Raw genomic sequence first — 57671 nt, forward strand, 5'->3', positions numbered from 1 at the left:
ATTCTTCATGATAAAGCGGGCTAAAGCCCACTTCTATTGAATCCTGAATATGTAAAATAACAATAGACTTATTTTTATATTAAGCTATTGTGTTATGACAAATATTCTTGGTATCATTACTATTCTTTTTCCCCATAGCAACTTTTGTCACTGACTACGTCTAATCTTCGATTTCTGTAAAGATCCTTAGCAATTATAAGGCTATGAAATAAGCTATATCCATAACCAGAGTAGAATAAAGTTATGAATACCATTGTCTATACTCATTACTGATAATAATAGGTCCTTCACTAAATTAATAAACAAATACCCATCATTCATCACTTATCACTTATCATTAATACTTCATTCTAGCCCCGATAGTAACGGTTACCCCACAGCATAGGTTGGAGCATGGCAGGCGATGGCGCGAGGAGTATGAGTGGATAGCGGGATAAAGCTCCTGAAATAAGTAAATAGATGAAATTAATTTCCAGAATAAGAGACTTTTCCTCAAATAAAATCAATAAGTTTGTATCAGTTTTCCAAAAAGAATTATAATGTCAGGAAACATTCTGATTATCGATGATGAGATCAAGCTCCTTAAGTTATTAGGAATGATCCTTTCCCAAGAGAATTTTAACGTAAAAGAAGCTTCTACTGCCCGTTCTGCAATGACAATGTTGGAGCAGTATGATTTTGATGTTGTGCTAAGTGACGTCAGACTTCCTGATGCGTTTGGGGTAGATCTTGTAAAGTCTATTAAAACCAAATATCCACATCTGGAAATTATTCTGATGACCGCATTCGGAAATATTACCGATGCTGTACAGGCCATGAAAAATGGGGCTTATGATTACCTGGTAAAAGGGGATGATAATGAGAAGATTATTCCATTAGTCTATAAAGCATTAGATAAAGTAAAAGATAACAGAACAAGAACTGTTCAGTCATGCGGAGCATTAAAAGGGTTTGGACAAATTATTGGTAATTCCCCATTGATTTTACACTCCAAAAAATTAGCAGAAAGAGTAGCATTAACTGATGCTGCCGTACTTTTAACAGGTGAAACAGGAACCGGAAAAGAGGTTTTTGCAAATGCTATCCATGAGGGAAGTGAGCGTAAGAAAAACACTTTTGTAGCGATTAACTGTTCTGCTTTTAGTAAGGAAATCCTGGAAAGTGAACTTTTCGGTCATAAGCAAGGTGCTTTTACAGGGGCAATAAAAGATAAGAAAGGATTAATTGAAGAAGCTAATGGCGGAACTCTATTCCTTGATGAGATTGGTGAAATGCCTATAGAACTTCAGGCAAAATTGCTTAGAGTACTGGAAACAAGAGAATTTATCAAAATGGGGGAAACCAAAGTTTCCAAATCTGATTTCAGACTGATTGCAGCTACTAATAGACACCTGGAAGAGGAGATAAAGCAAGGGAATTTTAGAGAAGACCTTTATTTCAGACTGAATGTTTTTGAAATTACACTTCCGTCTTTAAGAGAAAGAAAAGAGGATCTGAAAATGCTGGCAAAGAATTTTGTTGATTTATTCTCAAATAAACTCCATCTGCCATCCATTCAGGTTTTACCGGAATATTATAAGGCCCTTGAGAAAAACGACTGGAAAGGGAATATCAGAGAATTAAGAAATGCCGTAGAACGCAGCCTGATTCTTATGAATGATAATATTCTGGATGCTGAAAGCCTTCCTCATTATTCAGAAAAGGCGGTTCCAGAGAGTGATTCTTTAAGTATGAGATCGCTTGAGAAAATTCATATCCAAAAAGTATTGCAATATACGAAGGGTAATAAGGCAGAAGCGGCTAGACTCCTTGAAATAGGAATTGCTACGCTATATCGTAAACTCGACGAATACGGACTGAAATAAGTCTTTTATCATTTTAATAAAGAGCCTATCATTTTGATAGGCTTTTCTGTTTTTAGATAGGTTTTGTATTGGTGTTAATTTATTGTATTTCAGTATGTTGTTTTATTTATTTCAGGATTGGACCTTCTTTTGGCATATAGTCTCTGAATAAAATATTTAAAAATGACAATTTCAAGAAAAACGTTTAAAAAACGGGAGCATGCAACTTTTAGTTTGCTGATTGTATCGTACGTATTGTTTACACTTTTAACTCTAATAATAAAGATATGATGCTGATAAGTTTAATTCTGCTTTTTGCAGTATTGTTCTGGCTTTTATATAAATCAGTTGAATTTTTTGATAGAATATAAAATTATGTGGAGTTTATTTTTCCTTTCAATTCTTGCCTTTGTGTATATCTGTTATGTTTTAATGAAACCTGAAAAATTTTAAAAGACGATGAATACAGAAATTTTAGGCATCATAGCCATGTTTGCTATTACATTAGTTATCGGAATATTTTTAGGTAAATACATTGCTAATGTTTATGGATACAAGAAAACCTTTTTAGATCCGGTTTTTCAGCCGATTGAAAAGTTAATTTATAAAATATCGGGAATCAATCCCAATCGCCAGATGAACTGGAAGCAGAATATGTATGCGATGCTGGCGATTAATCTGGTTTGGTTTATTATAGGATTTATCCTCTTGCTCACCCAAGCCTGGTTACCTTTAAATCCGGATGGGAACCCGAATATGTCACCTGATCTGGCTTTTAATACAACCATCTCATTTTTAGTGAACTGTAATTTACAGCACTATTCAGGAGAAACGGGAGTAAGTTATCTAAGCCAGCTTTATCTGATGTTTTTACAGTTTGTAACGGCTGCAACGGGAATGGCTGCTATGGCTGTTCTTTTTAAAGCTTTTAAAGAAAAAACAGCTACAGAACTAGGTAATTTCTATGACTATTTTACTAAGTCAATGATTAGAATTTTACTTCCAATCAGTGTAATAGTTGCTTTAATTCTTTCTATTAATGGAAGTCCGATGACTTTTGAAGGAAAAGATCATATTACAACCCTTGAAGGGCAAAAAATAGACGTTTCCAGAGGTCCGGTAGCCGCTTTTGTTGCTATTAAACATTTGGGAACCAATGGTGGTGGTTTCTTCGGAGCCAATTCAGCTCATCCTCTTGAAAACCCAAATTATATAACGAATATGACGGAAATGGTCACTCAGATGATTATTCCGTTTGCATTGGTTTTTGCGTTAGGTTTCTATTTAAAGAAAAGAAAATTATCATGGGTCATATTTACCGTGATGACGATTGGTTTCTTAGCGCTTACTGTTCCTAATATTGTTAATGAAACGGGAGGAAATCCTTTGATTACAAAAATGGGAGCAGACAGTAGCTTAGGTGCGATGGAAGGGAAAGAAATCCGTTTCGGTAGCGCTGCATCAGCCTACTGGAGTATTGCCACTACGGTAATTTCTACGGGTTCTGTAAATTCTATGCATGACAGTACGATGCCTCTTTCAGGGATGAATGAACTTCTTGCGATGATGATTAACTGCTTCTACGGCGGTTGTGGAGTAGGGATACTGAACTACTTTATCTTTATCATTCTCGCTGTGTTTATCAGTGGATTGATGGTAGGACGAACCCCGGAATTCATGGGGAAAAAGATCGAAGCCAAGGAAATGAAAATCGCGATGATTGTTGCTTTGTTCCATCCATTTTTAATTCTTGTGGGAACGGCTTTAACGGCTTATTTACCTGAATTTGGTGCTAAAACATTGAACAATCCCGGATTCCATGGTTTCAGTGAAATGCTGTATGAATTTACTTCTTCCTCAGCCAATAATGGATCAGGATTCGAAGGATTGGGAGATAATACCCCTTGGTGGAATATTTCAACAGGAATAGTACTGCTGTTATCAAGATTTATCCCAATTATAGGACCGATAGCTATTGCAGGATTACTGGCTCAGAAAAAATTCATTCCAGAAAGTTCAGGAACATTGAAGACAGATACCGCAACATTCGGTTTTATGACGCTGGCGGTTATTCTGCTAATTGCAGCCTTATCATTCTTCCCTGCATTAACTCTAGGACCTATTGCAGAACAGATACAATATTTCTCTAAATAAATTGTGAACATTAAAAATTAAAATCAATAGTCAACCATTCAGGAAGCTGAATCGTTTAGGGAACTCATTTAAAACTTACCGAAACGTTCACTACATAATATTATCCAATCCTATGCCCTATAATTTAGTTTCTCTTAATGGTTGTTATTGATTTATAATGATATAAACTCTTTCAAAAAAATGAAAAATAAATCACAAACATTGTTTCAAAGAGATTTGGTAAACGAAGCGATTAAACAGTCTTTCGTAAAACTGAATCCGAAAATTATGTTTAAAAATCCAGTGATGTTTCTGGTGGAGATCGGAACAGTGGTCATGTTTATAGTAAGCATGTTCAGCTTAACTGGTGATAAAACCCAGGGAAGTTTCTCATATAATTTCCTGGTATTCATTATCTTATTTTTTACCGTTTTATTTGCCAATTTTGCTGAAGCTATCGCTGAAGCCAGAGGAAAGGCACAAGCTGATACGCTTAGGAAAACCCGTGAGGAAACTCCTGCCAAACTGGTGATTGATAACAAACCTGGATTTCAGGTAGAAACTGCTTTAAAAATGTCTGCAGAAATGAAGCTTGGAGATATTTTTCTTTGTGAAACCGGAGATCAGATTCCGATGGATGGAGAAATTATTGAAGGGCTGGCAACCATTGATGAATCTGCCATAACAGGAGAAAGTGCACCGGTTATCCGCGAAGCAGGAGGAGACAAAAGCTCAGTAACGGGAGGAACCAAGGTACTTTCAGACAGAATTAAGGTAAAAGTAACTACCAAACCCGGAGAATCCTTTTTGGATAAAATGATTGCTCTTGTAGAAGGAGCATCAAGACAGAAAACACCTAACGAAATCGCATTAACCATATTATTAGCAGGGTTTACCCTTACTTTTATTATTGTAACCCTAACCTTAAAGCCTTTTGCAGACTATGCGCAGACTCCAATTACGATTGCCGCATTTATCTCACTTTTTGTCTGTCTTATTCCGACAACCATTGGAGGTCTGCTTTCTGCAATCGGGATTGCTGGAATGGATAGAGCATTGAGAGCCAACGTAATCACAAAAAGTGGAAAAGCTGTAGAAACAGCGGGTGATATTGATGTTTTGCTACTTGATAAAACCGGAACAATCACTATTGGGAACCGTAAGGCCACTCAATTTCATCCAACCAACGGAATTAAACTTGAAGACTTTATCAAAGCTTCTGCTCTGAGCTCGGTAGCAGATGAAACCCCTGAAGGAAAATCTATTATAGAACTGAGTCAGCTGAAATCAGAAGATCTGTTGGTTCCCAATCCAACCTACATAGACTTTACTGCTGAGACCAGAACTTCAGGAATTGATTTTGAAGAAACCAGAATCAGAAAAGGAGCTTACGACACTATAAAAAAACTGACTGAAAAAGCCGGGAATCTTTTCCCACAGGAAACCCAGGATGCGGTAACCAAAATTTCTGAAAACGGAGGAACACCTTTAGTAGTTTCCGTTAATGAAAAAGTATGGGGCGTTATTGAACTTCAGGATATTATTAAAACAGGAATACAGGAACGTTTCCAGAGACTGAGAAAAATGGGGGTAAAAACGGTAATGGTAACCGGAGATAACCCTTTAACGGCGAAATTTATCGCGGAAAAAGCTGGAGTTGATGATTTTATTGCCGAAGCCAAACCGGAAGATAAGATGAACTACATCAAGAAGGAACAGCAGGAAGGAAAACTGGTAGCGATGATGGGAGACGGAACGAATGATGCCCCGGCATTAGCTCAGGCCGATGTGGGGGTTGCGATGAACAGTGGAACTCAGGCAGCGAAGGAAGCAGGTAACATGGTAGACCTTGATAATGACCCTACCAAACTCATTGAGATCGTAGAGATCGGAAAACAATTATTGATGACCCGTGGAACTCTAACGACTTTCAGTATTGCCAATGACGTTGCGAAATACTTTGCCATCATTCCGGCCTTGTTTATCACCTTTATTCCGTCATTACAGAAACTGAATATCATGAATCTTCACAGTCCGGAAACAGCCATTTTATCAGCGGTTATTTTCAATGCGGTGATTATTCCTTTCCTGATTCCATTGGCGTTAAAAGGAGTGGCTTACAAGCCAATTGGTGCCAGTGCATTATTGAGAAGAAACCTTTTGATCTATGGTTTGGGAGGCGTTATTGTTCCTTTCATCGGAATCAAAATTATTGATGTAGTGATTAGTCTATTCTATTAAAATTTAAAAAATGAAAAATCATATCGTTTCAGCTTTCAGATTAAGTCTTGTCATGTTAGCTATTGTAGGGATTTATCTGATCGTTGTATATGCCGGATCAAAGGTATTACCTACTCAGGGAAATGCGGAGATCATTAATTATAAAGGACAAAAATTCTATGCCAACATCGGACAGGAATTTAAATCTGAAAAATACTTCCATGGCCGTCCATCCAATGTAAACTATAACGCAGCGGGAAGTGGAGGAAGTAACAAAGGTCCAAGCAATAAAGAATATTTGGAAACTGTACAAAAAAGAATAGATACCCTAAAATTACAGAATCCAGAAATGGGAAATGCTAAAGTGCCTGTAGAGTTGGCTACAGCAAGCGGAAGTGGATTGGATCCTGATATTTCAGAAGAAGGAGCTTTATATCAGGCCAAAAGAATTTCCAAAATGAGAAACCTTTCTGTAGAGAAGATTAATACCTTAATTAAAGATCAAACTCAGAAACCGTTTTTAGGGCTTTTCGGACCTTCAAAAATCAATGTTTTAAAGCTTAACATCGCTTTAGACCAATTAAAATAATCTAATAATCTTGAACTTAACCATGTCAAGGTTTTAAACCTTGACATGGTGAGTTAGATCAACTTAAATAATTAAAATAATTGTACGGCAGAATTTATAAAATATTGTTAGATACATTGAACCATTAAGAGTATTGAAAGAATTAAGTGTAAGTAAGAAAATCTAAAATTTCAAAATATTACCACTTATCATTCGCTTATAATCCTTTTCTTAACAGCTTAGTTCTTTCTTAATGGTTATAATATCAGATGAATATATTTCTTTACTGTACTTAGACAATTCGAAATCAACGTGAAAAAAATTACTATTATAGGAATGCTATTGGGAGTGTTTTTCTCAAAAGCACAATCATCAGACTCATTAAAAACAGAGCCTAAAGTTACATTTTCGGCTTATGCGGAACTCTTTTATACTTACGATTTTAATGAGCCGGGAAATCATCTCCGCCAGAATTTTTTATACTCCTACAACAGACATAATGAGGTCAATCTTAATCTGGGTCTCATAAAAGCCAATTATCAGAGTGATAATATCAGAGCCAATCTTGCATTAATGGGTGGAACTTACGCACAGGACAATATGGCTGCAGAACAGGAAGCTTTGCGATATATCAACGAAGCAAATGTAGGAATCAAAATATCCAAAAATAAAAACCTGTGGATTGATGCCGGGATTATGCCTTCTCATATTGGTTGGGAAAGTGCAATAGGAAAAGATAATATTAATCTGACAAGAAGTTTTGCGGCTGAAAATTCGCCTTATTTTGAAACCGGAGCTAAAGTTTCCTATACTTCAGACAACGGAAAATGGTTTGTAAGCGGATTGGTTCTGAATGGCTGGCAACGTATTGCAAAAGTAAAAGGAAATCAGAGTATTTCTTTTGGACATCAGGTGACGTACAAACCAAATGATAAAGTAACTTTGAATAGCAGTTCATTTATAGGAAATGATAAAGCCAAGGATGAGAAAAGAATGCGTTATTTCCATGATTTGTATGGAAGTTTCCAGTTAACAGACCAGTTTTCGGCTTTATTAGGATTTGATATCGGAGCAGAGCAGAAGACCAAAGGAAGTGAGCAATATAATATCTGGTACAGCCCAAATATACAGGCAAAATATCAGGTAGACACTAAATGGGCATTAGCCGGAAGACTGGAATATTACAATGATAAAAATGGAGTGATTATCAGTACAGGAAGTTCTAATGGTTTTCAAACCTTTGGATATTCACTGAATGTAGATTATGCTGTATTTAAAAATGTTGTTTTTCGTACTGAAGCGAGAGGATTTACTTCTAAGGACGCTATTTTTGCGAAAAATGATGATTTCAGAAAAGGAAATTTCTTCGTTACAACAAGTTTAGCGGTGTGGTTTTAACCAAGTGAAAAAGTGTTTAAAATAAAACTAAAAAGAATCAAATCAATGTCATCAGCAAAACATTTTTTAGAACTTATCCAAAAGTCCCGAAAAGGGAAGTTCAAAATTTATATTGGAATGAGTGCAGGTGTTGGGAAGACCTTCCGAATGCTGCAGGAGGCTCATTCCCTTTTACGAAACGGCATTGATGTAAAGATTGGTTATATAGAAACCCATGACCGTGAAGAAACGGTAGCGTTGGCGGAAGGAATTCCGGAAATTGAAAGAAAATCAGTCTTTTATAAAGGTAAAAACCTGGAGGAAATGGACCTCCAGGCTATTATCAATGAACATCCGGAAGTGGTTCTTGTAGATGAACTAGCCCACACCAATGTGGAAGGGTCCAAAAATAAAAAGAGATGGCAGGATGTGCTTGAGATTCTGGATAACGGGATCAATGTCATCAGTGCGATGAATATTCAGCATATTGAAAGTCTTAATGAAGAAGTAAAGAAAATAACGGGAGTTGAAGTTGCAGAGCGTGTTCCTGATAAAATTTTGGCTCTGGCTGATGAAGTAGTGAATATTGACCTTACCGCCGATGAGCTTCTCACCCGTTTGAAAGAAGGAAAAATCTATAAGAAAGAGAAAATTCAGACCGCACTCAGTAACTTTTTCCAGAGTGGTCATATTTTACAGCTTCGTGAACTTGCATTAAAAGAAGTAGCAACGCATGTGGAAAGAAAGGTGGAAACTGAAATTAAAACAGAGAATTTTAAACCCATCAAATTTCTGGCCTGCATCAGCAGCAATGAGAAGATTGCAAAGACCATCATCAGAAAGACTGCCAGGCTGGCGAGTTATTATAACAGTCCGTGGACGGTTCTCTATATTCAGAAACCTTCAGAAAACCCTGAAAAAATAGCGCTGGACAAGCAGCGGTATTTGATTAATAATTTTAATTTAGCACAAGAATTGGGAGCCAAGGTTGTCAGGATCAAGGAAAATAGTGTTCATAACGGAATCCTTGAATATGTGATTGCCCATAACATCACCACAGTCTGCATCGGAAAGCCTCATGCAAAGCTTTGGCAGCGTCTGTCCGGCTATAGCTGGATTTATACTTTGATGAATGGGCTGAATGAAAGGCAGGTAGATATTATTATCTTATCTTAAAAGTAATGAAATCGCAATGATTTGGAAACCACAAACACCGATAAAGATGACGCGATTGCATATGTCTTTTAAAAAACAATAAGGATCTTCATATGAAACTTAAAACAAAACTTACCTTAGGCGTGGGCCTTTTATTTTTACTGATCGTCCTGCTTTCAGTAATAGGTTCTGTATATATCAATAAATTAAAATCTGATACAGAAAAGATTCTTACGGCCAATTATAACAGCCTTGAATTTTCTAAGAATATGCTTCTGGCGCTGGATCATATAAGTACAGACAGTGTGGTGGCCATAGCAGATTTTAAGAAAAACAATAAGTTGCAGGATAAAAACCTTACTGAATTTGGAGAAAAAGAGGCAACCCAGAATCTGAATCTGCATTTCAACAGTTATTTAGAAGAACCTACAACCCATAAAGAGAAGCTAATCCGGGAAGATCTGGCCAGAATCATGTCTTTAAATATGAAAGGGATTGAACGTAAAAGTGATATCGCTATCATTACAGCTGAAAATGCGACTTTTTGGATTGTCAGTCTGGGAACGGTTTGCTTTCTGATTGCTTTTATTTTATTGTTCAACCTGCCTCAAACCATTGCTGAGCCTATCAATCAGCTAACCTTTAGTATCAGGCAGATTGCAGATAAAAATTATAATGAAAGGGTACATTTTAAAGGCAGTGAAGAATTCAACAGCCTGGCAGACTCTTTTAATGTGATGGCAGAAAAGCTTCAGGAATATGAAAGCAGCAACCTTTCCAAGCAGCTGATGGAGAAAAAAAGGATTGAAACCTTGGTGAATAATATGCATGATGCTGTAATTGGTCTCGATGAAAATCATTTCATCTATATGATTAATGATGAAGCTTTAAAGATCACTAATCTGCACAAAGAAGATATTATCGGAAAAACAGCCCATGAAGTGGCAATTAATAATGATCTGATGCGGGAACTACTGAAAAATATTGATCATCCGATGAAAGATCCTATTAAGATCGTTCGGGAGAATAAAGAAAACTATTTTGAACAGGATATTGTCCCGATTAATATTGTAAAAACAGGAGAGAAGGAGAAAAAATATATCGGGAAGGTAATTTTATTGAGAAATATTACACCTTTTAAAGAACTGGATTTTGCCAAGACCAATTTTATTGCAACCATTTCCCATGAATTGAAAACTCCGATTTCTGCTATAAAAATGGGGGTGCAGCTACTCGGAAATCAGAAATTCGGTGAGTTGAATGAACAACAGCAGGAATTGCTGAAGAGCATCAATGAAGACGGGCAGCGTTTATTGGATATTACCGGTGAACTTCTTAATCTTTCTCAGGTAGAATCCGGAAATATTCGTCTGACTGTTGAAAAATGTTCCCCTAAAGAAATTGTACAGACCGCTGTAAAAAATGTTGAAAAACTGTCAGAACAGAAGAATATTTCAATTCATACAGAATACCAGTTGGAAGATACTGATTTTGTGACAGCTGATTTTGACAAAACAGTTTGGGTCATGAATAATTTCCTAACCAATGCGGTAAAACATTCCTTTCAGGATGAAGAAATTAAAGTTCTTGTACAAAGGATAGAAGATTTTATTCAGTTTAATATTATTGATACGGGAAGCGGGATTGATGAAAAATATCACAGACAGATCTTTGACCGTTACTTTCAGGTTCCTGGTGAACATCAGAATGGAACAGGTCTCGGGCTGGCTATTTCAAAGAATTTTATTGAGAAACAGAATGGTGAAATTGGGGTAAGCAGCGCTCTGAATAATGGAAGTACATTTTACTTCAGACTTCCCATTGCCTGAAGTTTTATATATTTGAATTCCATCAAATATAGAGACCAAAGAGAATATGAAAGAGCATCATTTTTATTCCAGTAAAATTAAAAGTCTGATATTGCTTGTCATTTCAAGTGTTTTCACGATTGGTCTCTCTTATATTGATTTCAAAAATGAAAATCTTTTTATAATTGTAATTCTTTCTCTCAGTATTACTCTTTTTTTATTTGGAATATTGTATTCAATCCTACTATTGTACGAAAAACTGATATCCAAAATGTAAGGGTTAAAATTGTCAGAGATTATCTTATATTTTATGAATTTTCAGGTGTTGAATTAATCATTCTCTCTATTTGGGATGGCAGAAGAAATGATAAATAAGCCATAAACTTTCTCTAATTATTTATACATTATATTTGTTACCAAATTAACAAAATGAAGAAAATAGCAAGCTTATTAGTCATATTATTCGGTATTACCTTAAGCAGTCAGCTTTCTGCGCAAACCTTTACCTTAGAACAATTTGCAGCATTCAACAAATTAGGAATGGCTGATTTTAAAAAGGAAATGAAAAGCCTTAATTACAGGTTTTATGATAAAACAGAAGGACTAGGTTTCGTGGTAACAGAATATGAAACTCCCGATTACCTATCTAAAATCGCAAAGTTTGAATACGAAGATAAATCTGATGACAGAATTGAGTATGAATTTAAAACTAAAAAGGAATACGATCAATATGTTAAAATAATTCTGGCTTCTGGGTACAAAGAGACTGAGAAAGGGAAGACCCTCACCAAAGATTCTTATGTAGATTATTTTAAAAATAAAGAACAGATCAGATTGATTACCCCTAAAGCAGGTGACAACAATCCTTATACGATTCTTGTTTTTAAATAAAATATAGTTATTAAAATACAAAAGGCTGCGAAAACTATTCGCAGCCTTTATTATATAGTAGTTTATATAAGTTTACTCTTTAATGAATTTCTGTACAGAAACTTTATCTTTCAAGAATAGTTTAATCAGATAATTTCCTTTAGGTAGGTCCGAAACATTTATAGAGTTTCCTTTTGCCCCCATAGAATTGATAATTCTTCCTGCCAGATCATAGATTTCTATTTTACTCACTTCATCCGGAGATTGTATATGAAGGATGTCTTTCACTGGATTAGGGTAAATCACCAACTGATTATTTTTTTTACTGGTTTCAGAAGTTGCCAGAGTAGTCCTGTCCTGAACACTTGTTGTATAGGTATTGGTAATGATCGGGTGGTTATAATCAAAATAAATTTTTGCAGTATTACTGAAACTGTCACCAATATTCAAGGTAGATTTTGTCTTTATTTTGAAGGCAACATAACCATCATTATGATCATTATCAAATGGATGCTGAATGTTTTCAAAAATAAATTCCACAATATTCGGAGATTTAATTTCTGTTATAAAATTATGACTTCCATTGAGTGCAACTACAGAGGATAAATCAAATTTTGATGCATCAATTTCATCTTTTACTACAATATTTCTGGCATTGGCTGTTCCTTTGTTTTCAAATCTGATCAGATAATGTACATAGTCTCCCACCTGAGTTTTCTCAATAGAAGTTCCTTCCAGACAGTTTTTATCGTTAGGATCAAAGGAATTAACAACAGTTTGGTTTAGACTGAAATTATTGTCAGCTGGCGTTTCATCTGTTGCTCCATTAATTTGTGCTGTATAATGCAGAATATCACCATTATTCACTGCAGGAGATTGTGTTGGAGTATTTAACTTTACGGTGACTGTTATTTCTTTTGTTTCAAATGGCAAAAGATTGGTGAAATTCCAGCTGAGTGCTCCACTTGATTGGGAATTAGGCGTTACTGTTGCATTTTGATAATTCATCAAACTATCATTAAAACTAAAAGCTATACTTCCGGATTGTGCTGCTGTTCCTTTATTTTTATAAACAATTTTATATTGAGCATCAAAACCTGGAACTGCAGCCTGTATAGGAATGATCATAACTTCCAGATCACTATGTACACCATTGGCTGCGTAACAGAAGTTTTGGATTACCGGGCTTGCCTGGTTAGGAAATGTTACATTTACAGATGAAGGAGTGATTGTAAAATAGGATGGATTTTCTAAAACAGGGGTAATGGTATGAGTTCCTGTTTGTAATGGAATAGAGTAATTGCCGGAAGAATTTCCAATGCTGCTTCCTGAAATGGTTCCGTTGGTAATATTAAATTTTTGTAATGGCCTAGCCAGGTCATTTAGGTCACAACCGTTATTATTGCTGTCGTATTTTGTAGTTCCCTGAACAGTATAGAATACTCCTCCCGGAGTGAATGAACAGTAGTTGTTAACCACCACATTTGTATGTCCATAGGAAAGGAGCATACTGGAAACCTGATTCACTTTATTCGTATCACAACATACATAAGCCAAATTTGGGGTTAATGATATCGGGCTTGCATAGAACTGAAGATTAGGTTTTCCATTTTTAGTATTTACGGCCGTAATAGCATTACCTGCTACATTTAAAGAGCTTAGCTTCGTATTTTGGCTTACATCAATGCTGGTAAGAAAATCTTCACCCATAGACATGAATACAAGATCTGTAAGAGGGGAAACATCTAAAGACGTAATTTTATTATCACTCAATGATAAACTAAATATTTCAGGTGATCCTGTAAGATTTAAAGAAGATATACCTGTGCCGGTTAAAGTTAATCCCAGTAGTTTGGCTTTATTCTGAACACTAATAGAAGTAAGTAATGGAGAATGCTGAACACGCACATATTCCAGATTAGCATTGTTCTGAATAACAAGAGTGCTCAGTAATGGGTTTTGATCGAGGGTCAGATTACTAAGCAGGGGAGCATTGGTAAGATCCAGAGATGTTAACTTTGTCCTGTTAACCGTAATATTTTCAAGTAGGTTTAATGTATTGAATGTGAGTGATGTAAGATTGGGTTTATCGATATGGATTTTTTTCAGATTGATGTTGTTGGATAGATTTAAACTTGTAAAATTCAGGTTAGTGCTTTCCCCCATAAAAATATCTTCCAGTCCTGTAAGATTGGAAAGATCCACGCTGGCCAAATGCGTGTTTTTCATCATGATAAGCTTTTTCAAAGAAGGATTTTGTAAAAAACTGAGATTTGAAATAGAACCGCTGTTATTACTGAATGAGAAGCTCTCAAGCTGATTACAGCCTTGTGTATTGATAGCATTCAGAGCGTTAGTGAAAAGAACTAACTCTTTTAGCTGAACCATATTACTTACATCAACGGAGTTAAGTGATGTATTTCCTGAGGCATTAAGAGAAGTAAGGTTGGTAAAATTCTGTATTCCCGTAATATCATTAATGGAAGTACTGCTGAATGACAATTTTGAAATGTTTTGAGCCTCGCTTACCTGTATTTCTCCGTCATTATTAGTATCTATTGCGGTTGCTGTTCCATTGAGGTTATAAGCAACAAAATTTCCCGGAGTTGCTGAGACCAATTTTGCTTTGAATGCAGGATCGGGAAAATTAATGATCTGCGCAGTAGCAGACACTTGTGCTAGTAAGAGCACAAAAAAATAAATGTTTTTCATGGTTTAGTGATGTTTGGTTAATGTAAATTTATTAATATTTTTCTATATATCATTGTTTTAGTTTAAAATAATTAATGTTTATTTGTTTTTAATTTAATATTTTAATGTAATTGTTAGCGATGGTTTTATGTAGGGTAGGGTCTGTGAACTCCGATCCTGAATTGTCTTCAGAGGAGCTATGTTTATTATGATAGATCATCAACAATTGCAAAAAAAGCCGTGAAAAATTCACGGCTTTTGAGATGGTATAGATAATAATTTTATAATTTATTCTTTAATAAACTTCTGTACAGAAACCTTGTCTTTTAAGAATAGTTTAATCAGATAATTTCCTTTAGGAAGATCCGAAACATTCACTGTATTTTCTTTTACACCCATAGAGTTAATAACTCTTCCCGCTGTATCATAAATTTCAGCTTTAGTTACTTCATCTGTAGATTTGATATGCAATATATCTTTTACCGGGTTAGGATAAATACTTACCACATTCTTATCATTTTTGACCTCTGAAGTAGCCAAAGTACTTGCAATGGTTGTTGTATAAGTGTTGGTAATAATAGGAGCATTATAATCAAAATAGATTTTGGCGGTATTACTGAAAGAATCTCCAGTATTTAAAGTGGATTTTGTCTTTATTTTAAAGGCTACATATCCATCATTATTGGCATCATCAAAAGGTAACTGAATGTTTTCGAAAATGAATTCTATAATATTAGGATTTGTTACTCTTGTAACATAGCTATGGCTTCCATTCAAAGGAACTAAAGACGAAATATCAAATTTTGTTGCATCTATTTCGTCCTTTACAACAATATTTCTGGCATTAGCTGTTCCTGTATTTTCGAATCGGATTAAGTAATGAACGTAGTCTCCAACCTGAGTTTTTGCAATAGAAGCTCCTTCAAGACAAGTTTTATCATTAGGATCAAAAGAATTGACAACCGTTTGGTTTAAAGCAAAATTATTGTCAGCCGGAGTTTCATCTGTAGCCCCGTTGATTTGTGATGTATAATGTAGAATATCACCACCATTTAAAGCCGGAGTTTGTGTTGGAGTGTTTAGCTTTACAGTGACAATAATTTCTTTAGTTTCGAAAGGATGAAGACTTATGAAGTTCCAGTTCAATATTCCGGAAGATTGAGAAGAAGTAGGCAGAGTTGCATTCATATAATCCATTACACTATCATTATAATTAAATGCCAAGGTACCTGATTGTATCGTATTCCCTTTATTTTTGTAAATGATTTTATATTTTGATTCAAAGCCTGGTGAAGCCTCTGTAACAGGTACAATTACTGTTTCTAAATCATTATGAACACCATTCGGAGTTATACAGAAATTTTGAATAAATGGACTTGCTTGTTGAGGAAAGCTAGCTGTAAAGCTTGTAGGTAAAATATTGAAGTATGCTGGGTTTTCAAGTACCGGAGTCACAGTATGACTGCCTGGCTGTACTGAAAGAGAAAAATCTCCGGAAGTATTGGCAATCACACTTCCTGCAATTCCACCTCCTGTTATGCTGAACTTTTGGAAAGCTTTGTTGGCATCATTGGCATCACAGCCATTATTATTGGCATCAACTTTTGTATTTCCCTGAATGTTGTAAAATGTACCTCCAGGGGTAAATGAACAGTATGAGTTGAGAACACACGTATTTGCAGATGGTAATAAAGAAATAATATCAGGAATTTCAAAATCATCAGCACAGATGTAAACAAGGTTTGGGGTATCTGTGAAGCTTGAAGTATTAGTAGAACCGAAATTCTGAATTCCATTTTTAATGAACAATGATTGAAGAAAAGGATTCTTATCACAATAGAAGCTTGTAAGGTTTTTATTTTGTGACAAATCAATGGTGATAAACTTGTTGAGACTGACCCCCAAGGCTTCTAATTTTGGAAAACCACTGAAATCAAGTGTGCTGATTTGGTTTTGTGTTAGGGTCAGAAATTTTAAATTAGGGGTTTGATTTATAGGTATTGTCTGAAGCTTATTCAATGCTAAGTTTAAGGAGCTGAGATTCGTATTATTATTCAAATAGATATTCTCAAGTTGACATTGTAATATACTCACATCATATAAGTTTGTTAGTCCGGATAAATTAATGGAAGCTATCTTACTGGCAAAGATCTCCATATCATGTAGCTGGCTACACCCTTGAAGGTTTAATGATGAAAGGACATAGCATCTGCTAACTTCCAGGTTATATAATAGGGTATTATTACTTAAATCTAAGGTCTGTAATAATGGAAGACCATCTATATCAAGAGAAGTCAGATTGGTAAAGCTTTGTATTCCTTCCATTGAAACGAGGTTACTGAACAGTTGAGAATAATTAGCCGGAAAACTAGTTACTCGGATGTTTAGTTTTGTAATATTGGAAGCTTCAGATAATTGAATCTCTCCATCATGGTTTTTATCAATGATAGTAAGATTATTCATAAGATCAAAAGCCATAACAGCATTAGGTACATTAGATAGCAGAATACTTTTGAAATTGGCATCAGGAATATTAACAATCTGCGCTTGCAGAGCGGAAAACATAGTCATTAGAAAGACTAGGTAGAGTTTTTTCATGGGATAGTTTAATTTTAGCAAATGTAAACTTTTAAAGAATTACTTTGAGATTTTTTTTAACCACTGTTTACTGTTTGATTGTAAGTGTCTTGTAGGTTTTAAAAACAAAAAAGCGGCAAAATATTTTGCAGCTTTTTACTTTTATTTTATAGTTGTTTTATGAACTTAATCCTTAATGAATTTCTGTACAGAAACCTTGTCTTTTAAGAATAGTTTAATCAGATAATTTCCTTTAGGAAGATCCGAAACATTCACTGTATTTTCTTTTACACCCATAGAGTTAATAACTCTTCCTACTGTATCATAAATTTCAGCTTTCGTTACTTCATTAGAGGACTTAATATACAATATATCTTTTACCGGATTAGGATAAATATTTATTGTATTCTTCTTCTTCTTCTCATTGCTGATCTCTGAAGTACCCAAAGTACCCAAAGTACCTTCAATGGATGTTGTATAAGTATTGGTAACAACAGGAGCTTTATATTAAAAGTTAGATTTTTTTACTGTTTTTCAATTAGATCAAGGAACTGTTGTTCATCCAGAATGTTGATCGTTCCAATATCCTGAGCTTTTTTAAGTTTGCTTCCGGCTTTCTCTCCCACCACAAGATAGTTGAGGTTTTTCGAAACTGCAGAAATATTCTTTCCTCCATGTTTCTCTACCATTTCTTCTGCTGCTTCCCTGGTGAATAGTGATAATTTTCCAGTGAAAAGGAATGTTTTTCCTTCTAAAACGTTAGACAATACTTCATTGGTACTTTCTCCTTTTTCAAGCTGTACTCCATAAGATTTCAAACGCTCAATCATCAATAGGTTTTCAGTGTTTTTGAAAAACTCTTCAATGCTCACTGCGATTTTAGCTCCGATATCTTCTACCTGACAAAGCTCTTCAACAGTAGCATTTTTTAACTCCTCAATGGTAGGGAAGTTTTTTACCAGTTTTTTAGCAACTGTTTCTCCCACATGCTTGATACCAATTCCGTACAATACTTTTTCAAAAGGGATTTCCTTTGATTTTTCAATTCCTGTAATGATATTCTGAGCAGATTTTTCCGCCATTCTTTCCAGTGGAAGAATTTGTTCTTTGGTTAAAACGTAGAAATCAGCAGGGTTTTCAATCAGTTTTTCTCTGTAAAGCTGTTCGATGGTTTCACTTCCAAGGTTATCAATATTCAATGCTTTTCTTGAAACATAGTGAATCATTCTTCCTACAACCTGTGGCGGACAATGAAGTTCATTCGGACAGAAATGGATGGCCTGATCTTCAATTTTCACCAATTCAGTTCCACATTCCGGGCAATGTTTAATGTATTCTATTTCCCTGCTTTCATCAGTTCTTTTCTCAGTATTTACTCCAACGATCTTTGGAATAATTTCTCCACCTTTTTCTACATAGACAAAATCATTTTCATGAAGGTCAAGCTTTTTGATGATGTCTTCATTATGCAGGGATGCTCTTTTTACAATCGTTCCGGCTAGTAAAACAGGTTTTAAGTTAGCCACAGGAGTAATTGCTCCGGTTCTTCCCACCTGATAGGAAACACTTTGAAGTTCAGTTTCTACCTTTTCAGCTTTAAACTTATAAGCCATGGCCCAACGTGGAGATTTAGCTGTGTATCCAAGCTGTCTTTGCTGTTGTAAAGAATTCACTTTTAATACAATTCCATCAATTTCAAATGGCAGGTTGTGGCGTTCCGTATCCCAGAACGTAATAAATTCCTTTACCTCATCCAACGTTTTGCAAAGCTTTGCCTGCTGAGAAGTCTTGAATCCCCAACCTTGTGCTTTTTGAAGCAATTCCCAGTGAGTTTCCGCAGGAATTTCATCAGAAATGAATTGGTATAATACAGAAGAAAGTGCACGTTTTCTTACCTCCGCACTGTCCTGCATTTTCAAACTTCCACTCGCTGTATTTCTAGGATTCATGAATGGATCTAATCCTTCTTCTTCACGAACTGCATTCAGTTTGTCAAAATTCTTTCTCGTTAGATAAATTTCGCCACGCATGAAGAACTGTGATGGGAAATCACCTTTTAACTTTAACGGAATGTCAGAAATAGTACGCACATTCGGAGTGATTTCGTCTCCCTGAAAACCATCACCACGGGTTACAGCCTGAGTAAGCTTTCCGTTTTCATAAAGAATAGAAATAGACGCTCCGTCATACTTCAATTCGGCTACAAATTCTACAGGTTCATCAATCGTTTTGATAATTCTCTTTTCCCAGTCTTCAAGATCATCAAAATCATAAGAATTATCCAGAGAATACATTCTGAATTTATGCTGAATTGTTGGAAATACCTTTGTAATACCACCACCTACACGCATGGTAGGCGAGTTTTCGTCATAAAACTCAGGGTGTTTAGCTTCCAGGTCCTGAAGTTCTTCCAGTAACATGTCAAATTCATAATCTGTAACGGTAGGAGTATCCAGAAGGTAATAGTTTTCGTTATGCTGGTGCAGCTCTTTGCGGAGCTGTTCTATTTTTTGTTGAATGTTTTCAGACATCGGGTTTATATCTTTTGAGCAAAAATAACTAAAGTAATTTCATTTAAAAAATAACGGAATTAAATATTACAGGAAAATTAACAATCTGTAACATGCTTCAATCAACTGACTCAGTAGAAAATAAAACAAGTGTTTAAAGTAATTTAACATATCGTTTCAATTTAATTAAAAAAATGTTAAAACTCCCGTAAACAGAAGGCTCTTAAAGTAAAAATACCTTTGCACATCTAATTTGAAGACATGAGAAAAGTAAAGATTGTACTGGGGTTATTGTTTTTAGGACTTGGAACAATGGCGTATGCACAGACTACGCAGGCTTCCATCGTAGGAAAAGTAACCGGGCCTGGAAGTTCCGCGCAGGAAAAAGTGAAAGTTACTATTGTGAATGAATCTACCGGATTCAGAACAGAGACAGAAACGAACTCAAAAGGAGAGTATATCTTTAAAGAAATTCCTTTGGGAGGGCCTTATACGGTGATTGTAAACGATGATAAAAGAGAAGGCTACAATGTAAACTTCGGAGATCAGGTAACGGTTAACATGGATTTGGGTAATGAAAAGCATATTGAAGAAGTAAAAATTACCGGAAATCTTAAAAATAAAATTGGTAACCTGGGAGCCGCTACAGCTATTTCTGCAAAGAACATCGGGATGCTACCGGTAAATGGACGAAACTTTACCAATCTTACGGAACTATCACCTTTAAGCGGAAAAGGAGGAAATCTTTCCGGACAGTTAGGATCTTCTACTAACTTTACCATTGATGGGATGACCGCTAAAAACCCAACTTCTGCCGGAGCAACTACCAGCCGAAGTGGTGCACCTTTCTCTATCTCCATTGAAGCAGTACGTGAATTTAAAATTACTACCAACCAATATGATGTAACATTGGGAAGAAGTGGTGGTGGAACGGTAAGTGCCGTTACCAAATCCGGTACGAATAAATTTTCAGGAAGTGCATGGGAATATTTAAGAGCCAACTGGCTTTCCAGTCCTTATGATATCAGAGGAAATAAAAGACAGAATGATTTCTCTACTTCTCAGTTCGGATTCTCTTTGGGAGGACCGATCATCAAAAATAAACTCCATTTCTTCGTAGCATGGGATCACCAGCTTGATTCAAGACCATTACAAATTGCAGATATCAGATCTGCAGATGATGAGAAGAGATTCAGTACCACAACAGCAACGCTTAATAAGTTTTTAGATATTGCAAGGGTTAAATATGGGGTAGGAAATACTCCACAGTTCGGAAGCTTTGATAAAGTGAGAAATTCTGATGCTGCATTTTTACGTTTAGACTGGCAGATTAATGAAAAGCATTTGTTGACGTTAAGAAACAACTTCACTTACGATCTTAACAAAAACGGACTAGGGGACAACACCAGTATCAATTTCTTTGAATCTTATGGAAATGATAAAAACTTAGATAATAGTTTATTGTTAACGCTAAGATCAAATTTACGCTCAAATTTAACCAATGAACTAAAAGCACAGTATTTATATACTTTCCAGGATAGCTATCAGAACAATGAATTGGGAAAACCGGTTCCAAGAGCAATTGTTGAAAATGTTACAACACCAGGTTTGGGAGCTACCAATATTCAGATTGGAGGACATCGTTTTGCCCAGGAAAATTTTAGAAATAATGTATTCCAGATTGTAGATAACTTATACTACAACACAGATAAAGTAAAATATACTTTTGGTGCTGATTTAATGTACACCACTTCGAAATCGGTGTACGGAAGTGAAGTAAACGGAAGGTTCCATTTCAAGGATGATCCGGATAAAAAGATAAGCAGCCTTGATAATTTTGATAATCTTAAGCCTTATAGATTTTATAGAGAGGTTCCTTTAATGGATGACCCGTCAGTAAGATCTAATATCTGGAATATCGGAATTTACGGACAATTCCAGACTAAAATTGCCAAAGGATTAGATTTGATGGCTGGTCTGAGATTAGACTATGGTGGATATCCAAAGGCAGAACTTAATCAGAAACTGCTTGATGAAATGGGGATCAGAACGGATAATAAGATCAAGTCTTTTGTGATCCAGCCAAGATTCCAGTTTGAATGGAATATCAACGAACAAAATAAAGACTTCCTGAAGTTTGGAGCCGGGATATTCTCTTCAGATATTAACAATTATATGATTATCAATAATTTGGTGTTCGATGGAAAACATTTGGCTACAGTAGATGTAGATCCTGCAACAGTTGGGCTGACACCGGATTTTATCAATTATAGAAATAATTACGGTTCAGTTCCTACACTTGCTAAGGATCAGGTTCCAACCATCAACTATACCGGGAAAGATGCTAAAATTCCAATCGTTTACAAAGCGAATATCTCCTACACACACTTCTTTAATGACAGGTTCAGAGCGGGATTGGCAGCATATATGGCTTTAGGTAGAAATAACTACTATTACTATGACAGAAACATGGTAGCTAACCCATTCTTTACATTGGATAATGAAGGGGGAAGAGGAGTATATGTTCCTACTTCAGCAATTGATGGTGCAAAAATCGACTGGAAAAAAGGAAGAATCAATAATAATTTCGGAAGAGTATTGGAGTTGGTAAGTGATGGTAAAGTAAATCAGTTCTCGTTTGTTGTAGATACCAGCTACCGTTATTGGAAAGATGGAGAAATCACAGCAAGTTATACATGGTCTGATATTAAAGACAATACTTCATACAACGGAAACGTAGCCAATTCTGCAACATTATCTACAATGGTTCAGGGGGATCCGAGAGATTTGAGAATGACTTATTCTGACAACCAGTTCCGAAATAAAGTGGTTATTTATGGTAACTCACCTACTATTGCAGGATTTACATTGGGAATCAGATATTCAGGAATTGGGGGAACACGTTTCTCTATGACAGCAGGAGGAAATATTAATGGAGATTTTGTGGATAGCAATGACCTTGCTTATATTTTCCCTAATGTAGCTCAATCTATTATTGATGATCCTAGTGTAGGACAGGCATTGAAAGATTATGTGAATGAATATAACGGTAAAATTGCAGAACGTAATGGGGGTAAGAATGGATTTTATGGATTTTGGGATTTACGTGTAGCGAAGAAAATAAAATTCGATAAAGTAGGTGCATTTGAGCTTTCTGTAGACATCTTCAACGTAGCCAATCTGCTTAATAAAGAATGGGGCGTAAATGAATCGTATGGAAATACTTCCATGTACAGAATCAAAAAATTCGATCCGGTTACCAAGCAGTTTGAGTACACAAAAAATGTGAGTGGTAACGGTTTAGCACCTCTTTCAGGAAATCCATATCAAATTCAGATTGGAGCGAAGTACAGTTTTTAATCAATAGTAACAGTGAGTAGCCACAAAAGGAAGAATCTTTTATTAACCAACGTGTGATGTAAAGACCTTTCTTTTGTGGTTTTATATTTCTCAATACGTCCTATTTAACTACCTTTATCAAAAGTTTCAGGACTTTATTTTAATTATCTAAATTATATTATGAAAAATTTTATCTTAGGGTTAGCAGTTTTAAGTACAGTTTTAATGAAAGCACAAACCCAGATTATTGCCCATAGAGGATATTTCCAGGCTCAGCCACCTACAACGGAAAATTCAATTCAATCATTAGAAAATGCTCAGAAATTAAAAGTTTACGGTTCTGAGTTTGATGTGAGAATGACGAAAGACGGAGTATTGGTCATTAATCACGATGAGCATCACGGTAAAATGGAAATCTCTGAAACCTTATTCAAAGAATTGGAAGCTTTGAAATTATCAAACGGCGAAAAATTTCCTACTTTAAAAGACTATTTAAAACAAGGGAAAAAAGATACTTCCGTGAAACTGATCGTAGAGATCAAACCGGATAAAACTCCTGAGATTGAAAATGAAATCACTCAGAAGACGATCAAAATGATTAAGGATATGAAACTGGAATCTCAAAGTGAATTCATTTCTTTCAGTCTTAATATCTGTAAAGAGATCAAAAAATTGGCGCCATCATTTAAAGTTCAGTATCTGAACGGAGAACTATCACCGGAGCAGATCAAAAAACAAGGATTGGATGGTATGGATTATCACTACAGTATTTTCCAGAAAAATCCAACCTGGATTGCTGAAGCAAAAACTTTAGGATTAATCACCAACTCATGGACGGTAAATGACATTGCTGTATATGATGAACTGAAAAAACAGGGAATCGGATTTGTAACAACAAACATTCCTGAGCAGCTGAAAAATAAATAGCACTAAGCAAACAAATAATTTTCTAAAGTCTATCCTTCTAAGGGTGGACTTTTGTTTTATGAAAACCTGAAAAGCAGATTAATAATAATTCGTGCATTAGTGGCAACAAAATAAGTGTCTTTTGTAAACGCAGAGAGCGCAATGATATCTTTTTGACTACGTTCATTTTCGTTCAGCTAGGGACACTTACTCAGTGATTGCTGAGTAAAACGCCTCTGCGTTCTTAAAAATCATCCAGTATCATTATAAAATCTTAGCGAGCATTGCGTTAAAAATCTAATAATCCAAAACTGCATTTTAATTTTGTAGTGGTATCCATACTAATGATTAAAAATGGTTTCCAGTCTATTATTCTTAAACTTAACTTATGTAGCTTTGATCCTTTTTCCTTAGATTTTCTATTATTATCTCAGAGCAAGACAATAAAGATACACAAATAAACAGAGTTTGAAAATAGTGTTAAAAATCCTTAATTTTTTAAATGACTGTTAGATAGTGTTTTATGTAATGTTGTTAAGAAATACTTAATATAGTATTCAATGAACATTTAATAAACGTTAAAATGTTGTTAAAGCCATACTCATAATGTCGTTCTAATTTTGCGCAAACAAAAAGGATATGCGTAAAGAGACACAAAAGTTGTTGGTATTGTCGCTGTTAGGATTATTCAGCGCCAGTCTGACCGCTCAGCAGAAAGCTAAAAAAGACACTATTAAAGGACTTGATGAAGTAGTAGTGACTGCTTTGGGAATCAAAAGGCACGATAAGTCTTTAGGGTACTCTACCCAGACAGTTACTTCTGAAGAAATTCTAAGAACTCAGAATAATAACTGGGCACAGGCTTTAGAAGGTAAAGTAGCCGGGTTAAAGATTCAGACTGCAGGAGCAGGACCTTTGGGTACAAGCCGTATCACGCTTCGTGGGGACATCTCCATGAATATGGGGAATAATGATGCTTTGATTGTTGTGGATGGCGTTCCTTTGAGTGGAAAAAAAACAGGAACCGGAACTTCAGCGTATGGAGCAGGTTCAGGTGGAGACTTACCTATTGATTATGGAGACAGTTTTAACAGCATCAACCCTGATGATATTGAATCCATCTCTATTCTGAAAGGGCCTACAGCATCCGCATTATATGGCTCAAGAGGTTCAAGAGGAGCCATTATGATTACCACCAAATCCGGAAAAAGCAGAAAAGGAAAAGTTCAGGTTGCTTTTAATTCCTATTCAAGTTATGATTCAGTATTGAAATGGCCGGATTATCAATATGAATACGGGCAAGGAACTCAGCAAAAAGATAAAAACGGAAACTATTATTACTCCTATGGACCATCTGTTGATGGAATAAACACAGGTTCTACGAGTAGTGCCTTCGGACCAAAGTTTGACGGCCAGTACTACTTCCAGTATGATCCTAACATAGAAGGACAGAGCTTGGAAAGACAGCTTTGGAGACCTTATAAAAATAATATTAAAGACTTCTGGCAGGTAGGATCCAATTATTCAAATAGTTTATCTGTAGAGCATTCTAATGAAACTACCGCTTTCAGAACATCACTTTCTTATCTGAAAAATGAATGGATGATGCCTAATACAGGCTTAGACAGATTCAATGCGGCTTTATCCTTAGATCATAAACTGAGCAGCAGACTGAAGATTGGGACTAAAATAAACTTCAGTCAGACAAAAAGTGATAATCTTCCTGCAACAGGGTATAACAACCAATCGATCTCTTATTTCATGATCTTTCAGAATCCCAACGTAGATCTTGCGTGGTACAGGCCTATCTGGAAGAAAGGGCAGGAACAGGTAGATCAGGTTCACCCTTTCAGTTCTTATATTGACAATCCTTACCTGATTGCCTATGAAAACTTGAATGGCACCAACAAAAAAACAATTACAGGAAATATCAATATCAGTTACCAGCTGGCAAAAAATCTTGATGTAGCCTATAAAACCGGTTTGGAATGGAACAATGAACTTCGTACCCAAAGAAGACCTTGGAGTTCTGCCAATTACGCGAAAGGGTACTACAGAGAACAATACATCAGATATATGGATTTGAATAATGATGTTTTATTCACTTATAAAAATAAATTCGGAAATATTGGAGTAACAGCTTCAGCTGGAGGAAATATCAGGTATCATGAATATACCATGAATGATTACAGAGGAAATGGTCTTAATAAAGCAGGCCTTTACCAGCTTTCCAATGCCATGCAGGTAGAATATAAGCTTCCAAAACCTAATGATAATCAGGTAAACAGTGTGTATGCATTAGCCAACTTCAGTTATAAAGACATGATCTTCCTGGATGTAACAGCAAGAAATGACTGGAGCAGTACACTTCCTGCTCATAACAGATCTTATTTTTATCCGTCTGTATCATCATCCTTCATATTATCAGATATCTTTAAATTAAAATCAGACAATTTAAATTTCTGGAAACTGAGATTATCATGGTCTAAAGTAGGAAACGATACGTATACCTACATGCTTGATAAATATTATGAAAACAGTGGTTTTGTTGGATCCGTAGAAGCTCCGTTACTTTATCCAAATCCAAATCTGAAGCCGGAGATGATTACCAATATTGAAGGAGGTATGGATTTTACCCTTCTGAAAAACAGATTGACATTCAACTTTACGGCTTATCAGAATAATTCTAAAGACCAATCGATTATTATTCCGATGTTGTATGAAACAGGTTATAACAAAAGAATCATCAATGCTGGTGAACTGAGAAACAGAGGAATTGAGATGACTTTAAATGCTTATCCCATTAAGAATAAAAACTTCTCATGGAGTGTAAACGCCAACTGGTCAATGAACAGAAATAAAATCATTTCCCTTCCGGAAGAGTATAATGGGAAACCTTATACGATGGGAAGTATAGGAGGTGTAGTGTTTTATGATGCTGTAGTTGGAGGCTCTTTGGGAGATATTTACGGAGCAGGATTGGTATATTCGCCGGATGGACAGGTAGTTTATGATGCTAAAGACGGCTTAACGGCAAAGTCTACAGAAATGAAAAAGATTGGAAATGCTTATCCAAAGTGGAGAGCAGGTCTTCAGAACGAATTCAGATACAAAAATATTACCGTGAGTTTCTCATTTGACGGGCAGTATAAAGGAATTGCTTACTCTCACTCCCATCACAAAATGTCTGAACAAGGGAAACTTACCCATACTCTTGCAGGAAGAGATAATCCGGGCGGTCTAATCGTTGGGCAGGGAGTTGTTCAGAATCCTGATGGAACTTTTTCTCCTAATACAAAAGGAATTCCGGTTTCCGCTTATTATGGAGACTACTATAGAAGAGCAAACGTAGAGACCAACTCATTTGATACTTCATACCTTAAACTGAGAGATGCCAGAATCTCTTATTCTTTCCCAAAATCAATTGTTGAACCTTTAAAGCTTACAGATATTACCCTTGCGGTATTTGGAAGAAACCTTTGGATGTGGACGAAGTTCCCACTATTTGATCCGGAAGCAGCTACGTTAGATGATTCTACCATTACACCGGGAGTTGAGATGGGGCAGTTACCTCAGGCAAGAACTATTGGTTTCCAGTTAAATGTTAAATTTTAAAATCAGAAAAATGAAAAAGCTAATCTATATATCTTCATTCCTTGCTCTTGTGGGCAGTACTGTTTCATGTGACAGAAGTCTTGATGAGATCAATAAAGATACCAGCAGAATCAATGTGCCTGTTGCCAGTGCCTTGTTGGTCCCTATCCAGTACAATATGTCTGCAGTAGGGTATAACAGAGCTAACGATCTTAATTTTGATCTTATGCAGGTTTCTCTGGATTTTCCAAACGAAGGAAACTCATTGAGCCGTTACTATTTAACAGAAAAAACAGGAAACGGTTTCTGGGATAACTCTTACAGATGGTTAAAACAGGTGGATGATCTTAAGAAAGCCGCCATTTCTGAAGGAGATAAAAACTATCAGGCCATTTCAATGGTTTTAAATGCTTGGATTTATTCTAACTTAACCGATACCTATGGAGATGTTCCGTTTTCTGAAGCATCACAATTAGACGATAAAATCATGTATCCGAAATTTGACAGACAAAAAGATATCTATATCAAATTATTGGATGAGTTAAAAACAGCCAATTCTCTTTTTATTAATACGAAAGCACTTACCGGAGGAGATTTGTTCTTTAAAGCAGATTCAGATGCAGCCAATGGAATTCTCGGTTGGAAAAAATTCTGTAATTCTCTTTCTCTGAGATTACTGACAAGAATTTTGAATAAAGATGGAGAAGTGAATGTTAAAGCAAGAATCCAGGAAATTATTAATAACCCTACAACTTATCCTATTTTCCAAAGCAATGCAGACGGTGTAAAAGTAGATATTACAGGAATTTTTCCATTAATGACACCCATTGCAAGGCCTCAGGATTTTACCACAGGAAGAGCTGCTTCAGAATTCTTTGTAGAAACATTGAAGGCTAATAATGATCCTCGTATGGCTATGTTTTTCTCTCAGGCAAAAGATCTGAAAACGAATGCTAATATCGGATATATAGGAGCTCCAACAGGATATAAATTTGGAACTGTATTTAATTACCAGCCCTCCAATCTTAATCAAAATCTGGCAAAAGGACCTTTGAAAATTTTCGTTTATCCATATGCTGAGCTTCAGTTTACTTTAGCAGAATTAGCATTCAAAGGAGTTATTCAGGGAAATGCAAAAACTTATTATGAAAATGGAGTAAAGGCCGCTATTGAACAATGGGGAGCAATAGTTCCGGCGAACTATTTTGATAATCCGGCAGTAGCATTCGGAACCGGAGATATGAAGAAAATCATGCTCCAGAAATACGTAGCTCTATTCTTTGTAGATCAACAGCAATGGTTTGAGAAAAGAAGAACCGGCTTCCCGGAACTTCCTAATAACGGTGGACTTTTAAATGATGGAAAACTTCCTCAAAGATTAATGTATCCAACCAATACGAGAGTGCAGAATAAAGATAATTATCAGGCAGCAGTTCAACAGATGGGCGGAGATGATATCAATGTAAAAGTGTGGTGGAGTAAATAAGTATAAACAATAAATAATAATAAAAGATGAGTATCAACATAAAACTTTTAATGCCATGTATGCTGGTTTCAGCAATGGCCTTTTCCCAGTCTTCTGTCTCAGGATATGTATATGAAGACAACAATAAAAATCAAAAGAAAGAAAGCCGCGAAAAAGGAATTGAAGGAGTAGCAGTTTCTAATGGTGTTCAGGTAGTTTTAACTGATAAAAATGGACGATACAGCCTGCCAGTTCAGGAAGATCAGACGATTTTTGTGATCAAGCCATCAGGATTTCAAACGGCTTTAAACAGCAATAACCTGCCACAGTTTTACTACCATCATAAACCAAAAGGCTCTCCGGCAGATTTTAAATATAAAGGAGTAGCTCCAACCGGTGAACTTCCAAAAGAATTGAATTTTCCCCTTTACAAACAGAGTGAGACCAAAAACTTTGATATTCTGGTTTTCGGAGATCCACAGCCTTATACAGAGAAAGAACTGGATTATTTTAAAAGAGGAATCGTAAACGAGGTGAAAAACACCAAGAAAAATGCAGTGTTGGGAATCAGTTTGGGAGATCTGGTAGGAGATAACCTAAGCCTGCAGAAACCTTATGCTGATGTGATGAAAGAAGTAGGATTGCCTTGGTATAATGTAATGGGAAATCATGACATGAACTACGATGCCAAAGATGATCAACTTTCAGACGAAACCTTTGAATCCAATTTCGGGCCTGCCAATTACTCCTTCAATTACGGAAATGTACACTTTATTATCCTTGATGACATTTTGTATCCAGATCCAAGAGATGGAAAAGGCTACTGGGGTGGATTCCGCGAAGATCAGCTTCAATTCATCGAAAATGATCTGAAATTAGTAGATAAAAATAAACTGATCGTAGTATCTTTCCATATTCCCCTGGAGCATAACAATGAAGACAGTTTCAGAAATGCAGATCGTCAGAAATTATTCGATTTCCTGAATCCTTTCCAGAACGTATTACTTTTATCAGCACATACTCACATCCAACAGCAGATTTTCTATGGAAAAAAAGCGGGATGGAACGGGATCAAAGAGCTGCATGAATACAACGTAGGAACCACTTGTGGAGACTGGTATTCCGGAACAGCAGATGAAGCAGGGCTTCCTACTTCAACCATGAGAGACGGAACTTCAAAAGGTTATTCCTTCATCAGTTTTACCGATAATCAATACAAAGTAAAATACAAAACCGCCGGAAAACCGGAAGATTATCAAATCAAATTATACGTTCCGAAAGTAATTCCATTCCCGTCAAAAACCTCTGCAAAAGTGTTGGCTAACTTCTTTATGGGAAGCAAAAAAGACAAAGTGGAGTACAGAATAGACAACGGGAAATGGGAAGAAATGGAGTATGATGAAACCATAGATCCAAATTTTGCCCTTTCTGTTTTCAAATGGGATACCACAGAGAAAATTCTACAGGGAAGAAGACCTTCCAATCCTGAACTGTCAAAACATATCTGGGAAGCAGATTTTCCTAAAAAACTAGCCTTAGGAAAACACAAAGTTGAGGTTAGAGCGGTTGACATGTATGGAAACCAGTTCTCGGCTTCAGAAGAATTTGAAGTACAGAACGCCATCCAGATTCCTTAAGCTTTTCATTTTTTACTATACTTTTTTTAGATGTATAAACCGGTTCTTCACGAGCCGGTTTTATTTTTGCTGAGGTTTAAAATTGTCGGAAAACACCTGAATATCAGTTGTAAGTAAAAATTCAATAGAAGCGGGCTTTAGCCTGCTTTCTTAATAATATCTATCCCAACCATTAAAAAACTATTAAATCTCCTTTCTTTCCATTCCATAAAAATGTTCTTTCGTAACTTTGTCCTACGAAAAATATTACACTATGAATATAAACGGAAAAAATGCCATTGTAACAGGTGGTGGAAGAGGACTAGGAAAAGCTGTAGCATTAGCTTTGGCAAATGAAGGTGTGAACGTTGCTATTACAGGAAGAAACGAAGAAAATCTTAAAAATACAGTTGAAGAAATCCAGAAACTAGGCGTAAAATCAGCATATGCAATATTCTCTATTGATGATGAAGCAGCTGTAAAAGCAGGAATTGAAACTTTAGCTGAGCAATTAGGTGGAGTAGACATTTTGGTGAACAATGCAGGAATCGGAGATTTCGGAACCATTGAAGATATGCCGTCTGAAACTTGGGAGCAGGTGATCAAAACCAATTTATTTGGAGTGTATTATGCAGCTAAAGCCGTTCACCCATTTATGAAAGCTAAAGGAGAAGGAGATATCGTAAACGTTGCTTCTACTGCAGGATTAAAAGGGGGTCCAAATATGTCAGCATATGCCGCTTCAAAAGCAGCTGTAGTTTCTCTATCTCAGTCGATGATGGCAGAATGGAGAAAACAAAACATCCGTGTGATTACATTAACGCCAAGCACTATTGCTTCTGATATGAGCATCCAGGGCGGACTTACAGACGGAAATCCTGATAAAGTATTACAACCTGAAGACTTTGCAGAATGGGTAAGAGATATCCTGAAAATGAACAGAAGAGCATTAATCGCAAACGGTTCTATTTTCTCTACGAATCCATAAGAGCGTTTAAGGTTTAAAGTTGTCATATAACAACTTATTCAATTTTAAATTATAGGTAAAAAATTCAATAGAAGCGGGCTTTAGCCCGCTTTGTTTATAATATTACCATTCCAACGGCTTTAGCCAAAACCTAAAAAAAACTGCATCATCCGCCCAATCTGCGAGAGATACAAAATCAATAGAAGTGGGCTTTACCCATCCAACAAAACATAAAATCAACCAGCTTTACCCAAAACTTATCCATTCCATTTTTTTAACCGTAATAACATTAGTATTTTTGCAGCAAATTATTCACATGCAAAATTATTTAGAATTCAACTTCAAGATTTCTCCATTGCAACCTTGGAACGAGATATTAATGGCAGAACTTATCGAAATAGGTTTTGACAGCTTTACAGAAGAAATTCACGGAATTTTAGGATATATCCAGACCGATTTATTTAACGAAGATCAGCTTAAAGCCCTTCCGATCTTTGAAAACGAAAATGTAAAAATCGAATATTCTTTTGAAGAAATGCCGAACATCAACTGGAATGAAGAGTGGGAGAAGAACTTTTCACCCATCAACATTGATGATAAAGTATTAATCAGAGCAGAATTCCATGAATCTGTACCGGGAATGCATGAAATTATCATTCAGCCTAAAATGTCATTCGGAACAGGGCATCACCCTACAACACACCTGATGATCCAGCAGATGATGGATATTGATTTCAATGGGAAGAAAGTTCTGGATATGGGATGTGGAACCTCTGTATTGGCAATTTATGCAAAGCAACAGGGAGCTGGAGATACAAAAGCCATTGACATTGACGAATGGTCTGTAGAAAACTCAAAAGAGAATATCGTAAGAAACAATGTTGAGCTGGAAATTGAACAAGGAACAGCAGAAAACTTAGGAAACGAAAATTTCGACATCATTTTAGCCAATATCAACAGAAATATTCTGATCTCAGACATCCCAACGTATGTATCTGTAATGAATGAAGGAGGGAAACTATTACTTTCAGGACTTTGTTTCTTTGATGTAGATGATATTCTGGAAGTATGTAAAGAAAGTGGTCTTACCCTGAAGAAGCAATTGCAGAGAGAAGAATGGGTAAGCTTACTGCTTGAAAAATAAAAAAACGAAATAACAAATATGAAAACTTTATTGACCGCTTTATTTTTACTGACGCTGCAACTTTTTACAGCTCAGGAAAATGAAGTGTATGCAGACGGTGTTTTTAATTTTACTGAAAACAAGAATCAGAAGATCTTTACAGATTGGACAAGGGTAAGAACAGAGCCCGGTGTTAATGCACAGATTCTGGATTCACTGCAGAGCAATCAGCAGATTCTGATCCTTAAAAAAGAAGAAACAGTACCGGTTTTACAACTGGGAGAAAGAAGAGCCAACTGGTATAAAATTTCTTACCAGAAAGGAGAAATAATGACAGAAGGCTATATTTGGGGTGGAAATCTTAGTGTAGGCTACCGTAATAAAAACGGATATGATTTTCTTTTTGGACTTTCAAAAACGGTGGATAGAAAAAATAAGTCACTGAATGAAATCGAAAAACAGAATATTGCCGGAATAAAAGTAATGGAAGGCAATACGCTGATTGAAGAAATCTACTTTGATACCGGAAGAGGAGAAGAGTTGAGTACAGCTTCTTTTAGTATTGAAAGCAACCATAAACTACAGGATGTAGAATTTACTTTAAAGGCAATGGTGTCTGGTGAAGCTTGTGGAATTGGGACTTATGACCAATACGTTCTTTATAAGGATAAGAAACTTGTTGCTCTTCCACAGTTGATGAACGTAGGAGATGCAGGAGCTTACTATCACAGTGAAGAATATGTTTTTCCCAATGATAAAGGAGGAATTCCCAATACCTTTATTCTGAAAGTAGAAGATATGGAAACCGATGATAAAGATCGGGAGAAGAAAAAACGTTCTTCAAAAACTTATCTTTGGAACGGAAGTTCTTATAAGCTTAAATAATAAACCTTTTGTTTAAAATAAATAAAAACCGTTGTCATTGTACAGCGGTTTTTTTGTTCAGAATATCTCTTTCTCAATTGAAAAAAATCAAATACTTTTAATGATAGAAAAAATTAAGCAATGAACTTACTGGATGATATACTTCCCATTCTTTTCTCAGTGATTGTAGGAGGTATTATCGGGATTGAAAGAGAATATCAATTAAAGTCGGCAGGACTTCGAACAATGATATTAGTGACGTTGGGAGCATGTATTTTCACTATGCTTTCCATGAATCTTGGAGAATCAGGAAGTCCGGACCGTATTGCAGCCAATATTATCACTGGAATAGGCTTTGTGGGAGCTGGAGTAATCTTTAAGGAAGATAACAGGGTTTCAGGCCTTACAACAGCTGTTACCATATGGATATGTGCCGCGCTGGGAATGACAATAGGAGCAGGGTATTATCAGGAAGCCACAATAGGTTCCATTGTTGTATTTATGCTGCTTATCATGTTCAAATATATCCAGAATATTATTGATAGGATCAGTACCCGATATATCTATCAGATCACACTTCCTTACGAAGATGGAATAATAGAAAAATATGAGACCCTTTTTAAAGAAAACGGTCTGAAATCAATCAGAGGAAAACAAATGAGGAGTGGAGAAAAATATACAGCCATCTGGCGGGTGCAGGGAGCTTCAAAGAATCATGAAGTTTGTACTAAAATCCTGTTGAATGACCCAACGATAGATGAATTTAAGTTTTAAGAATAAAAGAGCCTTTACATCAGTGTAAGGGCTTTGTTTATAAGATTCACAGAATACAAAATAAAAATAGGACTGGAATAACCAATCCTACCCAAACATGATTAAGTGTATAGTTTAGCCATAAATGGCTACAAGGAATATTTTGCACAAAAAAGATTTTTATTGATACTTAACCAATGCTTCCTTAAATAATAATTAAAACTAACTTTTATAACGGCTTCCCGGTAAAAGCTTATAGATGTAAAAATAGTATGAATTGTGATCTCTCATAGGAAAAGTTAAGTTGATCCTGCGAAATCAGTCAGTGAAACGGAATTTTTATATTGTGAAGCGTAGTTTTTATTCTTATTGAAAGTAGGATAAGCTAAAGGGGTGGAATCAGATTGGATAATTGCCAAAGAATAAGGGTAATGCCTATGTTTATAAAAAGAATAATCCACCAGAGCGGGTTATGTATGTGGAAAATAATGGCGATTATAGAGGAAATATAGGAGAGTAATAAACAAAATACTCCCACCAAAAAATGAGTACTTTCAATAATCCTCAAATAGGTAATAATGAACATTCCTAAGCTGAGAATTGCCATATTACCAAATGTAGAAGCAGTTTTATGTCGGTTGAGTTGTTTCATTTCTCATGAAATTAATAAAAATCCTCACAGTAAAAACAGGTGAGGATTTTTAAACGTTGAAATTATAAATATCTTGTTGGTCTATTTATTTTCATATTAAGGATTGGATTTTATAGCATTATACATCATTGAATCCTTTTTCTGATGGGTATAGTCGTATTTGTAATTATAAAATGAAGCTTCCCAGTCTCCATATCCAACATTAGGAATAATAATGAATTTTTTACCAAACTCATTCGCTGAGTTTTTCACAGCAGCAGATCGCTCTGTTTCTGATTTTTTATCAAACAGATTGGAGAAGTCGGCAAGATTATCACCCAATAGTAAAACGATATTATAATTTTTAGCAATATCCAATCGTCTGTTTTCCTTACTGCTTTCTTTAGATCTAAGAATAAGGTTGGTGTCATTCTGAAGTGGGAAATTGTATTTTTTCAGATTTTTCAAAGTTCCTGCACGTTCCTGTTCCACACGGTTGGTAACATAAAATACCTGCACCCCTTTACTGGCTGCATACTGATAAAAATCCTGAGAACCGGTAAGAGGTGTTGCAATACCCTTAGCAGTCCATTCTTCCCATGTTTTCTGATCGTAATCTTTTCCCATTTTAGAACGCTCAACTGCGTAATAGGAATTATCTAAAAAGGTTTCATCAATATCCGAGATAATGGCTAATGGTTTATCAGGTTTTTGTGCTAAAGCTTCATCCAGACGAAGTTTTGCAATATTGTAAGCCTGTAGGCAAAGCGCTTCATATTCAGCGGCTCTTTGTTGATAAAATGCAGCATATATTTTCCCGTCACGTCCAAGATTCTGATAAGGTACATCCTGAATAGAAGTCTTGATAACCGGAGTTGCTGTTTTGCATGAAAGCGTCAAAGCAAAGGCACAGCTTGCGATAATGAACTTGAAATTTTTCATTGAATTAAAATAGAGAGAACAAAATTATAACAATTTGATTGGTATGACAACTATTTCTCACGTTAGCTTTTTTTGAAGGTATAATAATGATTAGATTTGGATATTGGATTCACATAGAATCCATTGATGGCTAAGAAGAACATAAAAGGACGAAAAAATTGCGAAATGACTAATGTATTTGAAACTTATCTAGCCTCAACCGGAGGATTATCAGCAGAGGAAATTAATTTTTCTGCACAGTTCTTTAAACCTATCCATCTAAAAAAAGGTGATTTTTTTATTCAAGAGGATGAACCTTGTCGTTATATAGGATTTATAGTTAGTGGCGCTGTAAAAGCATACGCTATAGACAAAGATGGAAAAGAAAATATAACCTGCTTTAAGTTTGAAAATGAATTTGTCACCTCGTTTCAGGAGTTTGTGAAGCAGGAAAAATCCAGAAGGAGTCTCAAGGCTATAGAAGATAGCGTTATCTATAGGATAAGCTACCCAGACTACCTGCGTCTGCTTGTTCAGATAACCGCCTGGAACGGTGTTATAAAATCGGTAATGGAAAAAGAGTATAGCCAAAAAGAACTTTATCTGCTGAATTACAATAATAAATCGGCTATAGATAAATACCATTATGTTCTGTCTAATGAACCCATGCTTATCAAGCGTGTCACAACTCAGGATCTGGCATCGTATCTGGGGATCACGCAGCGATCACTTACACGGACGAAGGGACAAATACTTCGGCCCAACGTATTATAAGGACAAATGTCCTTATGCAGCTCTGATCAACGATGTAGATTTGCACAAAAAAACTATGTTACGTCAAATTGCTCCTGAAATATTTCAGATTTCACTGATGCCACGAAACAGCATAAACTGCTATATAATTGAAGGCGTATTGGTAGACTCCGGAATACGAAGTTCATATCGCACTGTAAAGAAGGCTCTCCAGAAAATCCCCGTTTATCAACATGTACTAACGCATGCACATGCAGACCATCAGGGCTGTAGCGATCAAATATGCGCGGAGTTCGAGATCCCTTTACTCTGCCATCCCGACGAAGTTTTTAGGACCGAAACGGGGATGGTAACCAACGATTATCCAACACCACAACATTGGGTAGCAAGGTTTCAACAAAAGTACTGGGCAGGGCAGGGACATACAGTTGAACGGACCATTGTTGAAAACGATAGAATCGGAAACTTTAAGGTAATAGAGACTCCAGGACATTCGGTAGGCCATATTTCTTTATTCCGTGAGCAAGATGGAGTACTGATCATCGGAGATGTAGCAACCAATATGAATCTGCTCACAACAGCGACAGGTCTTCGGCTTCCACCAAGTATATTCACCTCGGATCAGCAGCGTAATATAAAGTCACTACAGAAGTTAGCAAAACTAAACCCTGCTATTATCTGCTTCGGTCACGGACCTGTTATGCGAAATACAGATCGAAAATTTGAGCAATTTGTAGCTAAATGCAGTGCGGCCGTTTAAAGATAGATCGTGATACCCAAAAAATGAAGAGTTGGAAGAACAACTGAAAGTGCTAAAGACAAGGATATCTCAAACAAGAAACCTCACCATAAAAATGATGAGGTTTTGTGATTATAACAGGATCATTATCGAACACTTTTATAGCTGACTTGATGCCGTTAGTTTACTTTATTTCGTGATTTTTTTAATATTGAGTTTCAATTTAATTTTCCAGATCAAAGCTCGATATAGTATGAAAAGCATCTGCTTCTTTATTTTTTTCTCCTGGAAAAGTATCATAATTAACTACCAATAATTTCCCCTTATAGATAATAGTTTCACAAGGGTTATCCAGCTTTCCATCAGAACCGTCTGCATTGTCATTTTCCCAAATCAGCGAAATTGTATTGGTATCTAAGTTGAGTTGATGAACGCTGTTATTCTCATAATTGGCAATAAAAATTGAATTTCTTTTTTCATCGTAAAAAAATCCGTCACAGCATTTTAACTGATCTGAATCGAAAACTATTGTATTCGATTTTACCTTTCCATCTTTGTCAAATTCTAATTTATTAATAACGCCATCTCCAAAATTTCCTGCGTACAAATTTCCTTTTTTATCAAAAGCAATCCCGTCAATTCCTATAGTTTTTTTTGTGACTTCTGGTTTTAAGGTAAAGATTGCAATGGTATAATTTTTCTTACTGCTTGCATCTAAAGTGATCTTTTTAGAATTTAATTGTTCCAATGAAAAACTGTAAATTCCGCTTTCTCTTCTGTTTTCAAACAAAGCATCTGTTATATAAATCCTGTTTTTATACCATCTTACCGCTTCTCCGAAATTAAATCCTTCGACCAAAACCTCAGAATGTAAAGGTTTCCCGTCTTTTACATTAATCCGAATCAATCTTGAAAAATTTTCATTTCCGGTAAAAAACTGATTATCCATTAGATATAAATTTCCATCGGGACCAAACTCCATTCCCATTGGATGTGCTTTTTTAGTAATAGGGTGCAATGGGAGCTGGTCAAACCAAACAACCGGTTTATCATTTTTATCAAAAGTTAGAATTCTACTGCCATATTGATCAAATGAAATTGGATTGGTGATAGATAAAAATAGATTGCCCTTTTTATCTAAAGCCATTCCGTCTGGCGTTTGGCAGGTTTCTCCCAAATCAGCAAACAAGGTTGGTTTTATTAGTTTAGAAGTTTTGCTGTACATTATTTCTTGTTTGGTCTCTTGTGAGAACAAGGTTAAGGTATTCAATAGAATCAGAATACCAATTGCATTTTTAATTACTTTGTTCATTTCGTTGGTTTAATCATTTCTCGTTAAAAAGGTTTTTTTATGGTAGCATATTACTTAATAGTACTGCCATAATGAGTTTGATCATTTTGTTATTTTAAGCGAATATAATTGCGCTATAATTATCCTGTTTTGAGTGCGGTTGAAAAAGCTGTTTAAGCATTCAAATAATCGATTTTTTAATTTTGTTGAATTCGTATGCTGAAATAGGATTTTTAGAGGCTAAAACAGACTATTCAGATTAATTGACAGACCTTATTTCTATATTTTGTTACTTTGCCATCAATTAAAATATAGAATGAATTTTATCAACAGAATTAACTTAAAAAGGACGGCACTTCATTGTTTATACTGGATTTTATTTTTGTTGTTTTTTTATTCAAATAAATCGGACAATGAAGATTCTTATGCATTCATTGTTATTTACTCCTGTAAAATTTTAGCGCAGGCCGCTGTTGCTTACGGTTTGATATATTGGATTATTCCGGAAACATTAAATAAAAAAAGATATTTACTTTTCATAATTTCTGCTTTTGGCTGGCTTTATTTTGTTTTTGCTCTTTTAATGATTGTAAAATTTTATTATCTGGAACCCAGATTCCCAACTTCCTTCAATGATTGGCTTGGGCATACAATGACGATTCGTGAACGTCTTACTTCGGGCAAATTGATCGTAAGAGAGTTTTCTTTTATCACCTATCCCGTTATTATTTTAGGATTTATCAGTTTTAATCGCAAACAACAACGTCTTTTAAAATTGGAAGAAGAAAAAAAGTCAATAGAATTAAAGGTTCTGAAAAACCAGCTGAATCCTCATTTCCTGTTCAATACTTTAAATAATCTTTATACTTTAACCCTAAAAAAAGATGATAAAGCCCCTGAGGTAATTGCTAAACTATCTGAAATTTTAGACTTTGTTTTATATCGCTGTAATGAAGATTATGTCTCTGTTGAAAAAGAAATTACGCTGATTGAGAATTATATTGCTTTGGAAAAATTACGGTATGACGAAAACAGATTGGATATTTTATTTACGAAAGATATTCAGGAAAGCAATAAAATTTCGCCTTTGATTGTATTGACTTTTATCGAAAATGCGTTTAAACATGGTGTAATTAATGAAACTGAAAAAGCAACAATCAGGTTGAGTTTAGAAAGCAAAAAAGAACAAATTATTTTTAGTATCAAGAATACAAAACCTCAAAATGAATTGGCCCGAATTTCAAACCAATCTAAAATTGGCTTAGAAAACGTCCGGAAACAATTGGATTTATTATATCCAAAGAAATATCAATTGGAAATTGAAGAAACACAGAGGTATTATACAGTTAAACTTTGTCTGAAAAATTAAAACGGGAAAGAAGTTGTATAAGAATGCCGATAGACCATTCCAAACCATTACATTAGCTTTTAGAACTCCAAACTACTTATCTCGAATGAAACACAGGTGTATTATTGTTGACGACGAACCTTTGGCAAGAGAATTAATTGCTTCTCATTTGGCAAATTTTGAAAATTTTGAGTTAATAGATTCTTTTGAAAACGCATTAAAAGCGTATTCCTTTTTAGAGCATAATTCTGTTGATTTAATCTTTTTAGATGTTGAAATGCCGCTTCTGAAAGGAAATGACTTTTTAAAAAAATTAAAAAATCCGCCTAAAGTAATTTTTACAACAGCTTACAGAGAATACGCCCTTGAAGGCTATGAACTTAATGTGATTGATTATCTTTTAAAGCCAATTACTTTTGACCGTTTTTTTGTTTCAATAGAAAAATTCAAACAGTTTCAAACTCCAAAGAAAGAAGGTAACGCGGGATCTGAAAGCCATATTTTTGTAACAAGTGGCAATAGACACATTAAAATTATCTTTGATGAGATTATGTATATCGAAAGCCTGAAGGATTACATAACGATTCATTTGGAAAATGGAAAATCACATCATATAAAACAGAATATTTCGGTTTTTGAAAAATTATTGAATTCTGAATTTATTAGAATTCATCGTTCTTTTATTATTCATACAAAAAAAATGACTGCTTATACTAAGAATGAAATTGAAATAAACTCCATAGAAATTCCTATTGGAACCAGCTACAAAGAAAACTGGCAGCATTATTTGGAAACAATTATTTCAAAATAGCAAAAACAGAATCTCATTTTTAGCCATGATTTAGTGTGAAAGAGGAAGTAACAGTTGTATAGGATTTTCTGCATCCCAAGTCAAAAGATTACAATAAACCCAAAATAGGACTTAGTGACTAGTCCTGAAAAAGGTTGACTAGTTTAATAACTCAAATATACTTAAATCAGAGTAGGAATTTTCCTATTCTGATTTTGTTTTGTATAGGTGTTTGTTGTAATTTTTTTGGTTGGAAAACGCGAAGACGCAAGGAGCTTGAGAAGATAACTCTGTTTTTAAGTCGCAAAGATTTTATCTCAGATAAAATTAAATGCTGCTCACTAAATGATTGCAAGAATGCACAAATAAAAAAGTTAATAATTCTAATGTTTCTATGTGGTTATATTTTTTTGAACCAGATAGAAACATAGTTTTTTTTGAGCTGGATACAAACTGTTTATTCGAACCTTTGTCGTCCCTATTACAAATCGAGATGCTCTCTCTGTTGATCTGCGCTAATAATCTTTAGTATGGTACAACAAAAAAAACTCACCATAAAAATGATGAGGTTTTGTGAGCGCGAAAGGATTCGAACCTTTGCCGTCCCGATTACAAATCGGGATGCTCTCTCTGTTGATCTGGGCTAATAATCTTTAGTATGGTACAACAAAAAACCTCACCATAAAAATGATGAGGTTTTGTGAGCGCGAAAGGATTCGAACCTTTGCCGTCCCGATTATAAATCGGGATGCTCTCTCTGTTGATCTGGGCTAATAATCTTTAGTATAGTACAACAAAAAAACCTCACCATAAAAATGATGAGGTTTTGTGAGCGCGAAAGGATTCGAATCTTTGCCGTCCCGATTATAAATCGGGATGCTCTATCTGTTGATCTGGGCTAATAATCTTTAGTATGGTACAACAAAAAACCTCACCATAAAAATGATGAGGTTTTGTGAGCGCGAAAGGATTCGAACCTTTGCCGTCCCGATTATAAATCGGGATGCTCTCTCTGTTGATCTGGGCTAATAATCTTTAGTATAGTACAACAAAAAAACCTCACCATAAAAATGATGAGGTTTTGTGAGCGCGAAAGGATTCGAACCTTTGACCGTCTGCTTAGAAGGCAGATGCTCTATCCAGCTGAGCTACGCACCCATTGTGTAATTTTGAGAAAATTACCAAAACTGTCGGGGCGGCAGGATTCGAACCTGCGACCTCCTGGTCCCAAACCAGGCGCGATGACCGGACTACGCTACGCCCCGAATTGTCATCCTTAATGAATTTTACTTCATCATTTTAATTTAAAAAACAAAAAAGCTTTAAAAATTAAAATAAATAGACCTAAGTACTATTTGTTGTGAGCGCGAAAGGATTCGAACCTTTGACCGTCTGCTTAGAAGGCAGATGCTCTATCCAGCTGAGCTACGCACCCATTTGTAATTTTGAGAAAATTACTAAAACAGTCGGGGCGGCAGGATTCGAACCTGCGACCTCCTGGTCCCAAACCAGGCGCGATGACCGGACTACGCTACGCCCCGATTAAAGGTCATCAATAACGAATTTTACTTCGTTTTTGCGGTTGCAAAGGTACAATACTTTTTGAAATAAAAAAATAAATTCCAGGATAATTTTTAATTAAATTTCTGCAAAACTTTTTTCTTAACTTTACTTGATTAATAACCATGGATTTAGGCTTTAGGAGAAATTTTGAGTTTTTTTACAGTTTTATAGTTTGGTGATAAATTTTGCTTTTCTAAATTTAAAAAAATAAAAAATATGAAACCTCAGGATTTTTATAAAATATACCTTCCTGCTTTGGAAAAAGCATTTCAAAATGATGGGATAAATGATGGGTTTTATGTGAAAGGACCGGAAGAATATATAGATTCGATATTCTTAGATGAGGTTACCTAGTATTTAGAAGAAAACGAAGATGCGTTTTTAGAAAAAGTGGCTTATTATTTTGATGCTAAATCGCATAATTTTATATATATTCAAGGAGTTAATATAGAATATAGAGGTGTATAGAGAACAGTTTGAGAATTCATTTTAATGATAAATAGTAGATAATGAGTAATGTAACAGCTGTAAAGCATGATGGGTTGTAAAACTATTCTAATGTTTTCACTTACATAATTGAATTTTTTAATTGAAACCTTTCCAAAAAAATAAACATAATGAATTATTTTGTCTATGCACTTGAGCATACTTACACCGATGAAACTCACACTGATTCTAAGTTTTTGGGATATTTTGACGATATAGAAATGCTCGAAAAAGCAAAAGAAAGAGCATTAACCCTACCTGGATTTGGAACTTATCCGGATGGGCTTACTATTAGAAAATATGAATTAAATAAAATTCATTGGCAAAATGGCTTTAATAGTGTTGTGGGAGAAATTGGACGGGATTATTTAAATAAAGAAGATGTAATTAGTGAGGGTAGTAAATCAATAAAAGAATTGAATTTACAATATGTTTTTCAAGTTAGCCATACTTATACTATCAATACTTTTTTAGATGATGAGAGGATTATTGGTGTTTTTTTAGATGAACTTCAGGCAAATGATGCTGTTGATAATTGTAAAAAGAAAATTGGATTTAAAAATTATCCTGATGATTTTATAGTGGGAAGGTTTACTTTAAACAATTTTTTATGGATTTCCGGATTTTAAATTTATAAAAAATTAAGAGATGTCTAATTGGTTTTAGTTTCTCCTCTCCCGCATGATTTTATCATATGATAAATAAACCAAAACCCCCTCAATAACGAGGGGTTTAAATTTTGCTGAAAAAGCCTCTTAGCTTCAATCAAATCTTAATTTAGATTCTTAATAGAGTCTCAGTTCTTTCCTTATAATCCCTATATTTGCCGCATGAAACGATTAATGTTGATGAGCTTGCTTTTCCCGGCAATTCTATTTTCACAAACAAGCGGAAAAGTAATCAAAGTATCAGATGGAGATACTGTTACCGTACTTTTAAAAGGCAATACACAAAAGAAACTCAGATTGGCAGAAGTAGATTGCCCGGAAAGTGGTCAGGCTTTCGGGAAAAATGCCAAACAATTCACCTCTTCGCAGATATTTGGAAAAACCGTTAAATTTAAAGAAACCAGTACAGACCGTTACGGACGTTCTATTGCCAAGATTTATTATGATAACGATAAATACCTTTCCAAAGAAGTTATCAAAGCCGGAATGGGGTGGTGGTACTTTTCTTATTCCAAAGATGATTCTTTAGGGAAGCTTCAGGAAAAAGCCCAACAGAATAAGATCGGCCTTTGGCAGGATGTTCATGCAGTTGCCCCTTGGGACTACAGAAAAATGAAACGGGAACAATCGAAAAATAAGAAAAATCAAGCATCTGCAATTCAAGTAAAAACCAGAAAAGATATGTAGAATAATAAAGAGCCTTAGACTAATTTCTAAGGTTTTTTTTTGTTTATAAAATAACCGAAGTAAAACAAGAATCGTAATTTATTATATTTGTGATACAGACACTTATAATAAACTTCATAAAAGATAGTCTGTGTAACTGAAAAAACTAACTATGAAGCAGACTTTTACTTTCATAATATTGTTTACTCTGTTCGGACAATATCTAGTTGGGCAAAAGAATACAATTTCCGTAGACAGTGTTTCGATTTTTTATAATGAGTTTAAAACAGAGGCTGAGAAGAATATTGACCTTTGGAATAAAGATCTCTATGGCCCAATACTTTTAATTGACCCAAAGACAAGAGCGATTTTTGCAAATGAGTCTGACGAAAATGGTGTTTTAAAAGCAGATGGAAATATGTATACAGGAGTCTTACCCGACAAAATTAACATTGCCAATACTGCAGTGAATTGGAACGGAAAAAGATGGGCAATGATGATGCTTCCACTTCCTAAAAATAAATATGACAGAATTGGTTTACTTGCCCATGAGTCTTTTCATCGTATGCAGCCCTCATTAGGTTTTGAATTGAACAATACTGAAAACAACCAGCTGGACCAAAAAGAGGGGAGGATTTATCTTCGTTTAGAACTTGAAGGTTTAAAAAAGGCTTTAAAGGCTGTTTCCGAAAAAGAAGTAAAGAAACATCTTGCCAATGCACTTACTTTCAGAAAATACAGGCATAGTCTTTATAATGGTTCTGATTCAAACGAAAATCTTTTGGAACTCAATGAAGGAATTGCAGAATTTACAGGAGTCATCGTGAGTGGTAGAAATAAAGAGCAAACGATATCATCTTTAATCAGTGGAATTGATGACTTTTTTCATAATCCTACCTTTGTACGTTCATTTGCTTATCATACTATTCCGGTTTATGGATGTCTGCTGTATAACAAAGATAAAAGCTGGAATAAGAAAATTACACCCAAAACAGATCTGTCTAATTATTTTATTAAAGCATTTAATACTAAGATCCCTGTTGATTTGAATGCTGCAGTTAAAAGTTTAGCTGATGATTACAATGGTTTGGTAATAATTGAGGAAGAGGCAAAAAGAGAAAAAAAAATAAAAACTCTTATTGCGGAATATAAATCCAGATTTATTGAAAAACCTCATTTTGAAATAAAATTTGAGAAAATGAATGTCTCTTTTGATCCAAGGAATATTATACCAATTGAAGATAAAGGAACCGTCTATCCCAATATTAGAGTGACAGATAAATGGGGAATTCTAACCGTTGAAAAAGGAGCATTAATGAGTCCGGACTGGGATAAGATTTCAGTATCTAATCCTATTGAAATAGAAGGCAAAAAAATATCAGGTGATGGCTGGGTTCTAGAACTAAGTGACGGATATATGATAAGAAAGAATGATGTTAATGAAAATTATAGCTTGGTGAAGAAAGCTATTCCCTGACATAGATAAAGAATAGTCAAACAAAAGTTTTATAGCCCTGTTTGGGATTGAAATAAACAGAAAGCCTCACAATATAAATTGTAAGGCTTTTTTATTTCTTTCAGTTATTTCAAATATTAGTTGAAAGGGCCGCATGAACATAAATTCGTAGCGTCGCAAACTCCTCGTTCAAAGCCTAGAGCCATGCATGAATTATTACAATTGGTCGGATCGCATACAGGTGGTCTGATTCCTCCTAAAATCGTTTTCATTTCATTTCTCCTAAGAGCGCTGTGTTGTTTTTTGAATGTTTTCATGGTAGTTGTTTTTATATTAGTAGTTCAAATATAGAAAATATTTTGTCCTTTAAATGTGAATTTTTTATTTGTAGTAAATTTTGAATGAAAATTGAGATGGATAGAGATTAGAAATTGATTTTTTTGTTAATATAGAAATATCGATATTTCAGTCATTCGCTTAGAAGGCAGACGGCTTTATCTTGATTTGTTTAAATGTAGAAAATTAAGATAATTATGAGTGCGAGATGATTCGAACCTTTGACCGTTCCGATTATAAAATCGGGATGCTCTATCCTTAGTAATTGTAAGTCTTAAATAATAAAATGATTGTGATATAAAACAAAAAACCTTCACCATAAAATGATGAAGGTTTTGTGAGCGCGAAAGGATTCGAACCTTTGACTGTCCCGATTACAAATCGGGATGCTCTATCTGGTTGATCTCACCAATAAGTTTTTGAATTTTAGACTTGCTTTTCCAGGCTTTTATCTCGCGTTCCCTTTTATAAGCTTCAATTTTAGAATTAAAGTTTTCAGAATAAATAATAATCCAGTCTTTGGCTTTTGATGTAAAGCCTTTATGATTTGAAAGATGTTTTCTTAATCTTTCTTGTAATCTTTCACAAGAATGACCAATATAATATTTGTCAAGGGACTCGGAATAAAGAATATAACAATAGCACATGAAATTAATATAAAACAAAAAACCTTCACCATAAGATGATGAAGGTTTTGTGAGCGCGAAAGGATTCGAACCTTTGACTGTCCCGATTACAAATCGGGATGCTCTATCTGGTTGATCTCACCAATAAGTTTTTGAATTTTAGACTTGCTTTTCCAGGCTTTTATCTCGCGTTCCCTTTTGTAAGCTTCAATTTTAGAATTAAAGTTTTCAAAATAAATAATAATCCAGTCTTTGGCTTTTGATGTAAAGCCTTTATGATTTGAAAGATGTTTTCTTAATCTTTCTTGTAAGCTCTCACAAGAATGACCAATATAATATTTGTCAAGGGATTCGGAATAAAGAATATAACAATAGCACATGAAACTAATATAAAACAAAAAACCTTCACCATAAAATGATGAAGGTTTTGTGAGCGCGAAAGGATTCGAACCTTTGACCGTCTGCTTAGAAGGCAGATGCTCTATCCAGCTGAGCTACGCACCCATTTGTAATTTTGAGAAAATTACTAAAACAGTCGGGGCGGCAGGATTCGAACCTGCGACCTCCTGGTCCCAAACCAGGCGCGATGACCGGACTACGCTACGCCCCGAAATATATAGAGTGCGGAGGGTAAGGGATTCGAACCCTTGCGACACTTTCGCGTCGACAGTTTAGCAAACTGCTCCATTAACCACTCTGGCAACCCTCCTTTTTGTTTATTTTTTAATGATCGTTGTTCCGTTATTGCGAGTGCAAATATAGAATAGATTTCTTTATTTACCAAATAAAATTCAAGAAATTTTTGTGTATTTTTGAGGTAATAATTTGATAAAAAACCAAACTGATGCGTAAAACATTCTATATCATCGGATTAAGCACTATAGTTTTTTCATGTACTTCTCAAAAAAATGTGAAAAAAAATACGTACCAACCGAAAACCCCCGTGGCACAGCCGAAAACAGCCGTAAAGACCCAGACTCCGGAAACTCCAAAACCAAAAGTTGTAAGCGATCATGGAGTAGACTTTTTTACTACTAATATAGCAGACCCAACCAAAAATGATAATACGGCAAGTTATGGTTCTATTGTATCTGCAAAACCTGCAGGATATAAAGTAGTAAAAACTTATTTCCCTGCCATGGCACAGAACTTCAGACAGCGTTATCTGATAATGCATTATACTGTGCTTCCTGATGACAAGTCTATTACTGTTCTTACCCAGCCGGGAGTAAGTGCTCATTATCTGGTAAACAATACAGGAGATAATGAAATCTATCAGTTGGTAGATGAAAATAAGAGAGCATATCATGCCGGAGTAAGTTCATGGAGAGCTGATAAGAATATTAATGATACTTCTATAGGAATTGAAATTGTAAATCCTGGTTTTACAACTGATGCTTCAGGCAAAAGAATTTTTGTTCCTTTTAGTGATGCTCAGGTGAGAAAAGTAGCGGCGTTGGCAAAAGATATTGTTACAAGATATCAGATTCCGGCAACCAATGTTATTGGTCATGCTGATATAGCGCCTACAAGAAAACAGGATCCGGGACCAATGTTCCCATGGAAAAAATTGTATGATGAATACCAGATAGGAATGTGGTATGATGAGACAATGAAGGCAAATTATCAGAGTCTTGCAGAGGAAGACTTTACAGTAAAATATAATGATTCAACATTTATATTTTCTATTCAAACAGCATTACAGAAATTTGGGTATGGGATAGAACTTAGCGGAAAATGGGATGATGCCACTAAGAAGACTATTGAAGCCTTCCAGTATCATTTCCGTCCACAAAACTATGACGGAATTATGGATGCTGAAACATGGGCAATACTGCAAGCTTTAAACCTAAAATATTCAGGAAAATAATTCAAATTAAAACGCATCGGATCGATGCGTTTTTGCTATCTTTAAACGATCAAAAACAGTAAAATATCTGTAATGGAAAATTTCAGAAAAGAAAGTGATCTATTAGGCGAATTAAACGTGCCTTTAGATGCTTATTATGGGGTACAGACGCAAAGAGCGATCAATAACTTCAAAATCTCAGGACAGCTTTTGTCTTCATATCCGGATTTTATCAAAGGACTGGCTTTTGTAAAAAAAGCTGCCGCAAAAACCAATTATGAATTAGGACTTCTTGATGAAAGCCTATATTTCAAGATCGCAGAAGCATGTGATGAGATTGTAGCAGGAAAATATCACGAGCAGTTTCCGGTAGATATGATCCAGGGAGGAGCAGGAACTTCAATCAACATGAATGCGAATGAAGTGATTGCTAATATCGTATTGGAGAAATTAGGAAAAAACAAAGGAGAATACGAATTCTGTTCACCTAACGACCATATCAACCTTTCACAATCAACGAACGATGCTTATCCTACAGCCATCAAAATGGGACTGCTACAGATGAATATCGGTTTGGTAGAAAGACTGGAGAAAATCATAGCGGCTTTCCGTACAAAGGGGCAGGAGTTCCAGGATGTTATCAAAATGGGACGTACACAGCTTCAGGATGCTGTTCCTATGACTTTAGGTCAGGAATTTGAGGCATATGCTGCTACGTTGGAAGAAGATATTTCCAAGCTGAACAATAATGCAAGCCTTTTTGTAGAAGTAAATATGGGAGCAACTGCCATCGGAACAGGATTAAATGCTCCGGTTGGATATGCAACCCTTTGTGCTAAAAATTTAGCTCAGATTACAGGATTCCCAATTGTTTCAGCACCCGATTTAGTAGAAGCTACACCGGATACGGGATCTTATGTAATCTATTCTTCAGCTACGAAGCGCCTTGCGGTAAAATTATCAAAAATCTGTAACGATTTAAGATTGCTTTCATCAGGACCGAGAGCGGGACTTTTTGAAATCAACCTTCCGCCAATGCAGCCGGGATCATCTATTATGCCGGGTAAAGTAAATCCTGTTATTCCGGAAGTGGTAAACCAGGTTTGCTTTAAAGTATTCGGAAATGATTTAACGGTAACCTTTGCAGCGGAAGCAGGACAGCTACAGCTTAACGTAATGGAGCCGGTGCTTTCTCATGCGATCATGGAAAATATCAATTTCCTTTGTAATGCATTGGATACCCTTCGTGATAAGTGCGTAGTGGGAATTACTGCCAACAAAGAAATATGTCTGAATATGGTAAAACACAGCATTGGAATTGTAACGGCACTGAATCCTTATATCGGTTACAAACAGTCTACCGAGATTGCAAAAGAAGCTTTAGAAACAGGAAAAAGTGTTTACAACCTTGTTTTAGAGAAAGGGATTCTTTCTCAGGAAAAACTGGATGAAATCCTTGATCCGAAAAACATGCTGAAGCCACACAACAAATAAAATAAAACAATAAGTGATAAGTGGTGTTTCATCATTTATCACTTATTTATTCATCACTTATAAAATACTCCGTGAGGTTTTTAATTATCATTCCTGCCCACAACGAAGAGCAGAACCTCTCATTCACTCTGGATTCTTTACAGCAGCAAAGTAGTAAGGATTTTAAAGTGGTAGTCGTTAATGACGGCTCCACAGACAATACTCCTGACGTTATCAGGAAATATACAGAGACTGATTCCCGTTTTGAAACCATTAATCTTCAGAAATCAGAACATCAACCAGGTTCAAAGGTGGTTCATGCCTTTAAAAATGGCTTGCAGACACAATCCGTAGACGAATTTGATGTCATCTGTAAATTTGATGCCGATATTATTCTTCCTGAAAATTATCTGGAATGCGTAGAAAAAGCTTTTATCAATCATTCTGAATACGGATTGGTAGGCGGTTTACTCTATGTAGAAAAAGAAGGGAATTGGGTGTATGAAGGAAATTCCAATAAACATCATGTGAGAGGACCTATGAAAGCTTACCGGAAAGAATGTTTTGTTCAGATGGGAGGGCTAAGGGAAACATTAGGCTGGGATAATATAGATTCTATTTTGTTGGGGCATCTAGGCTGGAAAGAAATTGTCCTGCCTGAACTTCATGTAAAACTTATTAAAGTAAAAGGAGCGGATTATACCATAAGACCAGCTGATTACTACGGCCGCTATTTTTATTTTTTAGGACTAAGCAGATTCCTGGCTTATATTGCAGCTTCAAAAGAAGCGATGAAAAGTAAATCACCATCATTTTTCTTTGATATTGTGAAGTGCTACGAAGACTGTAAGTCTAAAAAACTGGAGCTTAAAATTTCAACAGAAGAACAGAAAGCTGTCAATGACCAACGTTGGAAAATGTTGAAGAAAAAATGGCTGAAAATGTAATGATGTAAAACCAAATAAACATCAATAGGAATGGGCTTTAGCCCATTTAACGAAAAAGTGAACATTCAACCGGCTTTAGCCAAAACCTAAATAATAACCCCAGTCAGTCAGTGAAAAAAATAGCTTACATAGAAATAGATACCCACGCAGAAATAGCGCAGGCTTTCATGAATATCATGGAAGGATCTCAACATTTCAGTGTAGATTATTATTTTTCCAAAAGAATTAAGGATCAGGTCATTGCAGCTGGATCAAATGTTTTTCTTTCTGATAGTTCTATGATTTTAGATCAGCTAAAGACTAAGGAATATGATTTAATCATTCTCGGAACTGTTCACCGTTATTTCAATACATTTTTAGCGATAACGAAGAAATATAATACTAGCGTTATTACTCATAATCTTAATTTTACCAGAGCTTCAAAGTTTGATTTGATACAAAGCGTCTTCAAAGGTGATATTATTTACAGGTTAAAATTGTGGTGGAAAGAAGGATTGTTATATGCTGGTAAGGTGTATCAAACATCAAAATCCCTGGTGGTACTGGATGAGGCTTTGGTTTCTGAAAGACATCAGTTTCTACCTCTTTTTTATACTAAAAACTTTGTTCCATCTGAGAATGAAAGTCTGATGATTGTTATTCCTGGCGGTGTTTCGCAGAAGAGGAGAGATTATAATCATATCTTTAAAACCATTCAGAAGATAAATACTGATCGAAAATGTGAATTTATTTTCCTTGGAAAAGCTAAGGATAAAGAATTAAAACAGATTGAACAATTATCTTCAAACTTACTGAAAAATATTTCTGTGACCTATTTTTCAGATAGAGTTTCTGTAAATGATTTTGAAAAGTGGATGCAGAAAGCAGATGTGCTTTGGTGCCCTATTCAACAGGAAACAGAATTTTTCAGTATAAAAGAAATATATGGGAAAACCAAGATGACAGGAAATTTGGGAGACTCCATCGCTTTTGGAAAACTAGCTGTTTTTCCAAAGAATTACCCATCAGCACTGAATTTCATTTTGCCCGAAAAAGATAATATCTTCGAACAGCTCAGTGAACTTAGCAATACCCATTTCGATTTTCAAAAAAGTTATAGCAGGGAAGAGGTTCAAAAAAGATTAAAACAGCTATTAAATGGTTTTATTGCCAGTTAAAAAGTTCTACTATCTTTAACTTCCTAAGTCCTATTTGAACTTAAAAATACTCTTAATAAACTTTGCATTCAGATAGTCTTCTATCGGGAAAATCTTTGTAAAATAATTTCCGATGTAGATCAATATAAGCACTACAGCAGGTTTGTAGATCAGATTGATGAAATTGCTGTCAAAATTAGGCAGAACAATCGCTACCGTAATCGCTAAAGTACAGATGATTGAAATGAAGATCATCTCAATTGTTAATGGTGAAACTTTGAAAAGAATGTAGTTGAATAAGATCTTAACAACATTATAGATGGTAAGAGAAATTGCGGTAGATAAAGCAATCCCGATAAGCTTCAGATCTGTATTCTTAATGAAATAAAAATTCAGTCCAATTGTTAATCCCGCCAATAAAAGCATTACCAGAATGTTGAATCTGTAATACTTTGAAAGTGAGATGATATTTCCGTTGAATCCTGTGGCAAGATCAATTAAAACCGCAGATCCCCAGATCCATACAACCGGTTCGTATTCTCTAAGCATTACCCCGTTTTTAGGCATAAACTGAGTCAGGTAAGGAAATCCGACCATAATGCAGGAGAACAACACTGCTCCCAGAAAATATAACGTTAATGAGGTCTTTTTATGAAACTTGTCCAGCCCTTCCATATCGCCATCAGCAAGATGTTTGCTGATAATAGGAGCTGAAATATTGAATAAGCCCAATTGTGGAATAGAGATTAGTGAAATAAGAGCGTACAGTACAGAATAAATACCATTTTCTTCCATTCCCATGAATTCTCCGATCATAAAGCTGTTGATGGCTAAATAATTCCCGAATGTTCCTAGGAACCCGAAAAAGCTATAGTTTAAAAACTCCTTCCAGAAATTATCTTTCTTAAAATAATCTGTACTGATATCAAAATGAATTTTCTCAAGCTTATTGGTGTAATAAATATACCCGAAAAGCATCAGTGCAAATATTCCGAAGAAAAATGCCAATGCAATATTCTGGGACATAGAAAAATAAAAGAACAGACAGAATGCCCCTAAATTAGCTATTTTAGGAAATAGATTATCAAAGATATTAGAAACAACAATTCTTTTATAATTGGAGGTGTATTTATTGAAAATAGCACAAAGCGATAAAACTAAAATAAGGGGTAAGATGATTTCTTTAATTTTCCAGGCTTCCGAACGAATGAACTTGGGGTAAAAGTAGGGAAGAACAAAAAATATAACGGAAAATACAAGAAAGTTAATCAAGACAGTAACCAGCGATAGGGAAAGCATGTTCTGATTTTTACCATCTTTCTGTAGAGAATGAAAAAACTTTACATTAGCATAGGAAATTCCAAAAACAACAAAAGGAACAAGCATTTCTGCAGTCTGCATACTGTAGCGGAGTTTTCCATAAAATTCAAAATCATTTGGAAAGATAAAAATTGCAGAAACTGTGCCCAGCAAAAACCCAATATAACCAATAATAGAATATTTGAAGCCTTGTCTCGCTACTACGCTCATAAAGTTGTTTTAAGGGTTTTTAGGTATAAAAATAATATTGTTGATGTACTGAGTTTTATTTTTTTCGTCGTTTATATTTTGTAGAAGAATATCCTCTGTAAGAGTTTCCAGGGTGAAGCTGTTCCTGTTCAGGTACTTTACCTCATATCCCCAGCTTTGCACTTCAGCGATTTCATTCCATATGGGTGTTTGGTGATGCCTTTGTTCCATCTCAACCATTAAGGTAGGCATAAACTGTCTGATGGTTTCTTTAGCTCCCGAAAGAGTTTTTATTTCATTGCCTTCAACATCTATTTTTATAAAATCCAGCCTGTTGAAGTGCTCTAGGGCAGCCCATTCGTCCAGTTTGATAACCTTTACTTTCTCGGTATAGCTTTTCTCTTCGCCTTTTTCTTTGTAAGCAGTGTTTAAGGTTCCACGGGAAGCGATGGTTTTTCCGTTGATAATGGGAACTTTGAATTCCGCAATTGTATTTTCATCAGAAAGAGCCAAAGGAAGTACCCTCATGCTGGGGAACAGTCTTTTCAGTCTGGTGTAAAGCCTTTTGTTAGGTTCAAAAGCATAGATATGCTCGTGGTCCAGCTTATTTTCCAATTGATACAGGAACGTTCCTACATTGGCACCAATGTCTAGTATTACAGCACTTTTTGGAAGGTATTCTTTGATCCATACCAGTTCCGGTTCTACATTGCGTTCCGAAAAATTATTTTTATTAAGATTGTTTAAGGTCTTAAAATATCTTTTCTTATAAAAATCCGGACTTATATATTGTAGTTTTTCTGCAATTTTTTGGTATAAAGACATCCTTAGCTTTTTGACGAACAGCAAAGATAAGCAAAAAAGTAAAACTTTTCTTAAAAAATGTTAAATATAATAAATTGATTTTCAGTTGATAGTATTTGCGGGGTGTTTTGTAAGGGGCTGAATTTTAATGAATTTTAAATTTGTCACAGAAACGTCTTATAGATGAATTATTCTTGAATTATAAAGGATTTTAAAATGTTTGATAAAGACATTAACCATAGATCTGTCTCATGTGTGGTTAAAATAATGAAAAGTCCTCAATATCTAATCCTGAAAAGGTGTATTCAGAAAATCATTAAACGGCTTCATCAGTTTAAAGATTTTGCTCATATTCTTCACTGCATTTTTATCCAGAATCTCTTCATCTTTTAAAGAGTAGACTACAATAAAGTTTTTAAGCTTTAAATATTCAGCCATGGGATCTTCCTTATCAAAGCCCTGAGGAACCTTTTTCAGTTGATCATCCTGGTCAAGTTCTGGGAAATGCTTTTTGAAATCTTTATGGTTTAGTGTTGCAAGGAAATCCTCGCCATATAGGGAGATTTCTTTTCGAACTTCTTTTAATACTGAAGACTCAGGCATATAAATTCCCCCAGCTAGAAAAGATTTACCAGGTTCCATATGAAGATAATATCCGCCTTTTTGATTTCCTTTTCCCATTCCCAGAGAAGCCCCGAAATTGGTTTTATAAGGGGATTTATCCTTTGAAAATCTGGTGTCACGGTAAATTCTAAATAATGCTTTTTTACTGTCAATTTTAGCAAGATCTTCATCAAAATCTGACATTTCCCTGATAAGATCATCTAAAAACTCAATAACATTTCCCTGAGATGCTGTATAGAGGTTCTTATTCTCATTAAACCATTCACGGTTGTTGTTTTTATCTAATTTCTTTAGAAAATCAAAAGTTTTGGAAGAAATGTTTGCTGACATATTGTGCTGGTATTAATTGATTTTATTCGTTGCTTATCCCCCCGCAACGTTATCCAAATTTACATAAAACTATTCATATCTCAATGCTTCAATAGGATCGAGTTTTGATGCTTTTAAAGCAGGGTAGTACCCGAAGAACACTCCGGTAACAGCACATACAATGAAAGAAATGATAATAGAAGATTCTGTAATGAAAGTAGGCCATGATAGAAAGAAAGTGACCAGTTCTGAAGTAAGAATGCCTAAAATAACTCCGAGAATTCCTCCGGTAATACTAATGAGAACAGCTTCAATTAAAAACTGATACAAAATATCTTTTCCTCTGGCTCCAATAGACATCCTTAAGCCAATTTCCTTGGTTCTCTCTGTTACAGAAACATACATAATATTCATAATTCCAATTCCGCCTACAATAAGTGAAATTCCGGCAATGGCAGAAAGTAATACAGTCAGAAGCTGGCTGGTAGAACTCATTGTAGATATAAGTTCCGCCTGGGTTCTTACACTGAAATCATCATTGCTTCCATCAACGGGAAGCTTATGTTGTTTTCTTAAAATTTCCGAAACCTGATCTGTAGCCTGTTGTGAAGTGCTTTCATTGGTAGAAGCAGCATAAATGGTCTGAACATAGGTGATTCCCAAGAATCTTCGCTGAACGGTATTAAAAGGGGCAATGATTACATCATCCTGATCCTGTCCGAATGCATTGGAGCCTTTTGGTGCAAGCACTCCAATAATCTTCATGGGAACCTTATTAAATCTGATAATGCTTCCAATAGGATCTTCTCCGTTAGGAAATAAATTGGTGTAGACTGTTTGTCCTAATAGACAAACTTTATTGGAAGAAGTGACGTCTTTCTTTGTGAAAAGATTACCATTGGCAATATTCCAATCTCTGATCTGAAAATACTCTTCATTTACACCCTGCAACTGAGTAGGCCAGTTGTTAGGACCATTGATAGATTGTCCATTGGTTTGTACAGCTGGAGAAACGTAAGAAACATCCGGGGCCCCTTTGGAAATTGCATCAGCATCCTGTGGTTTTAGAGTCTGAAGTCCGGAAGCACCTATTCTTGCTCCTCCTGAAACATTCACATTGCTTGAAGGCCGAATGGTAATCATATTGGAACCCATTGAAGAAAGCTGGTCGCTGATACTTTTCTTAGAACCCTCACCAATAGCTGTCATGGCGATTACTGAAGCAACGCCGATAATAATTCCAAGCATTGTTAAAAATGCTCGAAGCTTATTTCTTAAAAGAGCTTTCCAGGCAATTCTGAAGAGATTTGAGAGGTTCATTACAATGGATTTTTAGTTTAACTATTGATAGTCATCATTGACAGGAAGATTGTTTAAAGCCTCTTTGGCTGACTTTATATTGTCATTTTTAATATCCTTAATCACCTTTCCATCCCTCAATGTTACTGTTCTGCTGCTGAATGCGGCAATGTCAGGTTCATGGGTTACAAATACGATGGTACGTCCCTGTTTATGTAGATCCTGCATCAATGCCATGATTTCATAGGAAGTTCTGGTATCAAGATTCCCTGTTGCTTCATCCGCAAGAATCATTACCGGTTCATTCACTAAAGCTCGGGCAATAGCCACTCTTTGCTGCTGTCCACCGGACATTTGATTCGGAAGATGATCAACTCTACTTTCTAATTTTACAGCAGTTAATGCTTCTAATGATCTTTTGTGCCGTTCCTCTGTTGAAACTTTAGGATTATAAAGAAGAGGGAGTTCTACATTTTCCCTGGCAGTGGTTCTGGGAAGCAGATTGTAGGCTTGAAATACGAAGCCTATTTTTTGATTCCTTAGCAGAGCCAGTTCATCACGGTCAAGATTTTTAACGTTTACTCCATCCAGAATATAATCGCCGCTGGAAGGTTTGTCCAGGCAGCCCAGAACATTGAGTAAAGTGGATTTTCCCGAACCGCTGCTTCCCATGATAGTCACGAATTCGCCTCTTTCTACAGAAAAAGTAACTCCTTTCAAGGCGTGAACAATCTCTTCACCCATTCTGAACTCTCTTTTCAGATCCATAATGTCAAGAATTTTTTCTGCCATGACTTTTGTTTTAAAATTAGTAATTGCTGGATTAAGCTGTTTTTTTTTTTGTTTTTACTGTCTTGGTCCGCCGCCATTACCGCCTTTATTGTTTCCACCACCTCTTCTTTGAGGCATGAAAGGGCTTTTTGCTTGTCCACCTGATGATTTTTTAGATAAAAGCTTATAACCGGTGATGATATTATCGTTTTTATCCAATCCGGAAACCACCTGTATTTCAGTATCGCTATCCATTCCTGTTTTGATCTTTTTACGGGATATGGTGCTGTCTTTGG

At 35.4% G+C, this 57671-nt stretch carries 43 protein-coding genes and 7 tRNA genes (1 of these 50 running past the window's edge); 29 read left to right on the forward strand and 21 right to left on the reverse strand.

All coding sequences use genetic code 11. The features are described from left to right. Window positions 1–539 precede the first annotated feature (539 nt). The 8 genes from BLS98_RS00005 (at window position 540) to BLS98_RS00045 (ending at window position 11996) form a co-directional block, all read left to right on the forward strand. Window positions 540–1865 carry a sigma-54-dependent transcriptional regulator gene (locus BLS98_RS00005; RefSeq protein WP_089732392.1) on the forward strand — a complete coding sequence of 442 codons (1326 nt, stop codon included), beginning with the start codon at window positions 540–542 and terminating at the stop codon, window positions 1863–1865. Window positions 1866–2303: 438 nt separating this feature from the next. Further along, complete coding sequence (kdpA, locus tag BLS98_RS00010) at window positions 2304–3998, forward strand: potassium-transporting ATPase subunit KdpA (protein ID WP_089732394.1); 1695 nt, start codon at window positions 2304–2306, stop codon at window positions 3996–3998. Between the two features lie 180 nt (window positions 3999–4178). Continuing rightward, window positions 4179–6218 (forward strand): potassium-transporting ATPase subunit KdpB, encoded by a 2040-nt coding sequence (gene kdpB / locus BLS98_RS00015; RefSeq protein WP_089732396.1) that lies wholly within the window; start codon window positions 4179–4181, stop codon window positions 6216–6218. A 10-nt stretch (window positions 6219–6228) separates the two neighbouring features. After that, window positions 6229–6786, forward strand: a complete 558-nt coding sequence (gene kdpC / locus BLS98_RS00020) for a K(+)-transporting ATPase subunit C (protein WP_089732398.1) — start codon at window positions 6229–6231, stop codon at window positions 6784–6786. 315 nt (window positions 6787–7101) lie between these two features. Then, window positions 7102–8163 carry a porin gene (locus BLS98_RS00025; protein ID WP_089734352.1) on the forward strand — a complete coding sequence of 354 codons (1062 nt, stop codon included), beginning with the start codon at window positions 7102–7104 and terminating at the stop codon, window positions 8161–8163. Between the two features lie 45 nt (window positions 8164–8208). Then, window positions 8209–9318: a histidine kinase gene (locus tag BLS98_RS00030; protein WP_089732400.1), complete on the forward strand. Its 1110-nt coding sequence runs from the start codon at window positions 8209–8211 to the stop codon at window positions 9316–9318. A gap of 92 nt (window positions 9319–9410) precedes the next feature. Continuing rightward, window positions 9411–11126 carry an ATP-binding protein gene (locus BLS98_RS00035; RefSeq protein WP_089732402.1) on the forward strand — a complete coding sequence of 572 codons (1716 nt, stop codon included), beginning with the start codon at window positions 9411–9413 and terminating at the stop codon, window positions 11124–11126. Window positions 11127–11534: 408 nt separating this feature from the next. Then, on the forward strand, window positions 11535–11996 hold the full coding sequence (locus BLS98_RS00045; RefSeq protein ID WP_089732404.1) for a hypothetical protein: 462 nt from the start codon (window positions 11535–11537) through the stop codon (window positions 11994–11996). Between the two features lie 72 nt (window positions 11997–12068). On the opposite strand, the gene BLS98_RS00050 is transcribed toward BLS98_RS00045, so the two are convergent. From BLS98_RS00050 to ligA, 4 genes are all read right to left on the reverse strand, one after another. Beyond that, window positions 12069–14687: a T9SS type A sorting domain-containing protein gene (locus tag BLS98_RS00050; protein WP_089732406.1), complete on the reverse strand. Its 2619-nt coding sequence runs from the start codon at window positions 14685–14687 to the stop codon at window positions 12069–12071. 267 nt (window positions 14688–14954) lie between these two features. Further along, window positions 14955–17264 carry a DUF7619 domain-containing protein gene (locus BLS98_RS00055; protein ID WP_089732408.1) on the reverse strand — a complete coding sequence of 770 codons (2310 nt, stop codon included), beginning with the start codon at window positions 17262–17264 and terminating at the stop codon, window positions 14955–14957. Window positions 17265–17429: 165 nt separating this feature from the next. Beyond that, on the reverse strand, window positions 17430–17699 hold the full coding sequence (locus tag BLS98_RS00060) for a T9SS type A sorting domain-containing protein (protein WP_167356141.1): 270 nt from the start codon (window positions 17697–17699) through the stop codon (window positions 17430–17432). 68 nt (window positions 17700–17767) lie between these two features. Beyond that, on the reverse strand, window positions 17768–19774 hold the full coding sequence (ligA, locus tag BLS98_RS00065; RefSeq protein ID WP_089732412.1) for an NAD-dependent DNA ligase LigA: 2007 nt from the start codon (window positions 19772–19774) through the stop codon (window positions 17768–17770). A 240-nt stretch (window positions 19775–20014) separates the two neighbouring features. Here ligA and BLS98_RS00070 point away from each other — a divergent pair, with 240 nt between their 5' ends. The 9 genes from BLS98_RS00070 to BLS98_RS00110 all read left to right on the forward strand — a co-directional run bounded on the left by BLS98_RS00070 (window position 20015) and on the right by BLS98_RS00110 (window position 34401). Then, complete coding sequence (locus tag BLS98_RS00070; protein ID WP_089732414.1) at window positions 20015–23113, forward strand: TonB-dependent receptor; 3099 nt, start codon at window positions 20015–20017, stop codon at window positions 23111–23113. 159 nt (window positions 23114–23272) lie between these two features. Beyond that, the gene (locus BLS98_RS00075) at window positions 23273–24019 is read left to right on the forward strand and encodes a glycerophosphodiester phosphodiesterase family protein (protein ID WP_089732416.1); all 747 of its coding nucleotides are present in this window, start codon (window positions 23273–23275) and stop codon (window positions 24017–24019) included. Between the two features lie 618 nt (window positions 24020–24637). Beyond that, the gene (locus BLS98_RS00080) at window positions 24638–27613 is read left to right on the forward strand and encodes a SusC/RagA family TonB-linked outer membrane protein (protein ID WP_089732418.1); all 2976 of its coding nucleotides are present in this window, start codon (window positions 24638–24640) and stop codon (window positions 27611–27613) included. Window positions 27614–27623: 10 nt separating this feature from the next. Next, window positions 27624–29078 carry a SusD/RagB family nutrient-binding outer membrane lipoprotein gene (locus tag BLS98_RS00085; RefSeq protein WP_089734353.1) on the forward strand — a complete coding sequence of 485 codons (1455 nt, stop codon included), beginning with the start codon at window positions 27624–27626 and terminating at the stop codon, window positions 29076–29078. 50 nt (window positions 29079–29128) lie between these two features. Continuing rightward, a complete protein-coding gene (locus BLS98_RS00090; RefSeq protein WP_089732420.1) occupies window positions 29129–30694 on the forward strand; it encodes a calcineurin-like phosphoesterase C-terminal domain-containing protein in 1566 nt (521 codons plus the stop codon). 253 nt (window positions 30695–30947) lie between these two features. After that, entirely contained in the window at window positions 30948–31661 is a 714-nt protein-coding gene (locus BLS98_RS00095; RefSeq protein WP_089732422.1) for a 3-ketoacyl-ACP reductase, read from the forward strand. 295 nt (window positions 31662–31956) lie between these two features. Next, window positions 31957–32784, forward strand: a complete 828-nt coding sequence (gene prmA / locus BLS98_RS00100; RefSeq protein ID WP_089732424.1) for a 50S ribosomal protein L11 methyltransferase — start codon at window positions 31957–31959, stop codon at window positions 32782–32784. Window positions 32785–32802: 18 nt separating this feature from the next. Beyond that, on the forward strand, window positions 32803–33648 hold the full coding sequence (locus tag BLS98_RS00105; RefSeq protein WP_089732426.1) for an SH3 domain-containing protein: 846 nt from the start codon (window positions 32803–32805) through the stop codon (window positions 33646–33648). Window positions 33649–33768: 120 nt separating this feature from the next. Further along, window positions 33769–34401, forward strand: a complete 633-nt coding sequence (locus tag BLS98_RS00110; RefSeq protein WP_089732428.1) for an MgtC/SapB family protein — start codon at window positions 33769–33771, stop codon at window positions 34399–34401. Window positions 34402–35128: 727 nt separating this feature from the next. Here the strand turns inward: BLS98_RS00110 and BLS98_RS00115 are convergent. Next, window positions 35129–35953: a 5'-nucleotidase, lipoprotein e(P4) family gene (locus BLS98_RS00115; protein ID WP_089732430.1), complete on the reverse strand. Its 825-nt coding sequence runs from the start codon at window positions 35951–35953 to the stop codon at window positions 35129–35131. A 165-nt stretch (window positions 35954–36118) separates the two neighbouring features. On the opposite strand from BLS98_RS00115, the gene BLS98_RS00120 reads away from it, so the two are divergent. Together BLS98_RS00120 and BLS98_RS00125 are read left to right on the forward strand one after the other, a co-directional pair. Beyond that, a complete protein-coding gene (locus tag BLS98_RS00120; protein WP_089734355.1) occupies window positions 36119–36706 on the forward strand; it encodes a Crp/Fnr family transcriptional regulator in 588 nt (195 codons plus the stop codon). A 55-nt stretch (window positions 36707–36761) separates the two neighbouring features. Beyond that, window positions 36762–37445: an MBL fold metallo-hydrolase gene (locus BLS98_RS00125; protein ID WP_089732432.1), complete on the forward strand. Its 684-nt coding sequence runs from the start codon at window positions 36762–36764 to the stop codon at window positions 37443–37445. 202 nt (window positions 37446–37647) lie between these two features. On the opposite strand, the gene BLS98_RS00130 is transcribed toward BLS98_RS00125, so the two are convergent. After that, the gene (locus BLS98_RS00130; RefSeq protein WP_089732433.1) at window positions 37648–38736 is read right to left on the reverse strand and encodes an NHL repeat-containing protein; all 1089 of its coding nucleotides are present in this window, start codon (window positions 38734–38736) and stop codon (window positions 37648–37650) included. 295 nt (window positions 38737–39031) lie between these two features. On the opposite strand from BLS98_RS00130, the gene BLS98_RS00135 reads away from it, so the two are divergent. After that, on the forward strand, window positions 39032–40084 hold the full coding sequence (locus BLS98_RS00135) for a sensor histidine kinase (protein WP_089732435.1): 1053 nt from the start codon (window positions 39032–39034) through the stop codon (window positions 40082–40084). An 85-nt stretch (window positions 40085–40169) separates the two neighbouring features. Then, window positions 40170–40874 carry a LytR/AlgR family response regulator transcription factor gene (locus BLS98_RS00140; RefSeq protein ID WP_089732437.1) on the forward strand — a complete coding sequence of 235 codons (705 nt, stop codon included), beginning with the start codon at window positions 40170–40172 and terminating at the stop codon, window positions 40872–40874. A gap of 1063 nt (window positions 40875–41937) precedes the next feature. Here BLS98_RS00140 and BLS98_RS00145 read toward each other — a convergent pair. From BLS98_RS00145 to BLS98_RS00160, 4 genes are all read right to left on the reverse strand, one after another. After that, window positions 41938–42011: transfer RNA gene (locus tag BLS98_RS00145), tRNA-Arg, on the reverse strand. A gap of 32 nt (window positions 42012–42043) precedes the next feature. Then, a tRNA-Pro gene (locus tag BLS98_RS00150) sits at window positions 42044–42118 on the reverse strand. A gap of 96 nt (window positions 42119–42214) precedes the next feature. Beyond that, window positions 42215–42288: transfer RNA gene (locus BLS98_RS00155), tRNA-Arg, on the reverse strand. 31 nt (window positions 42289–42319) lie between these two features. Beyond that, window positions 42320–42394: transfer RNA gene (locus BLS98_RS00160), tRNA-Pro, on the reverse strand. Between the two features lie 238 nt (window positions 42395–42632). On the opposite strand from BLS98_RS00160, the gene BLS98_RS23120 reads away from it, so the two are divergent. The 4 genes from BLS98_RS23120 to BLS98_RS00175 all read left to right on the forward strand — a co-directional run bounded on the left by BLS98_RS23120 (window position 42633) and on the right by BLS98_RS00175 (window position 45713). Next, window positions 42633–42770: a hypothetical protein gene (locus tag BLS98_RS23120; protein ID WP_167356142.1), complete on the forward strand. Its 138-nt coding sequence runs from the start codon at window positions 42633–42635 to the stop codon at window positions 42768–42770. Between the two features lie 263 nt (window positions 42771–43033). Further along, a complete protein-coding gene (locus BLS98_RS00165; protein ID WP_089732439.1) occupies window positions 43034–43531 on the forward strand; it encodes a hypothetical protein in 498 nt (165 codons plus the stop codon). Between the two features lie 201 nt (window positions 43532–43732). After that, entirely contained in the window at window positions 43733–44257 is a 525-nt protein-coding gene (locus tag BLS98_RS00170) for a thermonuclease family protein (RefSeq protein ID WP_089732441.1), read from the forward strand. 151 nt (window positions 44258–44408) lie between these two features. Continuing rightward, entirely contained in the window at window positions 44409–45713 is a 1305-nt protein-coding gene (locus BLS98_RS00175) for a hypothetical protein (RefSeq protein WP_089732444.1), read from the forward strand. A 689-nt stretch (window positions 45714–46402) separates the two neighbouring features. On the opposite strand, the gene BLS98_RS00185 is transcribed toward BLS98_RS00175, so the two are convergent. The 5 genes from BLS98_RS00185 to BLS98_RS00210 all read right to left on the reverse strand — a co-directional run bounded on the left by BLS98_RS00185 (window position 46403) and on the right by BLS98_RS00210 (window position 47363). Further along, the gene (locus BLS98_RS00185; protein ID WP_089732446.1) at window positions 46403–46675 is read right to left on the reverse strand and encodes a GIY-YIG nuclease family protein; all 273 of its coding nucleotides are present in this window, start codon (window positions 46673–46675) and stop codon (window positions 46403–46405) included. Window positions 46676–46761: 86 nt separating this feature from the next. After that, entirely contained in the window at window positions 46762–47034 is a 273-nt protein-coding gene (locus tag BLS98_RS00195; RefSeq protein ID WP_089732448.1) for a GIY-YIG nuclease family protein, read from the reverse strand. 50 nt (window positions 47035–47084) lie between these two features. Then, a tRNA-Arg gene (locus BLS98_RS00200) sits at window positions 47085–47158 on the reverse strand. A 31-nt stretch (window positions 47159–47189) separates the two neighbouring features. Continuing rightward, window positions 47190–47264 (reverse strand) — tRNA-Pro (locus BLS98_RS00205). A 14-nt stretch (window positions 47265–47278) separates the two neighbouring features. Then, window positions 47279–47363, reverse strand: a tRNA-Ser gene (locus BLS98_RS00210). Between the two features lie 135 nt (window positions 47364–47498). Between BLS98_RS00210 and BLS98_RS00215 the strand changes: the two genes are divergently transcribed. From BLS98_RS00215 to BLS98_RS00230, 4 genes are all read left to right on the forward strand, one after another. Continuing rightward, entirely contained in the window at window positions 47499–48524 is a 1026-nt protein-coding gene (locus tag BLS98_RS00215; RefSeq protein ID WP_089732450.1) for an N-acetylmuramoyl-L-alanine amidase, read from the forward strand. Between the two features lie 72 nt (window positions 48525–48596). Beyond that, the gene (aspA, locus tag BLS98_RS00220) at window positions 48597–49997 is read left to right on the forward strand and encodes an aspartate ammonia-lyase (RefSeq protein WP_089732452.1); all 1401 of its coding nucleotides are present in this window, start codon (window positions 48597–48599) and stop codon (window positions 49995–49997) included. Window positions 49998–50068: 71 nt separating this feature from the next. Further along, window positions 50069–50923, forward strand: a complete 855-nt coding sequence (locus BLS98_RS00225; protein WP_089732454.1) for a glycosyltransferase family 2 protein — start codon at window positions 50069–50071, stop codon at window positions 50921–50923. Between the two features lie 110 nt (window positions 50924–51033). Continuing rightward, window positions 51034–52080 carry a hypothetical protein gene (locus BLS98_RS00230; protein ID WP_089732455.1) on the forward strand — a complete coding sequence of 349 codons (1047 nt, stop codon included), beginning with the start codon at window positions 51034–51036 and terminating at the stop codon, window positions 52078–52080. Window positions 52081–52110: 30 nt separating this feature from the next. Here BLS98_RS00230 and BLS98_RS00235 read toward each other — a convergent pair whose 3' ends face one another. From BLS98_RS00235 to BLS98_RS00260, 6 genes are all read right to left on the reverse strand, one after another. Beyond that, the gene (locus BLS98_RS00235; protein WP_089732457.1) at window positions 52111–53589 is read right to left on the reverse strand and encodes a lipopolysaccharide biosynthesis protein; all 1479 of its coding nucleotides are present in this window, start codon (window positions 53587–53589) and stop codon (window positions 52111–52113) included. Between the two features lie 9 nt (window positions 53590–53598). Continuing rightward, complete coding sequence (locus BLS98_RS00240; protein ID WP_089732459.1) at window positions 53599–54393, reverse strand: FkbM family methyltransferase; 795 nt, start codon at window positions 54391–54393, stop codon at window positions 53599–53601. Between the two features lie 264 nt (window positions 54394–54657). Further along, window positions 54658–55326 (reverse strand): DUF2461 domain-containing protein, encoded by a 669-nt coding sequence (locus BLS98_RS00245; protein WP_089732461.1) that lies wholly within the window; start codon window positions 55324–55326, stop codon window positions 54658–54660. A gap of 69 nt (window positions 55327–55395) precedes the next feature. After that, entirely contained in the window at window positions 55396–56625 is a 1230-nt protein-coding gene (locus tag BLS98_RS00250; protein WP_089732463.1) for an ABC transporter permease, read from the reverse strand. A 21-nt stretch (window positions 56626–56646) separates the two neighbouring features. After that, window positions 56647–57396 carry an ABC transporter ATP-binding protein gene (locus BLS98_RS00255; protein WP_089732465.1) on the reverse strand — a complete coding sequence of 250 codons (750 nt, stop codon included), beginning with the start codon at window positions 57394–57396 and terminating at the stop codon, window positions 56647–56649. Between the two features lie 54 nt (window positions 57397–57450). Next, window positions 57451–57671 carry the 3' end of an efflux RND transporter periplasmic adaptor subunit gene (locus tag BLS98_RS00260; RefSeq protein ID WP_089732467.1) on the reverse strand. 1048 nt of this gene lie beyond the right edge of the window, so 221 of the gene's 1269 nt are visible here — the last part of the coding sequence; the start codon falls outside the window, past its right edge — the gene reads right to left on this strand; it ends in the stop codon at window positions 57451–57453.

It is taken from the genome of Chryseobacterium jejuense (genome assembly GCF_900100075.1).
Classification (GTDB): Bacteria; Bacteroidota; Bacteroidia; order Flavobacteriales; family Weeksellaceae; genus Chryseobacterium; species Chryseobacterium jejuense.

Coding starts and splice junctions, on each gene's coding strand:
- BLS98_RS00045 (WP_089732404.1), top strand. CDS start 11,535: ATGAAGAAAATAGCAAGCTTATTAGTCATATTATTCGGTATTACCTTA.
- prmA (WP_089732424.1), top strand. CDS start 31,957: ATGCAAAATTATTTAGAATTCAACTTCAAGATTTCTCCATTGCAACCT.
- BLS98_RS00030 (WP_089732400.1), top strand. CDS start 8,209: ATGTCATCAGCAAAACATTTTTTAGAACTTATCCAAAAGTCCCGAAAA.
- BLS98_RS00255 (WP_089732465.1), bottom strand. CDS start 57,396: ATGGCAGAAAAAATTCTTGACATTATGGATCTGAAAAGAGAGTTCAGA.
- BLS98_RS00035 (WP_089732402.1), top strand. CDS start 9,411: ATGAAACTTAAAACAAAACTTACCTTAGGCGTGGGCCTTTTATTTTTA.
- BLS98_RS00080 (WP_089732418.1), top strand. CDS start 24,638: ATGCGTAAAGAGACACAAAAGTTGTTGGTATTGTCGCTGTTAGGATTA.
- BLS98_RS00135 (WP_089732435.1), top strand. CDS start 39,032: ATGAATTTTATCAACAGAATTAACTTAAAAAGGACGGCACTTCATTGT.
- BLS98_RS00115 (WP_089732430.1), bottom strand. CDS start 35,953: ATGAAAAATTTCAAGTTCATTATCGCAAGCTGTGCCTTTGCTTTGACG.
- BLS98_RS00005 (WP_089732392.1), top strand. CDS start 540: ATGTCAGGAAACATTCTGATTATCGATGATGAGATCAAGCTCCTTAAG.
- BLS98_RS00090 (WP_089732420.1), top strand. CDS start 29,129: ATGCCATGTATGCTGGTTTCAGCAATGGCCTTTTCCCAGTCTTCTGTC.
- BLS98_RS00120 (WP_089734355.1), top strand. CDS start 36,119: ATGACTAATGTATTTGAAACTTATCTAGCCTCAACCGGAGGATTATCA.
- BLS98_RS00055 (WP_089732408.1), bottom strand. CDS start 17,264: ATGAAAAAACTCTACCTAGTCTTTCTAATGACTATGTTTTCCGCTCTG.
- BLS98_RS00195 (WP_089732448.1), bottom strand. CDS start 47,034: ATGTGCTATTGTTATATTCTTTATTCCGAATCCCTTGACAAATATTAT.
- BLS98_RS00240 (WP_089732459.1), bottom strand. CDS start 54,393: ATGTCTTTATACCAAAAAATTGCAGAAAAACTACAATATATAAGTCCG.
- BLS98_RS00075 (WP_089732416.1), top strand. CDS start 23,273: ATGAAAAATTTTATCTTAGGGTTAGCAGTTTTAAGTACAGTTTTAATG.
- BLS98_RS00130 (WP_089732433.1), bottom strand. CDS start 38,736: ATGAACAAAGTAATTAAAAATGCAATTGGTATTCTGATTCTATTGAAT.
- BLS98_RS00095 (WP_089732422.1), top strand. CDS start 30,948: ATGAATATAAACGGAAAAAATGCCATTGTAACAGGTGGTGGAAGAGGA.
- BLS98_RS00105 (WP_089732426.1), top strand. CDS start 32,803: ATGAAAACTTTATTGACCGCTTTATTTTTACTGACGCTGCAACTTTTT.
- BLS98_RS00175 (WP_089732444.1), top strand. CDS start 44,409: ATGAAGCAGACTTTTACTTTCATAATATTGTTTACTCTGTTCGGACAA.
- BLS98_RS00215 (WP_089732450.1), top strand. CDS start 47,499: ATGCGTAAAACATTCTATATCATCGGATTAAGCACTATAGTTTTTTCA.
- BLS98_RS23120 (WP_167356142.1), top strand. CDS start 42,633: ATGAAACCTCAGGATTTTTATAAAATATACCTTCCTGCTTTGGAAAAA.
- BLS98_RS00070 (WP_089732414.1), top strand. CDS start 20,015: ATGAGAAAAGTAAAGATTGTACTGGGGTTATTGTTTTTAGGACTTGGA.
- BLS98_RS00025 (WP_089734352.1), top strand. CDS start 7,102: ATGCTATTGGGAGTGTTTTTCTCAAAAGCACAATCATCAGACTCATTA.
- aspA (WP_089732452.1), top strand. CDS start 48,597: ATGGAAAATTTCAGAAAAGAAAGTGATCTATTAGGCGAATTAAACGTG.
- BLS98_RS00110 (WP_089732428.1), top strand. CDS start 33,769: ATGAACTTACTGGATGATATACTTCCCATTCTTTTCTCAGTGATTGTA.
- BLS98_RS00165 (WP_089732439.1), top strand. CDS start 43,034: ATGAATTATTTTGTCTATGCACTTGAGCATACTTACACCGATGAAACT.
- BLS98_RS00250 (WP_089732463.1), bottom strand. CDS start 56,625: ATGAACCTCTCAAATCTCTTCAGAATTGCCTGGAAAGCTCTTTTAAGA.
- BLS98_RS00245 (WP_089732461.1), bottom strand. CDS start 55,326: ATGTCAGCAAACATTTCTTCCAAAACTTTTGATTTTCTAAAGAAATTA.
- BLS98_RS00235 (WP_089732457.1), bottom strand. CDS start 53,589: ATGAGCGTAGTAGCGAGACAAGGCTTCAAATATTCTATTATTGGTTAT.
- BLS98_RS00085 (WP_089734353.1), top strand. CDS start 27,624: ATGAAAAAGCTAATCTATATATCTTCATTCCTTGCTCTTGTGGGCAGT.
- kdpA (WP_089732394.1), top strand. CDS start 2,304: ATGAATACAGAAATTTTAGGCATCATAGCCATGTTTGCTATTACATTA.
- BLS98_RS00050 (WP_089732406.1), bottom strand. CDS start 14,687: ATGAAAAACATTTATTTTTTTGTGCTCTTACTAGCACAAGTGTCTGCT.
- BLS98_RS00170 (WP_089732441.1), top strand. CDS start 43,733: ATGAAACGATTAATGTTGATGAGCTTGCTTTTCCCGGCAATTCTATTT.
- kdpB (WP_089732396.1), top strand. CDS start 4,179: ATGAAAAATAAATCACAAACATTGTTTCAAAGAGATTTGGTAAACGAA.
- ligA (WP_089732412.1), bottom strand. CDS start 19,774: ATGTCTGAAAACATTCAACAAAAAATAGAACAGCTCCGCAAAGAGCTG.
- BLS98_RS00140 (WP_089732437.1), top strand. CDS start 40,170: ATGAAACACAGGTGTATTATTGTTGACGACGAACCTTTGGCAAGAGAA.
- BLS98_RS00125 (WP_089732432.1), top strand. CDS start 36,762: ATGTTACGTCAAATTGCTCCTGAAATATTTCAGATTTCACTGATGCCA.
- BLS98_RS00185 (WP_089732446.1), bottom strand. CDS start 46,675: ATGTGCTATTGTTATATTCTTTATTCCGAGTCCCTTGACAAATATTAT.
- kdpC (WP_089732398.1), top strand. CDS start 6,229: ATGAAAAATCATATCGTTTCAGCTTTCAGATTAAGTCTTGTCATGTTA.